This window comes from Microbacterium sp. (genome assembly GCF_051953575.1).
In the GTDB taxonomy this organism is placed as follows: domain Bacteria; phylum Actinomycetota; class Actinomycetes; order Actinomycetales; family Microbacteriaceae; genus Microbacterium.
Genome location: NZ_JBQCIP010000023.1, coordinates 1 through 40,900, shown reverse-complemented (window position 1 = coordinate 40,900; position 40,900 = coordinate 1). Strand labels below are relative to the sequence as shown.

The window sequence follows — 40,900 nt, the reverse complement described above, 5'->3', positions numbered from 1 at the left end:
GAGCCGCTCTCGCGCAGCACCTGACCGAGGAGCGTGCCCAGGAGGCGCACGTCGCCGCGCATGCTCTCGGGAATGCCCTGCTCCGCCTCGAATCGCCCGACGAGGTCGATCGCTTCGGTGTTCGTGAGTTCGCGCATCAGTCCAGGCTAACGGCGTCCGGTTTCGGGAATGTCACGCGCGGCGCTGTGTGACGACGCCGTCCGCGGGCCGCTCGATAGACTGTCCCGCGGTGAGCCGGGAAGCCTGGTCGGCACGTCCTTGCCGACCCCGCGAACGCCTTCCGGAGGCCCGATGTCGCTTCTTCGCTCCGCCCGCTTCCCCGCCATCGTCCTGCTTCTCGCCGGAGCCCTCGGGCTGGTCGTGGCCAATTCGCCCGCCGCGGGATCGGTGGATGCCGTCATGCACGCCGAGCTCGGCATCCCCGGTGTCTTCGAGCTGTCGGTGTCGCACTGGATCAAGGACGGTCTGCTGGCGGTCTTCTTCTTCGTCGTCGCGGTCGAGCTGCAGTACGAGCTGACGGCCGGCCAGCTGAACTCGGCGCGCAAGGCGCTGCAGCCGGCGATCGCCGCCGCCGGCGGCGTCGTGCTGCCGATCGCGCTGTATGCGGTCATCGCGTGGGGGTCGGACGCGACCGCGGGGTGGCCGATCCCGACGGCGACCGACATCGCGTTCGCGCTGGGGGTGCTGGCGGTGTTCGGCAAGGGGCTCCCGTCGGGGCTGCGGGTGTTCCTGCTGGCGCTCGCGATCCTCGACGACATCGTCGGGATCGTCTTCATCGCGGTGCTCTTCACGTCCGACGTGAACTTCGGCGCGCTCGCCGGGGCCGCCGTCGCCGTCGTGGCCTTCGCGATCCTGAGCCGTCAGCTCGACACCCGCGCCCGCGTGCCGATCGCGATCGTGCTCGTGCTGCTCGCCCTCGCCACGTGGGTGCTCGTGCTGCTGTCGGGCGTCCATGCGACGATCGCGGGCGTCGTGCTCGGGCTCGCGATGGCGCAGCGTCCGGCGCTGCGCGTGCGCCACGAGCTGGAGCCGTGGGTGAACGGCATCGTGCTGCCGGTGTTCGCGTTCTCGGCGGCGCTCGTCGCGATCCCCGCCGTGCCGCTGTCGCAGCTGTCGCCGGCGTTCTGGGGCGTGCTCGTGGCGCTGCCGGTCGGAAAGCTCGTCGGCATCTCGGTGCTCGGCTGGGTGTCGCTGCGCATCGCACACCGCGGCGGGCCGCCGCCCCTCGCGTTCGGGGACCTGCTGGCGGCGGGCGCGCTGGGCGGCATCGGGTTCACGGTGTCGCTGCTGCTGTCGGAGCTCGCCTTCGCGGACGCGGCGCCGCTGCGCGATCAGGCCACCCTCGGCGTGCTCGCCGGATCGGTCGTTTCGCTCATCCTGGCCGCGGGGCTCGTATCGTGGCGGGCATGGCACCATCGACGACGGACGGCGATCGTCCCCACGACCGGGTAGTCCCCACCGACCCCGACGCGCTGCGCGAGGCCGCGCTCGTGATGCACGCGGTGCGCGACCGCTGCGTGTGGACGCAGCAGATCGATCATCACGCCCTGGTGCCGTACCTGGTCGAAGAGAGCGCCGAGCTCATCGACGCCGTCGAGGAGGGGTCGCGCGACGAGCTGCGCGAAGAGCTCGGCGATCTGCTGTGGCAGGTGCTGTTCCACGCCGAGATCGCCTCCCGCGACCCGGACGACCCTTTCGACATCGACGACGTCGCGCGAGGGCTGACCGACAAGATGGTGCGGCGGCATCCCCACGTCTTCGGCGACGCCGTCGCGAACACGCCCGAAGAGGTGCTGGTTCACTGGAACGTCGCCAAGGCCGCCGAGAAGAGCGCGCGCACCAGCGTGCTCGACGGGGTGAGCGAGCGGATGCCGAGCCTCGCGCTCGCCCAGAAGCTCCTGTCGAAGGGCGCCCAGGCAGGGGTCGCGGCACGCCCGGCGTCCGCGGTGCCGCCGGCATCGGAGGCCGAGCTCGGCGACGCCTTCCTCGCGCTGGTGGCGACCGCGCGGGCGAACGGCTGGGATGCCGAGCGCGCGCTGCGCGAGCGCCTGCGCGGGCTGCAGTCCGAGATCCGCGCGGCCGAGGGCACGCCGGACCCTCTGGAAAGATAGAACCCGTGGCATCCGTGAACCCGCCGCGCGGCATGCGCGACTTCCTCCCCGCTGACAAGGCCCGCCGCGAGCGCGTGCTCGCCGTCATCCGCGAGCGCTACCGCGCGCACGGCTTCGACGAGATCGAGACGCCCGTCATGGAGGAGTACTCCCGGCTGCACGCCGGCATCGGCGGCGACAACGAGAAGCTCGCGTACAACGTCCTCAAGCGCGGCCTCGACGCGGACGCGATCCGCGCCGCCGCCGACGACCAGGCCGGCCTCACCGACCTCGGCCTGCGCTACGACCTCACCGTGCCGCTCGCCCGCTTCTACGCGACCAACCGCGGCCAGCTGCCGTCGGTGTTCCGCTCCATCCAGATCGCTCCGGTGTGGCGCGCCGAGCGGCCGCAGAAGGGCCGCTACCGCCAGTTCGTGCAGTGCGACATCGACATCATCGGCGACGCGTCGGCGCGCGCCGAGGCCGAGCTCGCGGTGGCGACGCTCGACACGCTGGACGCGCTCGGCCTGGAGGGCGGCAGCATCCGCATCAACGACCGGCGCGTGCTCGACTGGATGCTCGACAGCTTCGGCTTCTCGGCCGCCGAGCGCCCGGGCGTGCTCATCACGATCGACAAGCTCGACAAGATCGGCCCCGACGGCATCGTCGCCGAGCTCCGCGAGCGCGGCGCGACGCCCGCGGCGGTGGAGGCGTTCGACGCCTTCCTGCGTCGCCCGATGACGCTGGAGTACAACCCCTTCGGCGAGCGCCAGATCCGCAAGGCGCTGCCCGAGGGCGCCCCCGACGACATCGTCGCCCACCTCGTCGGCATCGGCGAGGCCGTCGCCGCCGCGCGGGGCGCCGAGAGCCCGGTGGGGGACATCCCGCTCGTGTTCGACCCGTTCCTCGTGCGGGGCATGGGCTACTACAAGGGCACGAACTTCGAGCTGGCGCACCCCTCGGTCGACTACTCGCTCGGCGGCGGCGGCCGCTACGACGGCATGATCGGGCGGTTCCTCGGCCAGGACGTGCCGGCCGTGGGCTTCTCGATCGGGTTCGAGCGCATCGTCGACCTGGTGGCGGAACGCGCGGATGCCGCCGCCGACGCCGTCGTGCTGGTCCATGACCGCGACGTGCCCGAGGCCGAGCTGCTCGCGCTGAAGGCCGCCCTCGTGCGGCGCGGGTCGCGCGTGCGCCTGGAGCACCGCACCAAGAACCTGAAGGCGCTGCTCGAGCGGGCCGCCGCCGACGGCTACACGGCGTTCGCGACCGTCGGTGCCGGGAGGACCGCCGAGGCGCTCGAGGTCAAGCCGCTCGGCTGAGCCGGATCGCGCGGTATGCCACCCCGACGGCCGCCACCGCGATGCCCGCCACGACCGACGGCCACGGCAGCGTGACGGCCAGGACGAGGCATCCGATCCCGCCGACGATCTGCAGCACGGCGGGGTACCGCCTCGCGGCGCCGCGCTGCCGGAAGGCGGCCACGTTCGCCACGAAGTAGTACAGCAGCACACCGAACGACGAGAAGCCGATGGCGCCGCGCAGGTCGACGAGGGCCACCAGCACGACCACCAGCGCGCCCGCCGTCAGCTCGGCACGGTGCGGCACGTGCCAGCGCGGGTGGACGCGGTCGAGGAACCCCGGCAGATCGCGCTCGCGCGACATCGCGAACGCCGTCCTGCTCACCCCCGCGATGAGGGCGAGCAGGGCGCCCAGCGACCCCGCCGCCGCACCGACGCGCACGACGACGCCGATCCACGCCCATCCCGAGTGCGCCGCCGCGTCGGCGACGGGCTGGCCGGATGCCGCCACCCCGGCCGGTCCGAGCGTCCCGAGCACGGCGACCGCGACGACGGCGTACACCGCGAGCGCCAGGACGAATGCGATCACGATCGCGCGCGGGATGACACGCCGCGGATCGCGCACCTCTTCGCCCATGGTGGCGATGCGCGCGTACCCGGCGAACGCGAAGAACAGCAGTCCGGCCGACTGCAGGATGCCGTAGCCGCCGCCGGCCCAGAGCTCGTCGGCCGTGAACCACTCGGGCGCGTCGCCGGCCGAGAACGCGGCGGTCACCGCGGCGGCCAGCGCGCCCAGGGTGATCACGACGATGACGCGGGCGGCGCCGGCCGTGCGGGTCACCCCGAACCAGTTGACGGCGGTCAGCGCGACGACCGCGCCGATCGCGACGGGACGCTCCCAGCCGGCGGGAGCGGCGTACGCGGCGAAGGTGAGCGCCATCGCCGCGCAGCTCGCCGTCTTGCCGACGACGAATCCCCAGCCGGCGATGAAGCCCCACCACGGGCCGAGCTCCGCGCGCCCGTACGCGTAGGTTCCGCCCGAGGTCGGATGCGCCGCGGCGAGCTGCGCCGACGACGTCGCATTGCCGAACGCCACGACGGCGGCGATCGCGAGGCCGACGAGCAGGCCCGTGCCGGCGGCATCCGCGGCGGGAGCCCACACCGCGAAGACCCCCGCACCGACCATGGAACCGAGGCCGATGAACACGGCGTCGCCGAGGCCGAGCCGGCGTTGCAGCGAGGGGGTGGTCACGGGCGAACATTAGCGCCCTCAAGCGAACGACCTCGCGCGGCGTCGGCAGGGTCGGCCAGGATGGGCGCATGACGCTGCAGATCCACACCGTGCTCGTGCCCTTCGGCCCGGCGACCGCGATCGAGCTGACCGACGCGCAGGTCGATCAGCTCGGCGGCGGCAAGCGGGCCGCCGTCGTCGTCGGGATCGGCGGCAACTCCGCGCGCGTGCGCCTGGGCGTGATGGACGGGAAGAACCTCATCGGTCTCTCGAAGGCGGTGCGCGCGCAGCTGGGCGTCGACATCGGCGACGAGGTCGACGCGACCGTCGCGCTCGACATCGCCGAGCGCGAGGTCGAGGTGCCCGACGACCTCGCCGCGGCACTCGAGTCGGCAGGGGTGCGCGCCGCCTTCGACGCGCTGTCGTTCAGCCGCCGCAAGGAGCTCGCCCGCGGGGTGACCGAGGCGAAGCGCCCCGACACGCGCGAGCGCCGCGTCGCCGCGGTGGTCGACGAGCTCGCGGCCTCCTGACACCGGCCGGGCGACGGATGCCGGTCGCCCGGGCACCGGCGCGTCATCGGCGTGACGGCATCCGTTCATCCTCGTGGGGTGGCATGGGCGACATGACGGGCTCGCGGGAGGTCATGCGGCATCCGCTGCTGGTCGGCGTCGTGGGGATCGCGATGGGCGCCGGGCTGGTCGTCCTGGGCGGCCGGGCGGTGCTCACCCGCCAGGCGGCGCTGGCACGGCGGCGCATCGGCAAGCCGCACGGCGCGGAGGCGCTGGATGCCGACCGCGTGTGGGGCGGGCGGTTCGACGGGGCGCCGCGAGATCTCGTCGTGCTGGGCGACTCGATCGCGGCCGGACTCGGCGCCGAGCGCCGCAAGGACACCCTGGGCGCCCGCCTCTCGAAGGGGCTGGCGCGCGCCGAACGGCGCCCCGTGCGGTTGCGCACGGCAGCCGTGGTCGGCGCCGAGACCTCGATGCTGGCGGCGCAGATCGACGCCCTGCCGGCCGCATACAGCCCCGATGCAGCCGTGATCGTGGTCGGGGGCAACGACGTGACGCACCGTGTCCCTGTGTCCGCTTCGGTCGCGCAGCTGGAAGAGGCGATCGAGCGTCTGCAGGCGCGAGGCGCGGCCGTCGTCGTGGGGACCTGCCCCGATCTGGGCGCGCTGCGTCCCGTGCCGCAGCCGCTGCGGGCGCTCGGCTCGCGCCTCTCGCGGCAGCTGGCCGACGCGCAGGCTGAGGCCGCGCGACGCCACGACGTGCGGGCGGTGTCGCTGCGCCGCGCCGTCGGCCCGTTCTTCGTGACGCAGCCCGACGAGATGTTCAGCCTCGACCGGTTCCACCCGAGCGCACTGGGTTACCGCCGGACGGCCGAGGCGCTGCTGCCCGCTCTGATCGCCGCGCTGGGCGGCGCCGACGGCTGACCGCCGACGCCGCCCGGACCGTCGTCAGCCGGCGTACGAGGCGGCCCATTCGGCGATGCGCAGGGCGCTCTCCTCCTCGGAGAGGTCCTCGACGCGGGTCATGATCGACCAGCGCACGCCGAACGGGTCGCGCACGCTCGAGAACCTGTCGCCCGACACGAAGGTCGACGGCTCTTCGCGGACGGTGGCGCCCGCGGCGACGGCGCGCGCGGTCACGGCGTCGACGTCGGGCACGTAGATGCCGATGGAGTAGCAGTCCGCGTCGCCCTCGGGAGCGGGCACGAGCCCGTAGTCCGGCGACGGTTCGCCGATCTGCAGGATGCCGAGCCCGAAGTCGAGACCCGCATGGACGACGAGCCCGTCGAACTCGGTGACGTCGGTCACGCGTGCGCCGAACACGTCGCGGTAGAAGTCGATCGCCTGCTTCGCGCCGCGGATCGCAAGGAAGGGGGTGAGGGCGGTCGCCGAGTTCGGACGCCCGTCGGTGGTGTGTTCGCCGGTCACGCCGGCGGTGTTCTCGGTGGTCATGCTCCGATGCTCGCGGAGAGCGGATGCCGCGGCTTGAAGATTCGCGACAACCTCGGCGGCGGTGGCCGCTGCGAGGTGTCGGCGCTCGTCGGTACCGTGGCGGGGTGACCGACCCCCACCGCGGCGTGCTGTACCCGGATCGGCTGCCGCGTTTCACGCGGCTGCCACCGGGCGAGGCCGCGGCCGAGCTCGTCGAGTGGTACTGGATCCCGCAGTGGGAGCTTCCCGACGGCGTCGAGTCCCGCCAGGCTCTGCTGCCGTACCCCGCGGCCAACCTCGCGGTGGAGCCGGACGGCGTGACGCTCTGGGGCGTGACGACACGTGCCGGCGAACGGGTGCTGCGGGGGAGCGGGTGGGCCGTGGGCGCGCTGCTCCGGCCCGCCGCGCTGCTGCGCCTGTCTGCGGCGCCGGCTGACCTGGCCGATCGGCACGCCGTGCTCGGCGAGCCTGCGCTGCAGGCGGCGGTCGCGGCTGCCATGCCCGACCCGCACGCCGCCGCCGGCATCGTGGAGGCATGGATCGTCGACCGGGTCGGCGAGCTCACGTCCGAGGCGCGCCTCGCGAATGCGATGGCAGGGCTCCTGATGACCGATCCCACGATCCTGCGCCTGGACGACGCCGCCGCACGGCTGCGGGTCTCGGCGCGCACGCTGCAGCGGCTCGCGCATCGGTCGGTGGGCCTGCCGCCGGCGGCGATGATCCGCCGCCGGCGCCTGCAGGAGGCAGCGCAGCGGGTGCGCGACGATCCTGAGGCGACGATGGCCGAGATCGCGGCCGACCTGGGGTACGCCGACCAGGCGCATCTCGCGAACGACTTCCGCACCGTGCTCGGCCTCACCCCGTCGGACTACCGGGGTGCGCACTGAGTCTCAGACGCCGGACGCCGCGGTGACGCGCCTCTTCTCGCGCACGTACACCTCGCGTCGGACGTGCGCCACGACGTCGCCCGAGGCGTCGGTGATGTCGGTCTCGAACCACTCCAGCACCTTCGCGCCGCCGAGGGCCCGTTCGCGCAGCTCCTCGGCCTTCTCTCGGGGCACGTGGAAGTGCGCGGTCAGCACGCCGCGCCCCGGCTTGACGAACTCGATCTCGCCTCGGGTGTCCCACACGACGTGGTCGCTGCCGAGCTGATGCATGACGAGCATGAAGAAGTAGGGGTCGGTCATCGCCGACATCGATCCGCCGAACGCCGTCTTGACGTAGTTGCGGGTGAAGACGTTGACGTGCAGCTCGACGGTCGCGCTCGTCCAGTCCTCGGCGAAGCGCCGCACGCGGATGCCGCTGAACAGGTTGGGGATCCACAGACTCATGCCGACGGCCAGGCGGCGGGGGGTCACGCGCATGCGCCCAGCATGGCGGAGCCCCGCCGGTCGTACGCAGTCGATTGGCGATTCGCCACAATTGTTCTAGTTGCCATAGAATAACTATGTGTTGTTGCGAATCGATTCCGAGAGCGGTGCGCCGCTGTTCGCGCAGATCGCGGCCTCCGTGCGAGCGGACGCGGCCGCAGGGCGCCTGGTGACAGGCGACCGTCTTCCGGCGGCGCGCGACATCGCGTCCGCGCTGGGGGTCAACGTGCACACCGTGCTGCACGCCTATCAGGACCTTCGCGACGAGGGGCTGGTCGAGCTCCGCCGCGGCCGCGGTGCGGTCGTGACCGCGCAGGCCGAGGCGCTCCAGCACCTGCACCACGACATCCACGACCTCGTCACGCGGGCGCGCGCGGCGGGTCTTTCCCCCGACGCCCTGGCCGCCCTCGTGAGAGAAGCCGGCCGTGCCGAACCGAAGGAGCACCGATGACCCGCCCCGATCCCGCCGTCCGCCGATTCGTCCTGGTCGCGGTCTGGATCCCGATCGCGCTCGTCGCCGCCGGCCTCATCGTCCAGCTGCTCGCGCTGCCGCAGCTCCCGCCGACGGTCGCCGTGCACTGGAACGCCACGGGCGAGGCGGACGGCTTCGCCCCCGCCTGGACGCAGCCGATCATGACCGTGCTGTTCGGGCTCGGACTGCCGCTGCTCATGGCGGTGACGTCGCTGGGCGGCCTGCGCCGCGGCGATCGCGGACCGACGTACCGGCTCATGGGTGCGACCGCGGCCGCGGTGTCGGCGCTCGTCACCGTCGCGCTCACGGCGACCCTCGTGATGCAGGTCGGCCTCGACGACGCGTCGCAGGCGCCCACGGTCTGGGGCCCGCTCGTCGCCGCGCTCGTCGCGGGGGCGCTGGCAGGGGTGGGGGCGTGGTTCCTCCAGCCGAGGACGCCGTCTCCGGATGCCGTCACCCGGCCCGCCGTGCCGCTCGCGCTCGCCGCGAAGGAGCGCGTGCTCTGGATGCGGACCACCTCGATGGCCACCGGCGCGGCGGTCGCCGTCGTCGCTGCGGTGCTGCTCCTCGTCGTCGTGGCCGTCGCGGCGTGGGTCACGGGTTCGGACCCGGTCGTCGCCTGGCTGCTCACCGCGGTCGCGGTCGTCCTGGTCTTCTTCGCCGCGACCACGCTCGCCTTCCACGTCCGCGTGGACGACACCGGGCTGCACGTCCAGTCGGTGCTCGGCATCCCGCGCTTCCGCGTCCCCCTCGCCGACGTTCAGTCCGCCGCCCGGGTCCTGGTCAACCCGATGGGGGAGTTCGGCGGCTGGGGCGTGCGCATCGCCCCGTCGGGCCGCCGCTTCGGGATCGTGCTGCGCGCCGGAGAGGCCCTCGAGGCGACGCGTCGCAATGGGCGCCGCTTCGTCGTGACGGTCGACGACGCCGAGACCGCCGCCGCGCTGCTCGAGGCGCTCGTGCAGCGCGCGGGCGCGAGGCCTTGACGCCCGACGCGGCGCCGGATTTGCTGGGGGCATGGCAGACCCCACCCCCGACACCTGGCGCCGCGTCGACGCCTACCTGACCGAACTGCTCGTCGGTCACGATCCGAGCCTCGACCGCGCCGTCGAGGAGCAGAACGAGGCGGGCCTGCCCGCGATCGAGGTCGCTCCGGTCAACGGCAAGCTGCTGCACCTCATCGCCCGCATGTCGGGCGCGCGGCGGGTGCTCGAGATCGGGACGCTCGGCGCCTACTCGACGATCTGGCTCGCCCGCGGCATCCCCGACGGCGGTCGCGTCGTCACGATCGAGGCCGAGCCGCGCAACGCCGAGATCGCGCGGGCGAATCTCGACAGGGCGGGCGTCGGCGACAAGGTCGACATCCGCCTCGGCCGGGCGGCCGAGGTGCTGCCCACGCTCGACGACGGCGAGCCCTTCGACCTCGTCTTCATCGACGCCGACAAGGAGTCGAACACGATCTACCTCGACTGGGCCGCGCGCCTGGGGCGGCCGGGCACCGTCGTCATGGTCGACAACGCCGTGCGCGGGGGCGAGGTCGCCAACCCCGCCACGGAGAACCCCCAGGTCATCGGCGTCCAGCGAGGGCTCGAGATGCTCGGCCGCGACCCCCGGTTCGACGCGACCGCCCTGCAGACGCTCGACGCGAAGGGGTACGACGGCATCGCCCTGGCCCTGGTTGTATGACCTCGACAGGAACGGCGGCCCCGGCCTGCGGGATCCGTCGTCATCAGAGCGGGCCGCATCACTAGGCTGGGACCGGACCGACGACGCTCCGACGATTCATCCTCCACGAACAAGGAGACCCCCGTGGCACTGATCGAGGCTGTAGGCGCGCGTGAGATTCTCGACTCGCGCGGAAACCCGACCGTCGAGGTGGAGGTGCTGCTCGACGACGGAACCGTCCAGCGCGCGGCCGTCCCCTCCGGCGCGTCGACCGGCGCTTTCGAGGCGTACGAACTGCGTGACGGCGACAAGGGCCGTTACGGCGGCAAGGGCGTCCTGAAGGCGATCGACGCCGTCATCGACGAGCTGGGCCCGGCCATCGAGGGCATCGACGCGAGCGAGCAGCGCATCGTCGACGAGATCCTCAACGAGACCGACGGCACTCCCAACAAGGAGCGCACCGGCGCCAACGCGATCCTCGGCGTCTCGCTCGCGGTCGCCAAGGCCGCCGCCGACGCGGCCGACCTGCCGCTGTTCCGCTACCTCGGCGGACCCAACGCGCACGTCCTGCCCGTGCCGCTGTTCAACGTCATCAACGGCGGCGAGCACGCCGACAACGGCATCGACTTCCAGGAGTTCTTCCTGGCCCCCATCGGCGCCGAGACGTACCGCGAGTCCCTGCGCTGGGGCACCGAGGTCTACCACGTCCTCAAGGGCGAGCTGAAGGCCGCCGGCTACGCCACGGGCCTCGGCGACGAGGGCGGCTTCGCCCCCGATCTCCCCAGCAACCGCGAGGGACTCGACTTCCTCATCAAGGCGATCGAGAAGGCCGGCTTCACGCCCGGCACTGACGTCGCCGTGGGCCTCGACGTCGCCGCGACCGAGTTCTTCAAGGACGGCGTGTACACCGTCGAGGGTCAGGCGTGGTCGGCCGAGAAGCTGACCGACTACTTCTCGGACCTGGTCGACAACTACCCGATCGTCACGATCGAGGACGCGCTCGCCGAGGACGACTGGGACGCCTGGAAGGCCCTCACCGACAAGCTCGGCAAGAAGGTGCAGCTCGTCGGCGACGACCTGTTCGTCACCAACCCCGAGCGTCTGCAGCGCGGCATCGACCTGGGCGTCGCCAACGCGCTCCTGGTCAAGGTCAACCAGATCGGCACCCTCACCGAGACGCTCGACGCCGTGGCCCTGGCCACGCAGAACGGCTACCGCTCGATGCTGTCGCACCGTTCGGGCGAGACCGAGGACACGACGATCGCCGACCTCGCCGTCGCCGTCAACTGCGGTCAGATCAAGACCGGCGCGCCCGCTCGCAGCGAGCGCGTCGCGAAATACAATCAGCTTCTGCGCATCGAAGAGGAGCTCGGCGACGCCGCGGTCTTCGCGGGCCGCGGAGCGTTCCCCCGTTTCAAGGGCTGACGCGCACCGGAACTGACGTAGAGAGGGGGAGCCGTGGCCAAGACGACGGCTCCCTCTTCTCGTCCGTCGGCGTCGACAGCGGATGCCTCACGCCGGCGCCCGGTCGCCGGTCGGCGCCCCGTCGACGTGCGCGGCTGGCTCGGCGGCATCCGGCTGTCCGGCTTCATGGTCATCATGCTGGGCCTCGTCGTGCTGGCCGCCTTCGTGCTGGTGCCGACGATCGGCACCTACGTCGACCAGCGTCAGCAGATCGCCGCGCTCGAGGCGGCGGTGCAGCTCAGCCATGAGGAGGTCGCCGACCTCAAGGCGCAGCGTGAGCGCTGGCAGGATCCCGCCTACATCACGACGCAGGCCCGCGAGCGCCTGTACTACGTCAAGCCGGGCGAGGTCGTGTATCTCGTCGACAACGACCTTCCGCCCGAACTCGCCCCGCAGGAGCGGGCGCCGGTGAGCGATCAGATCGAAGCGGCGCAGACCGACTGGATGTCGCAGCTGGTGCGCTCGGTGACCGAGGCGGGCCTCGCCCAGACGGTCGCCCCTGTCACCTTCGGCGTGCCCGACCCCACGCCCACGGGCACCCCGGCAGGATGAGCCGGCCGCAGGGGCGCGTTCCAGCCGCGTCCCAGGCGACCCCCGCTAGCCTGGAATCGTGACGACTCCGCCGTACCCCCCTGTCAGCGACGCCGACCTCGCCGTGCTTCGTGAGCAGCTCGGCCGCCCCGCACGCGGGGTCGTCGGCATCGCGGCGCGCTGCGTGTGCGGCAACCCCACGGTGGTGGCCACGTCCCCGCGACTGCCCGACGGGTCGCCGTTCCCCACGTTCTACTACCTGACGCACCCCGCCGCGACCGCGGCGATGTCGACGCTCGAGGCCGACCACGTCATGCGCGAGCTCTCGGACGAGCTCGCCGACGAGGAGGTCGCCGCGGCGTACCTGCGCGCCCACGAGGCGTACCTCCGCGATCGTGCCGCGTACGGCGAGCCCGAAGAGATCGCCGGCATCTCCGCCGGCGGCATGCCCACGCGCGTCAAGTGCCTGCACGCGCTCGCCGGCCACGCGCTCGCCGCGGGACCCGGCGTCAACCCGATCGGAGACCGTGCGCTGCAGCTGTCGTCGTGGTCGCCCGACCGCTGCGTGTGCGCCCAGCCGGGTTCGGCCGGATGATCCGTCGCCTCCTGGCAGCGATCGCCGCAGCCGCCGTCGCGACGACTCTCGTCGCGGGCGCGCCGGCGATCGCGCAGGCGGCGACTCCCGAGGCCACGCCGCCCGCCGGTCAGGATCCGGTGCGCGCGGCGCAGTACTGGCTCGACGACTACGGCATCGCGGAGGCGTGGCGGACCACCCGCGGCGCCGGCGTGAAGATCGCGATCATCGACACCGGGATCGGGCGGGGCACGAGCGAGTTCGACGGCGCCGTCGCCGACGGCACCGACGTGTCGGGAGCAGGTTCGCCCGACGGCCGCACCCCCGTCGGCGCGGTCGATGCCGACCACGGCAGCTGGGTGGCCTCGCTGGCCGCCGGCCGGGGCACCGGACCCGACGCGGGCGTGATCGGCGTCGCGCCCGAGGCGCAGCTGCTCTCGGTCTCGGTGGGCTTCGGGTCGTCGGCCACCCGATCGTTCGCCGACCAGATCGTCGACGCCATCCACTGGTCGGTCGACAACGGCGCCGACATCATCAACATGTCGCTGACGACCAACGTGCCGGATTGGCCCGAGAGCTGGGACGAGGCCTTCCAGTACGCCTTCGACCACGACGTCGTCATCGTGGTCGCTGCCGGCAACCGGGGGAGCGGCACGACCAAGGTCGGCGCCCCCGCGACGATCCCGGGCGTCCTCACCGTCGGCGGCGTGGACCGCGCGGGAAAGGCCAGCGTCGACGCGTCCACGCAGGGCATCACGATCGGGGTGTCGGCGCCGAGCGAGCAGCTGGTCGGCGTCTCGGCCGACGGCACCGTGGTGTCATGGGACGGCACGAGCGGCGCGGCGCCGATCGTCGCCGGGATCGCCGCGCTCGTGCGCTCCGCGCACCCCGACCTCGACGCCGACAACGTCATCAACCGGATCGTGAAGACCGCCCGCGCCGTCGGCGCCGACCCGGCCGACAAGCTGCTGTACGGGTATGGACTCGTGGATGCCGCCGCCGCCGTGTCCGCCGACGTCCCGAGCGTCACCGCGAACCCGATGGGCAGCCTGAAGGACTGGGTGCGCCTGTACCGGCGGGCGCAAACGGCGCCGCTGCCGACGGAATCGGAGCCCTCCGCAGAGGTGCCGCCGCTGCCGAAGGCCGACGCGGCCACGCGCGCGTCGTCGCCGCTCCTGCCCGATCGCGACACCGTCCTGTACGGGACGCTGCCGCTCACGTTGCTCACAGCGGCCGCTATACTGGTGGCGCTCGGCGTCACCGCTGCTGTCCGACGCATCCGATTGGCGTCCCGCACGCCGAGCCGCTGACATCCAGGAGTAGTCCCCACCGTGAGCAACACCGTGCCAAAGATCCTCATCGTCGGCGGCGGATACGCAGGCTTCTACACCGCGTGGAAGCTCGAGAAGCACCTTCGCAAGGGTGAGGCCGAGGTCACGATCGTCGACCCGCTGCCCTACATGACGTACCAGCCGTTCCTCCCCGAGGTCGCGGCCGGCTCGATCGAGGCGCGCCACGCCGTCGTCGCGCTGCGCCGCCACCTGAAGCGCACGAACGTCGTGGCCGCCAAGGTCACGGGCATCGACCACGCCCACAAGACCGCGACGATCACGCCGATTGCCGGTGAGCCGTACGAGTTCGAGTACGACCAGATCGTCGTCACCGCCGGTGCCGTCTCGCGCACGTTCCCCATCCCGGGCATCGCCGACAACGCCATCGGCCTCAAGACGATCGAAGAGGCGGTCGCGATCCGCGACAAGCTGATGTCGAACTTCGACAAGGCGTCGACGCTGCCGCCCGGTCCCGACCGTGACCGCCTGCTGACCGTCGTGGTCGTCGGCGGCGGCTTCGCGGGCATCGAGGTGTTCGCCGAACTCCGCTCGCTCGCGTCGTCGCTGGTCAAGAGCTACCCGCAGATCACGTTCGAAGACACGCACTTCCACCTCATCGAGGCGATGGGCCGGATCATGCCCGAGGTCTCGCTCAAGACGAGCGAGTGGGTGCTGAAGAACCTCGCCAAGCGCGGCGCGTCGGTCCACCTCGACACGCAGGTGCAGGGAGCCGTCGACGGCAACATCCAGCTGTCGACCGGTGAGGTCATCCCCTCCGACCTGATCATCTGGACGGCCGGTGTCATGGCCAACCCGACCGTGGTCCGCGGCGGCGATCTCCCCGTCGAGGAGCGCGGCCGCATCCGCACCCGCGCCGACCTGCGCGTGGGCACCGAGGACGAGTTCGTCGAGGGCGCGTGGGCCGCCGGTGACGTCTCGGCGGTTCCCGACCTGTCGGGCGGCGGCGTGGGCGGCTACTGCGTGCCCAACGCCCAGCACGCGGTCCGTCAGGCGAAGCTCCTCGCGAAGAACCTGGTCGCGGTGCTGCGCGGCGAGCTTCCGCGGCAGTACTTCCACAAGAACCTGGGTGCCGTCGCGGGCCTGGGCCTGTGGGTCGGCGTCTTCCAGTCCGGCAACCTCGCCCTCAAGGGCTGGATCGCGTGGCTCGCCCACCGCGGCTACCACGGCCTGGCGATGCCCTCGTGGGAGCGGAAGTGGCGCGTCCTGTGGGGCTGGTGGAACAACTTCTGGCTCGGTCGCGACCTCGTGAACCTGTCGACGGTGCAGAACCCGCGCTACGTCTTCGAAGAGTTCGCCGCGCGTCCCCGCCCGGCGCAGCCGGTCGAGGCGCCCGCTGAGCCGGCCGCTCCGGCGAAGAAGGCTCCGGTGCGCAAGGCTCCCGCCAAGAAGACCGCCGACGCCGAGAAGGTCGCCGCCAACTGAGCGTCTGCGAATGCCGCAGGCTCGTCTGAGAAGATGAGCCTGCGGCATTCGCATATCCGCGGATGCCCTCCGGCCCCCGTAGCCCAATGGCAGAGGCAGGCGACTTAAAATCGCTTCAGTCTGGGTTCGAGTCCCAGCGGGGGCACTGCGTGAACTTCTCGATTTCCGCGTTGATCGGCGCTAACCTGGGCAAGAGCGCAAAGGGGCGGACATGGACCAGCAGAACGCGAACCCTCAGGACGAGGAACCCCAGGCCGCCCCGAAGAGCGGCTGGCTGTGGAAGTTCGTTGCGCTGATCCTCGGGGCGCCCCCGCTCGCCGTGTACGGGGCCGAAGAAGAGGTCGAGCAGGAGCGGCAGGCGAACGCTCGGGCCAAGCGCTAGCGGCGACCCGCGGGCGGCATCCGTCAGTCGGGACGCCCGTCGGCAACGGTGAGTTCTGCCAGGGCTGTCGCCGCGGCGGCGACGACGCTCTCGGCGAGGTCGTCGTCGCGGTCGACCAGCCACGTCAGCGTGATGCCGTCGGTGAGCGAGATGAGCAGCCGCGCCGCCGTGGGGACCGGCACCGTCCAGCGGGTCCCGGTGTGGTGCGCGGCCAGCTCCAGCGCCGCCGTCGCGATGCGGGTGTACTGCGAGTACTGCTCGCGGGCCAGCTCGGGCCGGGCGCGAACGGCGAACTGCGCGAGCTCCAGCATCGCCTGTTCGTGCGCGGGATCCGTGCGCAGGTGATCGAGATAGCCGGTCAGCCCGGCATGGAGCAGCTCGGTGATCGTGCGTCCTTCGAGACGATCGGGCAGCACCGCCTTCTCCTCCTTGGCGAGCACCTCGGTGATCAGCAGGTCGAGCAGTTCGTCCCGGGACTCGAAGGCGTAGTGGAAGCTCGCGAGCGACATGCCCGCCTCGGCCACGATGGCCCGGGTCGAGGCTGCGCTGAGACCGCGAGCCGAGACGACGCGGACGGCGGCTTCGACGAGGGCGGCACGGCGGTTCTCGACAGAAGTGCGCACGGGGATCCTCTCTGAGCTCGATTCTCGCGGGCGCGGCGTCGCGCGGGTCGCGGGGGTGCGACGACCGTTTGCGTGGCAAGCCTCGCATGCTTACGATACGTGAAGTGGGACGATCGTCCCACTACACGCGAGCCACGCGGACGCCGCTGTCCGTGCGAGGGGACGACGATGTTCGACGATGCCGTGACCTGCCGCCACCCGGTGGTGCGGTGCCGCCGCATCCCCGCGGGGATCGTCGTCGGGCATGCGCATTCCGCCTCGTCGACGTGCCCGGCCCGGACGACTGAGTACCTGCCGTCGCCCCACGTACGATGAATGCAACCCGAAGGAACGATGCGTCCATGACGATAGATCTGCTTGCCGATGCTGGCGCCCGCCCGCCCGGCACGCCCTGGAAGGACCCCGCATCGTACTGGGGCGCCATGAGCCACGCCCTCGGCGATGTGAGCGGCCCTGTCGCCGCGATCAACGCCGACGCACTGCGTTACAACGCGCTGGATCTCGTCGTGCGCGCAGGCGGCGTCCCCATCCGCGTCGCGAGCAAGTCCGTCCGCGTCCGCGAAGTGATCGACTCGGTCCTTGCGCTTCCCGGCTATCAGGGCATCCTGGCGTTCACCCTCCCCGAGGCGCTGTGGCTCGCACAGGACCGCGACGGTGCCCCGGGGCACGACGACATCGTCCTGGGATACCCGACGGTGGACCGCGCCGCGATCGCCGCACTCGCCGGCGACGCGGTGGCGGCATCCCGCATCACGCTCATGGTGGACGACCTCGCCCAGCTCGACCTCGTCGACGCGATCGCCGCACCGGGGACCCGGCCAGAGATCCGCGTCGCCATCGACGCGGACGCGTCGTGGCGCGCACCCGGGCTCGGACACATCGGCGTGTTCCGCTCGCCGGTGCACGACGCCCCCGAGGTCGCCGCCCTCGCGCGATCCATCGCGGCGCGCGACGGCTTCCGCCTGGTCGGTCTCATGATGTACGAGGCGCAGATCGCCGGGCAGGGCGATGCGACGGGATCCGGGGATGCCGTGGTCCGGTGGATGCAGCGGCGCTCCGGGGCGGAGCTCCTCGAGCGCCGGGCCGCCATCGTGGCAGCGCTGCGCGACATCGCCCCGCTCGAGTTCGTCAACGGCGGCGGCACGGGCTCGCTGGAGGTGACGGCATCCGATCAGGCCGTCACCGAGCTCACGGCCGGCAGCGGCCTGCTCGCCGGCCACCTGTTCGACGGCTACCGCGCGTTCGATCCCGCCCCCGCCGCCGCGTTCGCGCTCGAGGTGGTGCGCAAGCCGGCGCCCGACATCGCCACCGTCCTCGGCGGCGGCTGGATCGCGTCGGGGCCGGCGCTGGAGTCGCGACAGCCGCGAGCAGTCTGGCCCGCAGGGCTCCGGACGGCACCGCGTGAGGGTGCCGGCGAGGTGCAGACGCCGCTGCGCGGCGACGCGGCGCGAGGCCTGCGCGTAGGGGATCGGGTGTGGTTCCGCCACTCCAAGAGCGGGGAGCTCGCCGAACGCGTCGACCGGTACCACGTGGTCGACGGCAGTGGTCTTGTGGGGACGATCGCGACGTATCGCGGCGAGGGGAAGGCATTTCTGTGACACGTCCAGGCGGAGTGTGGCGCAACTGGGGGCGCTCTGAATCTGTCCGGCCGCAGCGGATCGAGTTTCCGCGCACTGTCGAAGCGGTGCAGCGCGCCGTCGTCGCGGCGGCGGCGCGACGGATGCCGATCAAGGCGGTCGGCGCCGGTCACAGCTTCACCGGCATCGCGGTGGCCCCCGGCGTGCTCCTTGAGCTGCGCGATCTGAGCGGAGTGGTCTCGGTCGACCGCGAGCGCAAGCGGGTCACGCTGCTGGCAGGCACACGACTGCATCAGGTGCCGGCCCTGCTGGCGCCGCACGGCCTCGCGATGGAGAACCTCGGCGACATCGACCGGCAGTCGATCGCCGGGGCGATCTCGACCGGCACGCACGGCACGGGCGCGCGCTTCGGCGGGCTCGCGAACCAGGTCGTCGGGGCGACGCTGGTCACGGCATCCGGCGATCTTCTCCGCGTCGACGAGACCGAGAACCGCGAGCTGCTGCCCGCGGTGGCGCTCGGCCTCGGTGCGCTCGGCATCCTCGTCGAGGTCACCCTGCAGTGCGTGCCCGCGTTCGTGCTGCACGCGGTCGAACAGCCCGAGTCGCTCGATGCGGTGCTCGCGGGACTCGACGACCGCGTGGCGGCCGCCGACCACTTCGAGTTCTACTGGTTCCCGCACACGGACCGGGCGATGACCAAGACCAACACTCGCCTGCCCGAGTCCGCGCCCCGGCACCCGCTGTCGCCCGTCGGCAAGTGGATCGACGACACGCTCGTCGGCAGCGGTCTGCACCAGGTCGCCTGTACGACCGGAAGGCTGGTTCCGCCGCTCGTACCGCCCATCAACCGGATATCGGCCAAGGTGTGGGGGGACCGCGAGTTCACCGACGGCTCGGCGCGCGTGTTCGCCACCCACAGGTCGGTGCGCTTCCGCGAGATGGAGTACGCGCTGCCGGCCGAGAACGTCCGCCCGGCCTTCGACGCCGTCCGCGCACTCATCGACGACCGCGGCTGGCGGATCGGGTTCCCCGTCGAGGTGCGTTTCGCGGCGGCGGACGACCGCTGGCTGTCGACGGCGCACGGCCGCTCGTCGGCGTACATCGCGGTGCATCGGTATTGGCGGGAGGATCCTACAGAGTACTTCGGGGCGATCGAGCAGATCATGCTCGGCTACGGCGGGCGCCCCCACTGGGGCAAGATGCACACGCTCGGCGCCGATGCGCTGCGCGAGCGCTACCCGCGCTTCGACGACTTCGTCGCACTGCGCGATCGGCTCGATCCGGACAGGATGTTCCGCAACGGGTACCTCGATCGGGTGCTCGGTGGGTAACGGCTGAGAGTCCGCATCCCTCGCTCATGCGGCGCGGGCCTGCGTCGATAGGATGAGGGCACTATCGAATGGAGACTCGGCAATGGAATGGCTGATCCCGGTCCTTATCGTGGTGGCCCTCGTCGTCATCGCCGGCATCTACCTCTGGGCGACCTACAACTCGCTCGTCCAGCTGAACGTCCGGGTCGATGAGGCGTGGAGCGACATCACGGTGCAGCTGAAGCGCCGTGCCGACCTCCTGCCGAACCTGATCGAGGCCGTGAAGGGGTATGCGGCGCACGAGAAGGCGGTGTTCGAGAACGTGACCAGAGCGCGTGCCGAGACGCTGTCGGCGGCCGGTCCCGCCGACGCGGGGGTCGCCGAGGGGCACATGCAGCAGGCGCTGAAGTCGCTGTTCGCCGTCGCCGAGGCATATCCGCAGCTGCAGGCGAGCCAGAACTTCCTCCAGCTGCAGCAGTCGATCGTCGACACCGAAGACAAGATCCAGGCCTCGCGCCGGTTCTACAACGGCGGCGTGCGGGAGCTCAACACCAAGATCAAGGTGTTCCCGAACAACATGTTCGCCCGCAACCTCGGCTTCCACGAGCGCGAGTTCTTCGAGGTCATCGACGGCGCCGCGATCTCGGAGCCGCCGCGCGTGCAGTTCTGATGCAGCGGGAGGGCGGCATGTCGCCGCCGACCGCTAGCGTCGAGGCATGGTCCATCGGCTGACGCAGGAACAGGCCCGTCGCATCGCGTTGCACGGTCAGCTGCTGACCGCGGAGCGTCCTGCCGGCATCGTCGAGACCATCGACGCGCTGACGATCCTGCCGATCGACCCGACGTCGGCGATCGCGCCGAGCGTCGACCTCATCCTCTGGAGCAGGCTCGGCTGGCCGTATCAGCCCGCCGATCTCGTGCGCCTCTTCGAAGAGGATCGCGCGGTGTTCGAGTGGGGCGGGTTCTATCGGGCCATGACCGATCTGCCGCTGCTCCTGCCCGAGATGCGCCGGCGTCCCGAATCTGCGCAGGCACGGCAGTGGCTCGAGGCGAACGAGGTCTTCCGTCGCGAGACGCTGGCGCGGTTGCGCGACACCGGACCGCTCCACGCGAGCGAGATCCCCGACACCGCGCAGGTGTCATGGCGCTCGTCGGGGTGGACGAACAACCGCAACAGCCTGCAGCTGCTGGAGATGCTGGTGCTGTGCGGCGAGGTCGCGGTCTCTTCGCGGGACGTCGGTGGCCGGTTGTTCGACGTGGCGGACCGCGTCTATCCCGCCGACGTTCCGCAGCTCTCGGATGACGAGGGAGCGAGGGAGCGCGCCGAGCGCAGGCTGGCATCCTTCGGCATCGCGCGGGCGAAAGGACTGGCGCAGCCCATCGAGCCGATCGCCGTGGGAGACCTGGGGGAGGAGGCCGTCGTCGAGGGCGTCGACGGCGTGTGGCGGGTGGATCCCGAGGCGCTGGCGGCCGCGGACTCGTACCGGCCCCGCACCGCGCTGCTCTCTCCGCTCGATCGCGCCGTGTTCGACCGTCGGCGCCTGGACGAGCTCTTCGGGTTCGAGTACGTGCTGGAGATGTACAAGCCTGCCGCGAAACGCCGGTGGGGGTACTTCGCACTGCCGGTGCTGCACGGCGACCGGTTCGTCGGCAAGCTCGACGCGAAGGCCGACCGCAAGGCCGGGGTGCTGCGCATCAACGCTCTGCACGAGGACCGGCCCTTCGACGATGCCACGCGGGCGGCCGTGGACGCCGAGATCCTCGATCTCGCGCGATGGCTGGGGCTCGCACCGGTCGGGCTCGGCTTCGGCTGAGGCCGTTCAACGAACCGACACGGTCGTCTCGTCGCCGTGCGTGACGACATCGCCGCGGAGCGCCCATTCGCCCGTGCGGTAGGTGACGCTGCCCGGGGCGCCCTCGCGCGTCGTGCCGCTGGCCGTCGCGACGAGCACGCCGCCGGTCGCGTCGAACGACCGCCCGTCCGGCGACAGCACGACGACGGGGTAGGCCTCGATGCGGAAGGCGAGTCCCGACAGCTGCGCAAGGTCGGCGGCCCACGGGACGAAGATGCCGCAGTGCTCGGGAACGGTCTTCGCGGGAGCCGCGCATGCGTCGGCGTAATGGTCGAGCTGCTCCTGGATGGCCGCGGTGCGATCGACCGGAGCGGTCGGCGCGGCGCCGTTGTCGGAGGGTCCGCTGCCCGAGCTCAGCCACCAGGCGACGGCCGCACCGGCGAGCACGAGCGCGACGCCGCCGGCGACGAGTCCGACCATCGTGCCGCGCTTCACCGTTCCACGCTAACCCGCGAGCCCCTCCTCGGCGAGCTCGTCACCCGCCGGCTCGTCGTCGGCCAGCGCGACGGGCGCCGACGGGCCCGCGTCGTGGCGGGATGCCTCGGGCAGCACACGCACCAGGTCGTCTGTGGCATCGCCCCACGCCGAGACCGAGATGCGCTCGAGTCCTTGCCAGGACGCCGCGAGCCGGAGCTGATCGGCCAGCAGCGGTGCGGCATCCGCAGGTCGTCCGTGCTCCCACCACGCCGACTGCACCCGCAGCGTCGACGCCGCACGGTCCGCCTTGAGGTCGACTCTGCCGACGAGGTCGTCGCCGATGAGGACGGGCAGCGAGTAGTAGCCGTACCGCCGCTTGGGTGCCGGGGTGTAGATCTCGATGCGGTACTCGAAGTCGAAGAGCCGTTCGGCGCGGTCGCGGAACCACACCACCGGATCGAACGGTGTCAGGATGGCGGCGGCGTCGATGCGGCGCGGCACCGTCGCATCGGCGTGCAGCCACGCCGGCGCGGGGCGGCCCGCGCTCGTCCATCCCTCCACCGTCACCGGGTGCAGCTCCCCGGCGTCGACGAGGTCGCCCACCGCGGCCAGCACGGCCTTGCGGTCGGCGATCCGCCAGTAGTCGGCGAGGTCGGCAGCCGTGGCGACGCCGTACGCACGCGCGGCGCGTGAGACGAGCTCGCGCACGGCGTCCTCGCGCGGCACCTGCGCCTCGAGCGCCGAACGGGGGATCACCTGCTCGGCCAGCGCGTACCGGCGCTCGAACCCGCGGCGTCCGGCGATAGCCACCTCTCCGAAGAGCCACAGGTGCTCGAGGGCGTGCTTGACGACGTCCCAGTCCCACCACGGGCCGCGAGCGCCCTTCTTGGCGTCGTGCTCGATCTGCGCGGGCCGCAGCGGGCCGCGGGCGGCGAGCTCCGCACGGACCCAGTCGACGATGTCGCGGTTCGTGTCGAACCAGCCGCCGGGTGCGCTGCCGTACTTCTCACGCAGCGCGTCCATGCGGAAGCGGAAGAGTCCCCAGTCGGATGCCGGGATGAAGGCGGCGACGTGCGCCCAGTACTCGACGTACGGGGCACGGCGGGCGAACAGCAGCCGATCGAGCGCTGCCGTGTCGTAGGACCCGACACGCGCGAACAAGGGCATGTAGTGGGATCGCGCGAACACGTTGACGGAATCGATCTGGAGGGTCGCCATGCGCGCGAGGGCGGCGTTGAGCTGTCGTGTGCCGGCGGCCTCGGGGCGGGCGCGCGCGAACCCCTGTGCGGCGAGGGCGACCCGGCGCGCCTCAGCGGCGCTCAACGTGGACTTCACGCGCGCCACAGTAGTCCGAGCCCCCGACACTCCGCCTGCCTCCGTGGATCGCGGCGTCCCGTCGCATTCATGACCGTCGCGGAATGCGGCGCGCCTAGACTGGGCCAATGGTGCGGAACGGGCGAACGAGGAGATTGTGCGGATGACCGGCTCCGATGACAAGCCCCGAGGCTCGCTTTTCGACGCGATCCGGGATCGCAGTCGCGTCGTCTCCACCGAGACCTCCGCGGCCGTGCCGCACGGGCTCCGGATCGCCACCGCGTACGCGTGGCGGTTCCTCGTGCTCGCTGCCGCCATCGGCGTGGCGGTGTGGCTCGTCATCCAGCTGAAGCTGCTGGTGATCCCGCTCCTCATCGCGATTCTCGTCACGGCGCTGCTGTGGCCCGCGTTCGCGTGGATGCTGCGCCACCACGTCCCTCGCTGGCTGGCGATCGTGATCACACTCGTCGGCACCCTCGCGATCGTCACCGGCCTGCTCTGGCTCGTGGTGTGGCAGATCATGTCGCAGTGGGGCTCCGTGCAAGCGAGCACCGAAGCGGCGGTCGAGCAGTTCCGGCAGTATCTGCTGAGCAGTCCGTTCGACATCTCCGAGAAGGACATCAACGGCTGGCTTGCGACCGCGAGCGACTTCCTGCAGCAGCAGGCCGAGCTGCTGTGGAGCGGTGCGCTCGCGATCGGCACCACGATCGGTCACGTCGCCACCGGCGCGGTGCTCGCACTGTTCATCCTGTTGTGCCTGCTCGCCGACGGCGGCGGGATCTGGCGCTGGACGCTCCGCCTGTTCCCCAAGAAGGCGCGCCCCGCCGTGGACGGCGCGGGCCGCGCGGGCTGGATCACCGTCGTCAACTACGCGCGCACGCAGCTCCTGGTCGCCACCATCGACGCGATCGGCATCGGCCTCGGCGCGGCGCTGCTCGGCGTGCCGCTGGCCATCCCGGTCGCGGTGCTGGTGTTCCTCGGCGCGTTCGTGCCGATCGTGGGTGCCGTGGTGACCGGCGCGGTCGCGGTCTTCCTGGCCCTGGTCTACAACGGCCCGTGGATCGCCCTGTGGATGCTCGTGGTCGTGCTCGGCGTGCAGCAGCTCGAAGGGCACGTCCTGCAGCCGCTCCTCATGGGCTCGGCTGTCAAGGTCCACCCGCTCGCGGTCGTCCTCGTGGTCGCCGGCGGCGCGATGATCGCCGGCATCCCCGGCGCCCTGTTCGCCGTCCCGTTCGCCGCGTTCGTCAACGTCGTCGCGGTGTACATCGGCGAACGCGCGTGGGAGACCGGCGCGAGACCCACCGGCGACCTCATCTGGAGCACCGTCCCCCGACCCAGGAGAACCCGTTCGTGAGCACGCCCCCCGCGTCCGCCGTCCATCGCCCGACCCTGGCGGACTTCGAGGATGCCGCCGCGGTCCTCGACGGCGTGATCTCGCACACCCCGCTCGACGAATCGCTGCACCTCTCTGAGGTCCTGGGCGTTCCCGTGCACCTCAAGCTCGAGAACCTGCAGCGCACCGGCTCGTTCAAGATCCGCGGCGCCACCTACCGCCTCTCGCGCCTCACGGCCGAAGAGCGTGCCCGCGGCGTCGTCGCGGCCTCGGCCGGCAACCACGCCCAGGGTGTGGCGCTGGCGGCCAAGGCCCTCGGCATCCCCGCGACGATCTTCATGCCGCTGGGCGTGCCCGTGCCCAAGCTGCTGGCGACCCGCGGCTACGGCGCAGACGTCGTGCTCGAGGGTGCGACGGTCGAGACGCCGCTGCGGCTCGCGGCGGAGTTCGCCGAGCGCACCGGCGCCGTGTTCATCCACCCCTTCGACCACCCCGACGTCATCGCGGGCCAGGGCACGCTGGGCCTGGAGCTCATGGACGACCTGCCCGATGTCGAGACGATCGTGCTCGGCATCGGCGGCGGCGGCCTCATCGCGGGCGTCGCTGCGGCCGCGAAGGCCCGTGCCGCGGTCGAGGGGCGGACGGTGCGCATCATCGGAGTGCAGGCCGAGAACTCGGCCGCCTACCCGCCCTCACTCGCCGCGGGTCACCCGATCGATGTCGCAACACTGCCGACGATCGCCGACGGTATCGCGGTCGCGCGCCCGGGCGACCTGCCGTTCGAGATCATCCGCGACCTGGTCGACGAGGTCGTCACCGTCAGCGAGGACGACATCGCCCGCGCCCTCCTGGTGCTGCTGGAGCGTGCCAAGCAGGTCGTCGAGCCTGCGGGAGCGGTCGGCGTGGCCGCGATCCTGGCAGGGAAGGTCACCGCGAGCGGACCCACGGTGACGGTGCTCTCGGGCGGCAACATCGACCCGCTGCTGCTGCAGCGCGTCGTGGCGCACGGGCTGGCGGCATCCGGTCGCTACATGTCGCTGCGCATCCCGCTGCCGGACCGGCCGGGTCAGCTCGCCCGTGTGTCGGACCTGCTGGCGATCGCCGGCGCGAACGTCATCGAGGTGCTGCACACCCGGCACGGCCAGGGCCTGCAGATCAGCGAGGTCATCCTGCAGCTGAGCGTCGAGACCCGCGGCGAGGAGCATCGCGCGCACGTCATCTCGGTGCTCGAGGAGGCCGGCTTCGCCCCGACCGTCGTCATCGACTAGACGACCGGGGCGCCGGCCGGACGGTCACTGACCGTTGTAGGTCTCGACCTTGACGATCTCGACGGCGATCTCGCGGCCGTTCGGCGCCGTGTACGAGGTCTTCTCGCCCTCTCTGCGTCCGAGGATCGCGGTGCCCAGCGGCGAGGCCTCGCTGTAGACGTCGAGCTCGCTGCCGACGGCGATCTCACGATTGCCGAGCAGGAAGACTTCTTCGCCGCCGGCGACGATCGCCGTGATCACGGTGCCCGGCTCGACGACGCCGTTGCTCTCGGGCGCCTCGCTGACGGTGGCGGTCTTCAGCAGCTGCTGCAGGGTGCGGATGCGGGCCTCCTGCTTGCCCTGCTCGTCTTTGGCGGCGTGGTAGCCGCCGTTCTCCTTGAGGTCGCCCTCTTCGCGCGCGGCCTCGATGCGCTTGGCGATCTCTTCGCGACCGGTCGTCGACAGCTGCTCGAGCTCGGCGGCCAGACGGTCGTATGCGTCCTGCGTGAGGAACGTCACGGGTGCATCGTTGGACACGGCTGACTCCTTGGGGTCCGGGGGATAAACCGAACGCCCCGGCTCTCGGCCAGGGCGCGATTCTCGATGAACTCCCGCCAGACTACGTCACGGCGCGCAGACAGGCAAAACGTGTGCGACCGTGTCGGCCGGCCGCGTCAGCCGGCGACGACCCAGCACGAGTTGACGAAACCGGTCGTCGCGAGGGCGGTGGTGGGGATCACCTCGCGGAACGCGCGCGCGTGCTCCTCGGATGCCGGGAACTCGACGACGCGCCAGCCGACGACGCCGTGCTCCTGGTCCTGCGCCTCGATCGCGCACGCCACCGCGGATCCCGGGGGAGCGGTGATCTGGAACCCGAGCGAGACCGAATGCTGATCGACGACCTCGAAGGCCGTGGTGTCGGAGTCCACGTCGTCCAGTGCGCCGCGCACCGTGAACCAGCCGAAGAGCGCCACGACGGCGAGGGCGACGGCGAGACCGCCGCCGATGAGCCAGCGGCGTGCCGGGGAGCGGCGACGGCCGTAGCGCTCGTCGAGCATCTCCTGCGTGGTCACGCCGCTCCTCTCGGGCCCGCGGCCGTCCCAGGCGGAACGGCCGGAAGATTAGGCTGGAACTCCAGGCTATGCGCTTCCGCGCGTCGCCGATGACCGTGCCCGCACCGGCGGGCAGAGCGAGGACCCCCCCATGCTTCACGAGATCGCCGCTGCCGTCAGCATCGCGATCGTCGGCGCCGCCGAATCGCCGGCCCCGACGCCGACCCCGACGCCTCCGGTCAACCCCGACCTCGTGACCCCGGGAGTCGTCGGCTTCGTCGCGACGGCGTTCGTGGCGATCGCCGTGATCCTGCTCGTGTGGGACATGATGCGGCGCATCCGTCGCGGACGCGTGCGCGCCGATATCCGCGAGGAGCTGGATGCCGAGGAGCAGGCCGCGCGCGCCGTCGAGGCGACCGAGACCGACGACGACGAGGTCGACGCAGCGGGCGACGGCAGGGACGGCGGGGACGAGCGGCGGCCGCCGCAGGGCTGAGCGGGACGGCATCCCGTCCGCTCGCCCAGCGGGGACGTCGACGCTCAGCCGGGCAGGCCGAGCGACGGCGACAGCGGGTGCAGGGCGATGATCAGGCAGGCCGTCCAATGGCACAGAAAGGCCAGCACCGTGCACACGTGGAAGATCTCGTGGAAGCCGAAGTGGCCCGGCCACGGGTTCGGGCGCTTGAGCGCGTACACGATCGCCCCGCCCGTGTAGAGCAGCCCGCCCACGGCGACGAGGATCATCATCGCGGCGCTGGCCCGGAACAGGGGGACGATGTACATCACGGCCGCCCACCCCAGTAGGAGATAGAGCGCGACGTACAACCAGCGCGGGGCGTGGATCCAGAAGACGCGGAACAGGATGCCGAGGAGGGCCCCGCTCCAGACGAGGATCAGCAGCAGCGCGCCCTGCTGCGGCGGCAGCGCGAGCACCGCGATGGGCGTGTAGGTGCCGGCGATGAGCAGCAGGATGTTGGCGTGATCGATCCGCTTCAGGATCGCCTTCGTCTTCGGCTTCCAGTTGAACCGGTGGTACAGCGCCGAGTTGCCGAACAGCAGCAGGGACGTCGCCATGAACACCGCCGAGGCCCACTTGGCCGGGGCGCCCTGCGCGAGGACGATGAGCACCACGCCCGCCGCGATCGCGACCGGGAAGGTCGCAGCGTGGATCCAGCCGCGCCAGGTGGGCTTGAGGTCGGGCGTCGCCGCGTCGACCGCGGCCGCGTCCATCAGCGGCAGCACGGGGACCTCAGGGGCCCGGGGGACACGGCGACGACGGCTCATGCACCCAGCGTAGGTCCCGGCGCATGCCCCGCACGGAACATACCTGGTCCCGGGGAGCGCGGGACCCGGTGCCACGCTACGGACACCGCGCCGGGCGGGGTAGCGTAGGCGTGTGGCGCGCGGCGAGACGAACGAGGGCAGGGGCCCTCTCTATCGGCTCTACATCAACCGGCTCCGGCGGCGCCTGGATCCGGCATCCGCCCCTCGCCATGTCGCGATGATGATCGACGGCAACCGGCGCTGGGCGAAGCAGCTCGGCTACGACTCCGCGGCGCACGGACACCGCGCGGGCGCGGCGAAGATGAAGGAGTTCCTGCGCTGGTGCGACGACGTCGGCATCCGCGTCGTGTCGCTGTACCTGCTGTCGAACGACAACCTGCGCAAGCGCGACTCGCGCGAGCTGGCGGACCTCATCGAGATCATCGCGCAGCTGGCGGATGAGCTGTCGCACGAGCGGGACTGGCGTGTGAAGCACGTCGGCCGGGCCGATTCGCTGCCGGTGGATCTCGCCCGCGTGCTCGCCGACGTCGAAGAGCGTACGAAGGGCAACCCCGGCATGCACGTCAACCTCGCGGTCGGCTACGGCGGCCGCGGCGAGATCGTCGACGCCGTGCGCAGCATCATCGCGCAGCACCAGCAGGAGGGCGGCTCGCTCGAAGACCTCGCCGCGAGTCTCACCCCCGAGCAGATCGGCGAGCATCTCTACACAGGGGGCCAGCCCGACCCCGACCTCGTCATCCGCACGTCGGGGGAGCAGCGGCTGAGCGACTTCCTGCTGTGGCAGTCCGCGCACAGCGAGTTCTACTTCGTCGAAGCGCTCGGACCGGATCTGCGCGAGGTCGACTTCCTCCGTGCGATCCGCGACTTCACGTCGCGCGACCGCCGCTACGGCGGCTGACGCACCGGCTGCCCGGCGCCGGAAGGGCAGCGTGCGCGCGGCACCGCGCGCTCTGCCAGAATGATCCGCGTGACCGATCTGGACGCGTACCTCGCCTCGTTCGACGGCGAACCGGGCTATCTCGACTGGGCCGCGTTCGGCCCCCTCTCTCCCGCGGTGCGCAGCGAGGCGCAGGGCGACACCGAGCTGCTCGGATCGGGCCGGCGCACGAGCATCGACCTCGTGGCCGACCACGTGCGCGAGGCCCGCGAGCTCGTCGCCGAGCTGATCGGAGGGGATGCGGCACAGGTCGTGCTGCAGCCGTCGACCACGTACGGTCTCATGCACGCGATCTACGGCCTGGCGGGTGGTCTGATGCTGGGACGCGGGGAGTTCCCGAGCCTCACGGTCGCCGCGACGCGCGCATCCGAGGCGCTCGGCTCGCTGCAGCTGCAGTGGCTCGACCCCGTCGACGGCATGATCACGCCCGACGTCGTGCGTGAAGCGCTCACGGACGAGACGCATGCGGTCGCCGTCAGCCTCGTCGACTTCCGCACCGGCTACCGCGCCGACCTGTCCGCGCTGCGCGACATCATCGGTGACCGCCTGCTCATCGTCGACGCGGTGCAGGGCTTCGGCATGGTCGATGCCGACTACCTCGCCGCCGACGTCGTGTGCGGCCACGGCTACAAATGGCTGCGCGCCGGTCGCGGCACCGGATTCGCATGGTTCGGCGACCGGGCGCTCGAACGCATCGCCCCGGTGCTGTCGGGCTTCCGCGGCGTGGAGGGAGACCTGACCGTCGACGACGTCCCCGCGCCCGCCCCCTCGGCGCAGGCGTTCTCCATCTCGGGCGCCGACACGCTCGCCGCCGCGCGGCTGGCGACGGCGCTGCGCGAGGTCGCCGACGTCGGCGTGGACGCGATCGAAGCCGAGCTCGCCGCGCGGGCGTCCGACGTGATGTTCTTCGCCGATCGGTACGAGGTGCCCGTCGTCACGCCGCGTGAGCCCGAGCGGCGCGCCGGCATCGTCACGCTCGAACCCGCTCCGCAGGATGCGGCGCCGCTGGCGGCATCCCTCGCCAACCACGGTCTCACCGTCACGACGCGCGCCGGACGCATCCGCGTCGCGCCGCACGTCGGCACGGGCGCCGACACGCTGCGCCTCTTCGGCGATGCGCTGGCGGCGTTCGCCTCTGCACGCGTCTGGTGAGCGGATGCCGGCAGCCGCCGGCATCCGTGTCACGAAAAGTTCATCTGCAATCTGCGTGTCGGGCGTCCCCGATGTCGGTGGGCCGTCGTACTTTGATCGCATCGGGCAAGGAGCCCGATCGAGTCGGCCTCAGGATCACGACTCGTGACTCACCGGTCGACTCGTGACTGCCGGGTGAACTACCCGGGGCGGGAGTGGGTTGTGACCACACGAGCACCACACGAGCAGCGCAGTCAGGATCTAGAGCAGGTCGCAGAGTCCGATCAGGACCTGCGCACCTACGTCCTCGACACGTCGGTGCTGCTGAGCGATCCGCGGGCATTCTTCCGCTTCGCCGAGCACAACGTCGTGATCCCGGTCGTGGTGATCACCGAGCTCGAAGGCAAGCGGCACGATCCCGAGATCGGCTACTTCGCCCGCCAGGCCCTGCGCCACCTCGACGAGCTGCGCGTCGAGCACGGCCGCCTCGACTTCCCGGTCCCGGTCGGGCAAGGCGGCACGCTGCGGGTCGAGCTGAACAACACCGACTCCGGGGTGCTCCCGTCGGGCATGCGCCTCGGCGACAACGACAGCCGCATCCTCGCGGTCGCGCTGCACCTCGCCCACGACGGGCAGGAGGTCACCGTCGTCTCGAAGGACCTGCCGATGCGGGTGAAGGCGGCATCGCTCGGCGTCAGCGCCGAGGAGTACCTCGCCGAGCAGGCGGTCGACTCCGGCTGGACGGGCATCTCCGAGATCGACGTGTCCGGCGACGACATCAGCGACCTGTACGAGAGCGAGGTCGCCGCCAGCGACGACGTCAAGGGCCTGCCGGTCAACACGGGCCTGATCATCCATTCGGAGCGGGGGTCGGCACTGGGCCGGGTCGTCGGCGACGGCGAGTACCGGCTGGTGCGCGGTGACCGCGAGGTCTTCGGGCTGCACGGACGTTCGGCCGAGCAGCGCATCGCGATCGACCTGCTGCTCGACCCCGACGTGGGGATCGTGTCGCTCGGCGGTCGCGCCGGCACCGGCAAATCGGCTCTCGCCCTCTGCGCGGGTCTGGAGGCCGTGCTGGAGCGGCAGCAGCAGCGCAAGATCATCGTGTTCCGACCCCTGTTCGCCGTGGGCGGGCAGGAGCTCGGCTACCTGCCCGGCGACCAGCAGGAGAAGATGAACCCCTGGGGCCAGGCGGTGTACGACACCCTCGGCTCGGTGGTCTCGGGCAACGTCCTCGACGAGGTCGTGGAGCGCGGCATGCTCGAAGTGCTGCCGCTGACCCACATCCGCGGCCGGTCGCTGCACGACGCCTTCGTGATCGTCGACGAGGCGCAGTCGCTGGAGCGCAACGTGCTGCTCACGGTGCTGAGCCGGATCGGCCAGAACTCGCGGGTCGTCCTGACGCACGATGTGGGTCAGCGAGACAATCTGCGTGTCGGCCGTCACGACGGCGTCGCGTCGGTCATCGAGACGCTCAAGGGTCACGGTCTGTTCGGCCACGTGACGCTCGTGCGGTCGGAGCGCTCGGCCATCGCCGCACTGGTCACCGACCTGCTCGAAGCCGGCGAACTCGCCTGAGCAACAGCCCCGCTCGGGCGGTGCGCACCGACACGAGCCGGGCCGGGATGCCTCATCCCGGCCCGGCTCGTGTCGTGCCTGAGCATGAGAAGAGTCTCATCGCGATCCGGTGCTGCGCGCCGTCGGCGTCTGTCACCATGGAGGGGAGGAACTGCGACAGCAGGGAACTGGGGATCGGACTGTGGACGCACGAACCGGGCTCGTGATCGGCGGTATGACCGCCGTTGCGGCGAGCGTTGCCGTCGTGTGCGCCGTCGCGATGACCAACACCGCCGCGCTCAAGGACTCGCCCGCGACGACCGTCGCCTCTGCACGGATCCTGGTGCCGGCCTCGTCGTCGACACCCACGGCGACCCCGACACCCACGCAGCCAGAGATCCCCCTGACCTCCGACGAGGCAGAGATCGTCGAGGCGCCCGCGCCGACCGAGGTCGAACCGTCGGCGCCGAGCGCGCACAACCCGCCCCGCACGCCGCCACCGGCGGAGCAGCCTCAGGTTGCGGCACCCGGCGACGATGTCGACTCGGTGATCGAGGCCGCCCGCGCCGCAGGGACGTGGGACTCGCTGCGGGCATGGGCGACGGCCAACGGCTGGTCGAACGGACGCATCGAGTCCCTCATCGACCGCTTGGAACGAGCCGCAGAGGCTGAGCGGCAGAAGGGCGACTCTCAGCTGCAGGCTCCCGACAAGGGGACGGCCACGCAGAAGGACTCGGCTGCCACCGACGGTGGCAGCGCCGAGCGCCTGTTGCAGGCGCCGCTTGCATCGACGAACCAGGACGGCGGGCAGAAGCCCTCGCACCCCCAGCACCCCGCGCACGCGGGTTCGAACGGGAACGGCAGCGGCGCCGGTCCCGACGCGAAGAAAGACCAGCCGCGCAATTCCCCAGACAAGCGCGGCTGACGGCGGTCGGATCCCCCAGTCCGGCCCTTCACAGCCCCCGGCGTCCCCCAGCGCCGGGGGCTTCTTCGTGCGCGGGCGTCGGGCAGCTCACTCCCAGCGATAGCCCGCGCCGCGCACCGTCACGATGTGGTCCGAGCCGAGCTTGCCTCTCAGGTACCGGACGTACACGTCGACCACGTTCGATCCCGGGTCGAAGTCGAGCCCCCACACTCGGCTCAGCAGCAGCTCGCGGCTGAGCACCCGTCCCGGGTTGCGCAGGAACTGCTCGGCGAGCGCGAACTCGCGCGCCGACAGGTCGACCTCGCGGCCGGCGACGCTCGCGCGACGGGCGAGGATGTCGAGCACGACATCGTCGTGCGACACCGACACCCCCGGCTGGGGCAGGCTCTCGCGCAGCCGGGACCGGACGCGCGCGAGCAGTTCCTCGAACGTGAACGGCTTCGGCACGTAGTCGTTGGCTCCGGCATCCAGTCCGGCGACCGTGTCGCGGGTGCTGGAACGTGCCGTCAGCATGATCACCGGCACGGCGGAGCCGCGGGCGCGCAGCGCGCGCAGCACCTCGAAGCCGTCCATCGTCGGCAGGCCGACGTCGAGCAGCACGAGATCCGCGTCGCCGCGCAGCGCGGCTTCGAGCGCTTCGGGGCCGTCCTCGACCACGAGCGTCTCGTAGCCCGCGGATTCGAGTCCGCGGCTGACGAACGCGGCGATCCGCGGCTCGTCCTCGACGATGAGGATCCTCGTCATCCTGATGCCTCCCGTTGCAGCACGACATCGCCCGCGCGCACGGGAGCCGGCAGTTCCGCCTCGGACAGAGGCAGGTGGATGGTGAAGGTGGCGCCGCCGCCGGGAGTGTCGGTGACCGCACACTGACCGCCGTGTCCCTTCGCGATCGCGTCGACGATCGCCAGGCCCAGGCCTGAGCCGCCGACCGTGCGGTGCACGTGGGCACGGTCGAAGCGCCGGAAGATGCGCACCCGCGCCGCGGGCGGGATTCCGGCGCCGTGATCGCGCACCCAGAGCCGGGCGCCGTCCGGCCCGACGGCGCTGCCGATCTCGATCGGGCTGCCGGCCGGCGTGTACTTGGCCGCGTTGTCGGCGAGCTGCAGCCACGCCTGCAGCAGACGATCGGCGTCGCCCGCCACCCGCGCGTCGGCCTGCGCCTCGACGGTCCACGTGTGGTCGGGGATCACGGCGACGAGCTCGCCCACGCGAGCCGTCAGCGCCGCCAGGTCGACGGGCGACATCGTGTACGAGTCCGCTTCAGCGGCCGCGAGCAGGTCGATGTCTTCGACGAGACGTGCGAGCCGGTCGAGCTCCGAGATCCCGATGTCGCGCGCCGAGGCGACGTCGACGGCATCCTGTGGGTTCATGAGCTCCAGGTGGCCCCGCACGATCGTGATGGGCGTCTTGAGCTCGTGACGCACGTCGTCCAGCAGCTGCCGCTGCACGTCGACGGAGCCTTCGAGCCGGTCGAGCATCGAGTTCACGGTGCGCGACAGGTCGGCGATGTCGTCGTTCCCGTGCGGCTCCAGGCGCGCGGAGAGGTCGCTGATCGAGATCGCGTCGGCGGTCTCGCGCAGATGTCGGATCGGCGAGAGCAGCCGCCCTGTCACGAACCAGCCCACGACCCCTACGGCGGCGAGCACCACGAGCGCGGCGACGACGTACGTCGACATCGCGAAGGTGATCGGCTGGAGCTCCGCGCCGAGGTCGATCGCGCGGATGTAGAGACCCTGCCGGGGGTCGCCCGGCATGGACACCGGGATCGCGATGTACCGCAGCGATCCGGCGTCCGTGGCGACGGTGCCCATCTTCGTCGCACCGCTCTTCGTGTCGGCGATGGCGCGGTCGATGAGCTGCTGGTTGTGGAGGATGCTGAACCCCGACAGCGTGGAGGGGACCCAGCGCGGCACACCGTCGACGAGCGCGACCGACGCCTCGTTGCCCGCGGGCACGAGGCGCGCGACGACCGCCTTCAGGTAGTCGTCGATGTTCGAATACGCGTTGATGTCGAGCTCGTTCGTCGCCTCGGATGCGCTGCCTGCGGCGGCCTTCGGGTCTTGGGCCACCGCCTGCAGCGACTTCACCTGTGTCGTGAGGCGCTCGTTGACGCCCGCGATCGCCTGTTCTCGCTGCACCAGGAACGTCACGCTGCCGACGATCGCCAGTCCCACGCACGCCACCGCCAGGATCGCCGAGAGGATCCTGACGCGCGCGGGGATCGGGCGAGCCGGACGGGACATGTCCTGATTATCCCGCCGACGCAGCACGTGCGGCACAGGGGCTTTTTCAGCCCGGGTGCGTCATCGAGAGCAGGTCGAGCTTCTCATCGAGCTGCTCGAGCGTCAGCTCGCCCCGCTCGACGTAGCCGAGGTCGATGACGGCCTCGCGCACCGTGATGCCCTTGGCGACCGAGTGCTTGGCGATCTTCGCGGCCGCCTCGTAGCCGATGAGCTTGTTGAGGGGCGTCACGATCGACGGCGACATGCCCGCGTAGGCCGCCGCACGCTCGACGTTGGCCTCGAGGCCCGTGATGGTCTTGTCGGCGAGGACGCGCGACACGTTCGCGAGCAGCTCGATCGACTCGAGCACGGCGCTGCCCATGATCGGGATCGCGACGTTCAGCTCGAACGAGCCCGATGCGCCGGCCCACGCGACGGTTGCGTCGTTGCCGATGACGCGCGCACAGACCATGAGCGTCGCCTCGGGCACGACCGGGTTGACCTTGCCGGGCATGATGGACGACCCGGGCTGCAGGTCGGGGATGTGCAGCTCGCCGAGGCCGGTGTTGGGGCCGGAGCCCATCCAGCGCAGGTCGTTGTTGATCTTGGTGAGCGAGACCGCGATGGTGCGCAGTGCTCCGGATGCCTCGACCAGGCCGTCGCGGTTGGCCTGGGCCTCGAAGTGGTCCTTCGCCTCGGTGATGGGCAGCTCGGTGTCGGCGACGATGAGCTCGATGACCCGCTGCGGGAAGCCGAGGGGCGTGTTGATGCCGGTGCCGACGGCGGTGCCGCCGAGCGGGACCTCCGCGACGCGGGGGATGACGGCCTGCACGCGCTCGATCCCGAGGCGGATCTGGCGTGCGTAGCCGCCGAACTCCTGGCCGAGCGTGACCGGGGTCGCATCCATCAGGTGCGTGCGACCGGACTTGACGACCTCTTTCCACTCCTCGGCCTTGGCCTCGAGTGCGACCGCGAGGTGGTCGAGCGCCGGGATGAGGTCGTCGATGATCTCCTGGGTGACGGCGATGTGCACGGAGGTCGGGAAGACGTCGTTGGACGACTGCGAGGCGTTCACGTGGTCGTTCGGGTGCACCGTCGAGCCGAGCGCGCGGGTCGCGAGCGTCGCCAGCACCTCGTTCATGTTCATGTTCGACGACGTGCCGCTGCCGGTCTGGTAGACGTCGATCGGGAACTGGTCGGCGTACTCTCCGGCGATGATGAGGTCGGCGGCACCAGCGATCGCGTCCGCGATCGCGCCGTCGAGGGTGCCGAGCTCCTTGTTCGCGAGCGCCGCCGCCTTCTTGATCCGGGCCAGCGCGACGACCTGGGCGGGCTCCAGGCGGTCGCCCGAGATCGGGAAGTTCTCGACGGCGCGCTGCGTCTGCGCGGCGTAGAGGGCGTTCTTGGGCACGCGCACCTCGCCCATGGTGTCGTGCTCGATGCGGTACTCGGTGTCGGTCACGTCGTTGTTCCTCACGTGTGTCGGGATGGATTCGGGAGTGTTCAGGCGTCGATGCCGACCGACACCACGGGCACGGCGGTGCCCTCGGCGAGCCGGTAGTTGGCGCCGACGATGCCGAGGGCGCCGGAGGCCACGGCATCGCTGATCAGCTCGGAGGACTGCAGGATCTCGGCGACGGTCGTGCTGAGGTGTTCGCGTCCGACGGCCTCGGCGTCGATCCCGGCCGTCGTGGTGACGGTGTCGGATGCCCGCTGCACGCGGCGGACCGCCGGGACGATCGGTGCGATCAGGCGCCAGATGTGCGGCGGCAGGGCAGGGGTCTCGGGGTCGGTGCTGTCGATCGCGGCACGCACCGCGCCGCATGCGTCGTGTGCGAGCACGACGATCAGCGGCACCTTCAGAACGGCGACCGCGTACTCCAGGCTGCCGATGACGGAGTCCGACACCACCTGGCCCGCGTTGCGGACGACGAACAGGTCGCCGAGGCCGTTGTCGAAGATGATCTCAGCGGCCAGCCGCGAGTCGGAGCAGCCGAACAGCACGGCCTGGGGACGCTGTCCGTCCGCGAGCTCGTGGCGGCGGTCCACATCCTGGTGGGGATGCTTCGGCTCGCCGGCGACGAAGCGCGCGTTGCCGCGCAGCATCTCGCTCCAGACATCGGCGGGTGTCGGGGCGTCGCTCACGGGGCCTCCTGGCGCAGTGCGGTGATCTGGTCTGTCACGGAGCGCGCGGTCTCTTCCAGCGCGTCCTGGGTCGTCGTGCCGTAGATGAGCACGGTGTCGGTGCCGGCGTTCGTCGACAGGGCGACCGAGATGTTGCCGGTGCGTTCGGGATCGAGCTCGTAGCGGTCCCACGTGATGCCGTCGATGGTCACCGTGTCGTCGGGCGCCGAGCCCGAGAGGACGCGGGTGACCCACGACGCGTCGGCGTCGAAGCCCTGCGACACGTTGACGAACCCGCGGGCGTTCTCGTCCGCCGGCGCGTAGACGACGTTGAACGCCTCCACCCGGTCCCCGCTCTCGATCCCGGCGAGGTTCACCACCCACTCGTCCGACATCTCGGGCACGATGACGGTGCGGTCCTCGGCGGCGGCGACCCGCTCGGCGGCGGCTGCGACGTCGATGGGCTCGCGTTCCGGGGCGGTGCCGCGGGGCACGGCGAACATGATCACGGCGACCACGGCGAGGGTCACCAGCAGAGCGGCGATGAGGTTGCGGACGTTCTGGCTCGACCGGTAGACGCGCGACGACTCCGCCTTGCGGGCGGCCGTCTCATCGGGCGTCTCGGGGCGTCCGAGCTCGGCGACGACGCGGGGTCCGTGGGCCATCAGCGGCTTCCGTCCTCTTCGCCGCGGGCACCGCCGTCCGCGGAGGCCCGTGCCGCATCCAGCCGCCGCTTCGCGCCGAGCAGCCACTCCTCGCAGCGCGCGGCGAGAGCCTCGCCGCGCTCCCAGAGGGCCAGCGAGTGCTCGAGCGTCGGCGCGCCCTGCTCGAGTTCGGCGACGACGCGGACGAGTTCGTCGCGCGCCTGCTCGAACGAGAGGGACGCCACGTCGGGAAGAGCCTCGGTCGACGCGGTCATGCCTCTATCCTACGTGGCGAGCGGCGCCCCTCCTTCGCCCGCGACCTCGCCGTCGGAGTGGGCGGCGAACGCCCCGCGCCCCACGGTCACGACGAGGGGAGTGGATGCCGGCGCCTGCGCGGCGTCGCGCACGATGACCCCGTCCTCCAGGTGTGCGATGGCGTACCCGCGGGCGAGCGTCGACGCGGGCGAGAGGGCGCGGAGGGTGGCGCGGAGCTCGGCCGTGCGGCGCTCGTGCTGCTGCAGCGCGCGGTCGACGCGGTCGCGGCCGCGCGCCGCGAGCAGCTCGACCTCGTGCGCGCGCGTCGTGAGCATCGCCTCGGGCGTGCGCAGCACGGGGCGGGAGCGCAGCTGCTCCAACTGAGCGATGTCGTGCCCGATGCGCTGGGTCAGCCGCATCGTCATCCTGGCCCGCAGCTGTCCGACCAGGGCCCGCTGCTCGGCGACGTCGGGGACCACGCGCTTGGCGGCATCTGTCGGCGTCGACGCCCGCAGGTCGGCCACGTCGTCGAGCAGCGGGTGGTCGTTCTCATGGCCGATGGCGCTCACGACGGGAGTGGATGCCGCCGCCACGGCGCGCAGCATCCGCTCATCGCTGAATCCAAGCAGCGTCTGCGGGTCGCCGCCGCCGCGGGCGATGACGATGACGTCGATCTCGGGATCGGCGTCGAGCGCCTTGAGCGCGGCGATGGTCTCGGGAACGCAGCGGTCGCCCTGCACGGCGGCGTACTTCGTGCGGAACCGCACCTGAGGCCAGCGCAGTTCGGCGTTGCGGTGGACGTCCTTCTCGGCGTCCGAGTTCTCGCCGGTGATGAGGCCGATGAGGTGGGGGAGGAAGGGGAGCGGCTTCTTGCGGGACGCGTCGAACAGCCCCTCCGCGCGCAGTTGCGCGCGGAGACGCTCGAGGCGCTCCAACTGGTCGCCCAGCCCCATGTGCCGCATGGCCGACACCGAGAAGCCGAAATCGCCGCTCTTGACGTAATAGTCGGCCTTGACGCACGCGATCACGTGGTCGCCCACTTTGAGGTCGCCCGGCAGCCGGTCGCGCGTGGACGACCAGATGCGGAACGAGATCGTCGAGTCGGTCACCAGGTCTTTGAGGCGTCCGAAGACGTTGCCGCCGCGCACATTGAACCCGGTGATCTCGCCCTCGACCCACACGGATCCCCACGTCTGCACGAAGCCGCGGATCGTGTCGTTCAGGCGTGCGACCGATGTCGGTGCGTCGGGGCTCGAGTCGCGCGGGCGGACGGAATCCGCGGGGGGCGGCTCGCCGGGCACCGCGGCCGGCTGGAAGGTCGTCATGAGGCCTCCGTCGTGGGGGTGAGGGGTGAGGCCGCGCGCGGCTGCCGCACGTTCTCGAAGACGAGCACCCCGGTGACGATCGCCAGCAGGCACGCCAGCTGGAGGGCGCCGGATGCGGCGGCGCCGACCCACGCGGTCGCCGTCGCCAGCACGGCGGCGACGAGTCTCGCGCCCACCGGACCGAGGTCGAGCGTGCCGCGGTACGCCGCGTCGCCGGCGAGGTAGAGCGCCACGCCACAGGCGATCAGCCATGCGTCGGGAGTCTCGAGCGCGCTGAACGGCGCCGCGAAGAGGCCGTGGAGCCCGGCCGCGAGCAGCAGCAGGCCGAAGATCATCACGAGGTGGTCGACGTAGAACGCCACGAGCGCGAGTCCGGTGCGCCGCTCCGGAGCCACCGCTGCGATGCGCGCCTCGGCCCGGGTGTCGTCGCCGTCGAAGTAGCACCACCACAGCGCGGCGACCAGCGCCACGGCGAGCACCGTGCCGACCAGCAGCGGCGCCTCGATCGCATGGCCCGTCGCCCCCACGCCGACCGACACGATGGACTCTCCGAACGCGATGATCATCAGCAGCCCGTGGCGTTCGACCATGTGCGATGCGCCCGGGTCGAAGCCGCCGCGCGCGCTCAGCAGCGCCGAGCCGAGGAACGCCAGCAGCGGCAGGCCGAAGAGCACCCAGTCGGCCGGTCCCTCGACGAAGCCCGAGATCACCAGCAGCACGCCCACGAGCACGTTCGAGGTGCCGACGACGACCATGCGGCGGGCCGCGGCCGCGCCGCCCAGCACGATGAACAGCCCCGCGTGGATCACGGCGACCACGATGTAGGTCACGCCGAACAGCACGCCGGTCTCGCCGAACGCGTCGGGGATCGCGAGCGACATCACGAGGAAGGCGGCCATCGCCGCGATGAGCGCGATCCGGAACCCCGTGGTGTCGGGAGTGGCCTGGTTCGTCAGCCACGCGAAGGCGTCGTACATCCACCACACCAGTGCGAGCACGAGCGCCGCCTGCGCGATCCCGACGGCATCGGGCCGGTGCACGATGATCTCGGCGACACGGGTCATCGTGAAGACGAACACCAGATCGAAGAGCAGCTCGATCGTCGACACGCGAGCGGCGATGCGCGCGGCGCGCGTCGCACGCGCGGCGGGTGCGGGAGGGGTGGGGGATGCCACCCGGTCACGGTAGCGCACGCGACCGACGTCGGCACGGGTCGCGGGCCCGTCGCGCGCCGGGCTCATGCCCAGGGGCCGCCCTTAGACTCGTGGGGTGAGCAGCAGCACCGTGAGCATGCCCGTCCCGCGCGTCCCGCGGCGGCGCGAGCCGCTCCAGGACATCGCCGGCCCCGGACGCAAGCGGGTGCTCCTGGCATCGCCCCGCGGCTACTGCGCCGGCGTCGACCGCGCCGTCATCGCCGTCGAGAAGGCGCTGGAGCGCTTCGGGGCGCCCGTCTACGTCCGCAAGCAGATCGTCCACAACATCCACGTGGTCACCGAGCTGGAGAAGCAGGGCGCGATCTTCGTGGACGAGGTCGACGAAGTGCCCGAGGGCGCACACGTCGTGTTCAGCGCGCACGGGGTGTCGCCGGCGGTCGTCAACGCGGCATCCGATCGGGGCCTCCGTGCCATCGACGCGACGTGCCCGCTCGTGACGAAGGTGCACCGCGAAGCCGTGCGCTTCGCGCGCGACGACTTCGAGATCCTCCTGATCGGCCACGAGGGCCATGAAGAGGTCGAGGGCACGGCGGGCGAGGCGCCCGACCACGTCACGATCGTCAACTCGCCCGAAGAGGCCGACACCATCGAGGTGCGCGACCCGTCGAAGGTCGTGTGGCTGTCTCAGACGACGCTGTCGGTCGACGAGACCATGGAGACCGTCCGCCGCCTGCGGGCGCGGTTCCCGCAGCTGCAGGATCCGCCGTCGGACGACATCTGCTACGCCACGCAGAACCGTCAGGTCGCTATCAAGAAGGTCGCCAAG

Annotated in this window: 44 protein-coding genes and 1 tRNA gene; 28 read left to right on the top strand and 17 right to left on the bottom strand. The window is 71.5% G+C overall.

Translation table 11 applies throughout. From position 1 onward, the window contains the following. Positions 1-291 precede the first annotated feature (291 nt). Genes nhaA through hisS form a run of 3 tightly spaced genes read left to right on the top strand, consistent with a single transcriptional unit; the run spans position 292 to position 3,412 of the window. Positions 292-1,452 carry a Na+/H+ antiporter NhaA gene (nhaA, locus tag ACTHNQ_RS01935; RefSeq protein WP_440330751.1) on the top strand — a complete coding sequence of 387 codons (1,161 nt, stop codon included), beginning with the start codon at positions 292-294 and terminating at the stop codon, positions 1,450-1,452. Next, positions 1,407-2,111: a MazG family protein gene (locus tag ACTHNQ_RS01930; RefSeq protein WP_440330750.1), complete on the top strand. Its 705-nt coding sequence runs from the start codon at positions 1,407-1,409 to the stop codon at positions 2,109-2,111. Before nhaA ends, ACTHNQ_RS01930 begins: the two co-directional genes overlap by 46 nt. 32 nt (positions 2,112-2,143) lie before the next feature. Next, the gene (gene hisS, locus ACTHNQ_RS01925; RefSeq protein ID WP_440330754.1) at positions 2,144-3,412 is read left to right on the top strand and encodes a histidine--tRNA ligase; all 1,269 of its coding nucleotides are present in this window, start codon (positions 2,144-2,146) and stop codon (positions 3,410-3,412) included. Here hisS and ACTHNQ_RS01920 read toward each other — a convergent pair. Beyond that, the gene (locus tag ACTHNQ_RS01920; protein ID WP_440330749.1) at positions 3,396-4,643 is read right to left on the bottom strand and encodes an APC family permease; all 1,248 of its coding nucleotides are present in this window, start codon (positions 4,641-4,643) and stop codon (positions 3,396-3,398) included. The two genes, hisS and ACTHNQ_RS01920, sit on opposite strands and share 17 nt — an antisense overlap. A 68-nt stretch (positions 4,644-4,711) precedes the next feature. Between ACTHNQ_RS01920 and ACTHNQ_RS01915 the strand changes: the two genes are divergently transcribed. Continuing rightward, positions 4,712-5,152: a YdeI/OmpD-associated family protein gene (locus ACTHNQ_RS01915; protein WP_440330748.1), complete on the top strand. Its 441-nt coding sequence runs from the start codon at positions 4,712-4,714 to the stop codon at positions 5,150-5,152. Positions 5,153-5,235: 83 nt separating this feature from the next. After that, positions 5,236-6,054 carry an SGNH/GDSL hydrolase family protein gene (locus ACTHNQ_RS01910; RefSeq protein WP_440330747.1) on the top strand — a complete coding sequence of 273 codons (819 nt, stop codon included), beginning with the start codon at positions 5,236-5,238 and terminating at the stop codon, positions 6,052-6,054. A 24-nt stretch (positions 6,055-6,078) separates the two neighbouring features. Here the strand turns inward: ACTHNQ_RS01910 and ACTHNQ_RS01905 are convergent, their stop codons facing one another. Continuing rightward, positions 6,079-6,582: a VOC family protein gene (locus ACTHNQ_RS01905; protein ID WP_440330746.1), complete on the bottom strand. Its 504-nt coding sequence runs from the start codon at positions 6,580-6,582 to the stop codon at positions 6,079-6,081. 104 nt (positions 6,583-6,686) lie between these two features. On the opposite strand from ACTHNQ_RS01905, the gene ACTHNQ_RS01900 reads away from it, so the two are divergent. Further along, complete coding sequence (locus ACTHNQ_RS01900; RefSeq protein WP_440330745.1) at positions 6,687-7,448, top strand: helix-turn-helix domain-containing protein; 762 nt, start codon at positions 6,687-6,689, stop codon at positions 7,446-7,448. A gap of 3 nt (positions 7,449-7,451) precedes the next feature. Here ACTHNQ_RS01900 and ACTHNQ_RS01895 read toward each other — a convergent pair whose 3' ends face one another. After that, on the bottom strand, positions 7,452-7,925 hold the full coding sequence (locus tag ACTHNQ_RS01895; protein ID WP_440330744.1) for a DUF4442 domain-containing protein: 474 nt from the start codon (positions 7,923-7,925) through the stop codon (positions 7,452-7,454). Between the two features lie 85 nt (positions 7,926-8,010). Between ACTHNQ_RS01895 and ACTHNQ_RS01890 the strand changes: the two genes are divergently transcribed. The 10 genes from ACTHNQ_RS01890 (at position 8,011) to ACTHNQ_RS01845 (ending at position 15,790) form a co-directional block, all read left to right on the top strand. Then, positions 8,011-8,382 (top strand): GntR family transcriptional regulator, encoded by a 372-nt coding sequence (locus tag ACTHNQ_RS01890; RefSeq protein WP_440330743.1) that lies wholly within the window; start codon positions 8,011-8,013, stop codon positions 8,380-8,382. Next, the gene (locus tag ACTHNQ_RS01885) at positions 8,379-9,386 is read left to right on the top strand and encodes a DUF1648 domain-containing protein (RefSeq protein WP_440330742.1); all 1,008 of its coding nucleotides are present in this window, start codon (positions 8,379-8,381) and stop codon (positions 9,384-9,386) included. Before ACTHNQ_RS01890 ends, ACTHNQ_RS01885 begins: the two co-directional genes overlap by 4 nt. Before the next feature lie 31 nt (positions 9,387-9,417). Then, positions 9,418-10,086, top strand: a complete 669-nt coding sequence (locus ACTHNQ_RS01880) for an O-methyltransferase (RefSeq protein ID WP_440330741.1) — start codon at positions 9,418-9,420, stop codon at positions 10,084-10,086. A gap of 123 nt (positions 10,087-10,209) precedes the next feature. Then, positions 10,210-11,490, top strand: a complete 1,281-nt coding sequence (gene eno / locus ACTHNQ_RS01875; RefSeq protein WP_440330740.1) for a phosphopyruvate hydratase — start codon at positions 10,210-10,212, stop codon at positions 11,488-11,490. Between the two features lie 33 nt (positions 11,491-11,523). Then, the gene (locus ACTHNQ_RS01870) at positions 11,524-12,081 is read left to right on the top strand and encodes an FtsB family cell division protein (RefSeq protein ID WP_440330739.1); all 558 of its coding nucleotides are present in this window, start codon (positions 11,524-11,526) and stop codon (positions 12,079-12,081) included. A 58-nt stretch (positions 12,082-12,139) separates the two neighbouring features. Continuing rightward, positions 12,140-12,655 carry a DUF501 domain-containing protein gene (locus ACTHNQ_RS01865; protein WP_440330738.1) on the top strand — a complete coding sequence of 172 codons (516 nt, stop codon included), beginning with the start codon at positions 12,140-12,142 and terminating at the stop codon, positions 12,653-12,655. After that, positions 12,652-13,944, top strand: a complete 1,293-nt coding sequence (locus ACTHNQ_RS01860; protein WP_440330737.1) for a S8 family peptidase — start codon at positions 12,652-12,654, stop codon at positions 13,942-13,944. The genes ACTHNQ_RS01865 and ACTHNQ_RS01860 overlap by 4 nt, the downstream gene beginning before the upstream one ends. A gap of 33 nt (positions 13,945-13,977) precedes the next feature. Further along, positions 13,978-15,408, top strand: a complete 1,431-nt coding sequence (locus ACTHNQ_RS01855) for an NAD(P)/FAD-dependent oxidoreductase (protein ID WP_440330753.1) — start codon at positions 13,978-13,980, stop codon at positions 15,406-15,408. A 72-nt stretch (positions 15,409-15,480) separates the two neighbouring features. Then, positions 15,481-15,553 (top strand) — tRNA-Leu (locus ACTHNQ_RS01850). Positions 15,554-15,619: 66 nt separating this feature from the next. Beyond that, entirely contained in the window at positions 15,620-15,790 is a 171-nt protein-coding gene (locus ACTHNQ_RS01845) for a hypothetical protein (protein ID WP_440330736.1), read from the top strand. 23 nt (positions 15,791-15,813) lie between these two features. Here the strand turns inward: ACTHNQ_RS01845 and ACTHNQ_RS01840 are convergent, their stop codons facing one another. Then, positions 15,814-16,413 (bottom strand): TetR/AcrR family transcriptional regulator, encoded by a 600-nt coding sequence (locus tag ACTHNQ_RS01840; RefSeq protein ID WP_440330735.1) that lies wholly within the window; start codon positions 16,411-16,413, stop codon positions 15,814-15,816. Between the two features lie 341 nt (positions 16,414-16,754). Between ACTHNQ_RS01840 and ACTHNQ_RS01835 the strand changes: the two genes are divergently transcribed. From ACTHNQ_RS01835 to ACTHNQ_RS01820, 4 genes are all read left to right on the top strand, one after another. Continuing rightward, positions 16,755-18,011, top strand: a complete 1,257-nt coding sequence (locus ACTHNQ_RS01835; protein ID WP_440330734.1) for an alanine racemase — start codon at positions 16,755-16,757, stop codon at positions 18,009-18,011. Beyond that, positions 18,008-19,321, top strand: coding sequence for a D-arabinono-1,4-lactone oxidase (locus ACTHNQ_RS01830; protein ID WP_440330733.1), 1,314 nt, complete (start codon positions 18,008-18,010; stop codon positions 19,319-19,321). Before ACTHNQ_RS01835 ends, ACTHNQ_RS01830 begins: the two co-directional genes overlap by 4 nt. Before the next feature lie 82 nt (positions 19,322-19,403). Then, positions 19,404-19,970, top strand: a complete 567-nt coding sequence (locus ACTHNQ_RS01825; protein ID WP_018172307.1) for a LemA family protein — start codon at positions 19,404-19,406, stop codon at positions 19,968-19,970. Positions 19,971-20,016: 46 nt separating this feature from the next. Further along, positions 20,017-21,114, top strand: a complete 1,098-nt coding sequence (locus ACTHNQ_RS01820; RefSeq protein ID WP_440330732.1) for a DNA glycosylase AlkZ-like family protein — start codon at positions 20,017-20,019, stop codon at positions 21,112-21,114. A gap of 6 nt (positions 21,115-21,120) precedes the next feature. On the opposite strand, the gene ACTHNQ_RS01815 is transcribed toward ACTHNQ_RS01820, so the two are convergent. Further along, positions 21,121-21,588: a hypothetical protein gene (locus ACTHNQ_RS01815; protein ID WP_440330731.1), complete on the bottom strand. Its 468-nt coding sequence runs from the start codon at positions 21,586-21,588 to the stop codon at positions 21,121-21,123. Between the two features lie 9 nt (positions 21,589-21,597). Beyond that, the gene (locus ACTHNQ_RS01810) at positions 21,598-22,905 is read right to left on the bottom strand and encodes a winged helix-turn-helix domain-containing protein (RefSeq protein WP_440330730.1); all 1,308 of its coding nucleotides are present in this window, start codon (positions 22,903-22,905) and stop codon (positions 21,598-21,600) included. Positions 22,906-23,047: 142 nt separating this feature from the next. Here ACTHNQ_RS01810 and ACTHNQ_RS01805 point away from each other — a divergent pair, with 142 nt between their 5' ends. Together ACTHNQ_RS01805 and ilvA are read left to right on the top strand one after the other, a co-directional pair. Next, entirely contained in the window at positions 23,048-24,238 is a 1,191-nt protein-coding gene (locus ACTHNQ_RS01805) for an AI-2E family transporter (protein WP_440330729.1), read from the top strand. Then, positions 24,235-25,485, top strand: coding sequence for a threonine ammonia-lyase (ilvA, locus tag ACTHNQ_RS01800; RefSeq protein ID WP_440330728.1), 1,251 nt, complete (start codon positions 24,235-24,237; stop codon positions 25,483-25,485). The genes ACTHNQ_RS01805 and ilvA overlap by 4 nt, the downstream gene beginning before the upstream one ends. A gap of 24 nt (positions 25,486-25,509) precedes the next feature. Here the strand turns inward: ilvA and greA are convergent, their stop codons facing one another. Further along, positions 25,510-26,001, bottom strand: a complete 492-nt coding sequence (gene greA / locus ACTHNQ_RS01795; protein WP_440330727.1) for a transcription elongation factor GreA — start codon at positions 25,999-26,001, stop codon at positions 25,510-25,512. Positions 26,002-26,138: 137 nt separating this feature from the next. Further along, positions 26,139-26,537 (bottom strand): DUF4307 domain-containing protein, encoded by a 399-nt coding sequence (locus tag ACTHNQ_RS01790; protein WP_018172300.1) that lies wholly within the window; start codon positions 26,535-26,537, stop codon positions 26,139-26,141. A 130-nt stretch (positions 26,538-26,667) separates the two neighbouring features. On the opposite strand from ACTHNQ_RS01790, the gene ACTHNQ_RS01785 reads away from it, so the two are divergent. Further along, a complete protein-coding gene (locus tag ACTHNQ_RS01785) occupies positions 26,668-27,012 on the top strand; it encodes a hypothetical protein (protein WP_440330726.1) in 345 nt (114 codons plus the stop codon). Positions 27,013-27,056: 44 nt separating this feature from the next. Here the strand turns inward: ACTHNQ_RS01785 and trhA are convergent, their stop codons facing one another. Continuing rightward, a complete protein-coding gene (gene trhA, locus ACTHNQ_RS01780; protein WP_440330725.1) occupies positions 27,057-27,800 on the bottom strand; it encodes a PAQR family membrane homeostasis protein TrhA in 744 nt (247 codons plus the stop codon). Between the two features lie 112 nt (positions 27,801-27,912). Here trhA and ACTHNQ_RS01775 point away from each other — a divergent pair, with 112 nt between their 5' ends. The 4 genes from ACTHNQ_RS01775 to ACTHNQ_RS01760 all read left to right on the top strand — a co-directional run bounded on the left by ACTHNQ_RS01775 (position 27,913) and on the right by ACTHNQ_RS01760 (position 32,350). Further along, on the top strand, positions 27,913-28,698 hold the full coding sequence (locus ACTHNQ_RS01775) for an isoprenyl transferase (RefSeq protein ID WP_440330724.1): 786 nt from the start codon (positions 27,913-27,915) through the stop codon (positions 28,696-28,698). 60 nt (positions 28,699-28,758) lie between these two features. Further along, on the top strand, positions 28,759-29,889 hold the full coding sequence (locus ACTHNQ_RS01770) for an aminotransferase class V-fold PLP-dependent enzyme (protein WP_440330723.1): 1,131 nt from the start codon (positions 28,759-28,761) through the stop codon (positions 29,887-29,889). 201 nt (positions 29,890-30,090) lie between these two features. Further along, positions 30,091-31,446 (top strand): PhoH family protein, encoded by a 1,356-nt coding sequence (locus tag ACTHNQ_RS01765; protein ID WP_440330722.1) that lies wholly within the window; start codon positions 30,091-30,093, stop codon positions 31,444-31,446. Positions 31,447-31,627: 181 nt separating this feature from the next. Further along, positions 31,628-32,350, top strand: coding sequence for a hypothetical protein (locus tag ACTHNQ_RS01760; RefSeq protein WP_440330721.1), 723 nt, complete (start codon positions 31,628-31,630; stop codon positions 32,348-32,350). Positions 32,351-32,437: 87 nt separating this feature from the next. Here ACTHNQ_RS01760 and ACTHNQ_RS01755 read toward each other — a convergent pair whose 3' ends face one another. From ACTHNQ_RS01755 to ACTHNQ_RS01720, 8 genes are read right to left on the bottom strand one after another with little or no spacing between them, the layout of a single operon-like run. After that, a complete protein-coding gene (locus ACTHNQ_RS01755; protein WP_440330720.1) occupies positions 32,438-33,094 on the bottom strand; it encodes a response regulator transcription factor in 657 nt (218 codons plus the stop codon). Next, a complete protein-coding gene (locus tag ACTHNQ_RS01750; protein ID WP_440330719.1) occupies positions 33,091-34,593 on the bottom strand; it encodes an ATP-binding protein in 1,503 nt (500 codons plus the stop codon). The genes ACTHNQ_RS01755 and ACTHNQ_RS01750 overlap by 4 nt, the downstream gene beginning before the upstream one ends. A 46-nt stretch (positions 34,594-34,639) precedes the next feature. Then, positions 34,640-36,034, bottom strand: coding sequence for a class II fumarate hydratase (locus ACTHNQ_RS01745; protein ID WP_440330718.1), 1,395 nt, complete (start codon positions 36,032-36,034; stop codon positions 34,640-34,642). Positions 36,035-36,075: 41 nt separating this feature from the next. Beyond that, positions 36,076-36,717, bottom strand: coding sequence for a carbonic anhydrase (locus tag ACTHNQ_RS01740; RefSeq protein ID WP_018172291.1), 642 nt, complete (start codon positions 36,715-36,717; stop codon positions 36,076-36,078). Beyond that, positions 36,714-37,361, bottom strand: a complete 648-nt coding sequence (locus ACTHNQ_RS01735) for a DUF4245 family protein (RefSeq protein ID WP_440330717.1) — start codon at positions 37,359-37,361, stop codon at positions 36,714-36,716. The genes ACTHNQ_RS01740 and ACTHNQ_RS01735 overlap by 4 nt, the downstream gene beginning before the upstream one ends. Then, positions 37,361-37,615 carry an exodeoxyribonuclease VII small subunit gene (locus ACTHNQ_RS01730; RefSeq protein WP_018172289.1) on the bottom strand — a complete coding sequence of 85 codons (255 nt, stop codon included), beginning with the start codon at positions 37,613-37,615 and terminating at the stop codon, positions 37,361-37,363. The genes ACTHNQ_RS01735 and ACTHNQ_RS01730 overlap by 1 nt, the downstream gene beginning before the upstream one ends. A 9-nt stretch (positions 37,616-37,624) precedes the next feature. Next, entirely contained in the window at positions 37,625-38,920 is a 1,296-nt protein-coding gene (gene xseA, locus ACTHNQ_RS01725; RefSeq protein ID WP_440330716.1) for an exodeoxyribonuclease VII large subunit, read from the bottom strand. Next, entirely contained in the window at positions 38,917-40,095 is a 1,179-nt protein-coding gene (locus ACTHNQ_RS01720; RefSeq protein ID WP_440330715.1) for a low temperature requirement protein A, read from the bottom strand. The genes xseA and ACTHNQ_RS01720 overlap by 4 nt, the downstream gene beginning before the upstream one ends. A gap of 115 nt (positions 40,096-40,210) precedes the next feature. Between ACTHNQ_RS01720 and ispH the strand changes: the two genes are divergently transcribed. Next, positions 40,211-40,900 (top strand): 4-hydroxy-3-methylbut-2-enyl diphosphate reductase (gene ispH, locus ACTHNQ_RS01715; protein WP_440330752.1); only part of this gene is annotated, 690 nt, incomplete at its 3' end.

What these genes read in the sequence shown, in the direction of transcription:
- ACTHNQ_RS01885 (WP_440330742.1), top strand. Translation starts at nt 8,379, where the DNA reads ATGACCCGCCCCGATCCCGCCGTCCGCCGATTCGTCCTGGTCGCGGTC.
- ACTHNQ_RS01845 (WP_440330736.1), top strand. Translation starts at nt 15,620, where the DNA reads ATGGACCAGCAGAACGCGAACCCTCAGGACGAGGAACCCCAGGCCGCC.
- ACTHNQ_RS01820 (WP_440330732.1), top strand. Translation starts at nt 20,017, where the DNA reads ATGGTCCATCGGCTGACGCAGGAACAGGCCCGTCGCATCGCGTTGCAC.
- ACTHNQ_RS01860 (WP_440330737.1), top strand. Translation starts at nt 12,652, where the DNA reads ATGATCCGTCGCCTCCTGGCAGCGATCGCCGCAGCCGCCGTCGCGACG.
- ACTHNQ_RS01835 (WP_440330734.1), top strand. Translation starts at nt 16,755, where the DNA reads ATGACGATAGATCTGCTTGCCGATGCTGGCGCCCGCCCGCCCGGCACG.
- ACTHNQ_RS01915 (WP_440330748.1), top strand. Translation starts at nt 4,712, where the DNA reads ATGACGCTGCAGATCCACACCGTGCTCGTGCCCTTCGGCCCGGCGACC.
- ACTHNQ_RS01770 (WP_440330723.1), top strand. Translation starts at nt 28,759, where the DNA reads ATGATCCGCGTGACCGATCTGGACGCGTACCTCGCCTCGTTCGACGGC.
- ACTHNQ_RS01930 (WP_440330750.1), top strand. Translation starts at nt 1,407, where the DNA reads ATGGCACCATCGACGACGGACGGCGATCGTCCCCACGACCGGGTAGTC.
- ACTHNQ_RS01785 (WP_440330726.1), top strand. Translation starts at nt 26,668, where the DNA reads ATGCTTCACGAGATCGCCGCTGCCGTCAGCATCGCGATCGTCGGCGCC.
- ACTHNQ_RS01880 (WP_440330741.1), top strand. Translation starts at nt 9,418, where the DNA reads ATGGCAGACCCCACCCCCGACACCTGGCGCCGCGTCGACGCCTACCTG.
- ACTHNQ_RS01910 (WP_440330747.1), top strand. Translation starts at nt 5,236, where the DNA reads ATGGGCGACATGACGGGCTCGCGGGAGGTCATGCGGCATCCGCTGCTG.
- hisS (WP_440330754.1), top strand. Translation starts at nt 2,144, where the DNA reads ATGCGCGACTTCCTCCCCGCTGACAAGGCCCGCCGCGAGCGCGTGCTC.
- ACTHNQ_RS01905 (WP_440330746.1), bottom strand. Translation starts at nt 6,582, where the DNA reads ATGACCACCGAGAACACCGCCGGCGTGACCGGCGAACACACCACCGAC.
- ACTHNQ_RS01735 (WP_440330717.1), bottom strand. Translation starts at nt 37,361, where the DNA reads ATGGCCCACGGACCCCGCGTCGTCGCCGAGCTCGGACGCCCCGAGACG.
- ACTHNQ_RS01730 (WP_018172289.1), bottom strand. Translation starts at nt 37,615, where the DNA reads ATGACCGCGTCGACCGAGGCTCTTCCCGACGTGGCGTCCCTCTCGTTC.
- ACTHNQ_RS01750 (WP_440330719.1), bottom strand. Translation starts at nt 34,593, where the DNA reads ATGTCCCGTCCGGCTCGCCCGATCCCCGCGCGCGTCAGGATCCTCTCG.
- ACTHNQ_RS01895 (WP_440330744.1), bottom strand. Translation starts at nt 7,925, where the DNA reads ATGCGCGTGACCCCCCGCCGCCTGGCCGTCGGCATGAGTCTGTGGATC.
- ACTHNQ_RS01755 (WP_440330720.1), bottom strand. Translation starts at nt 33,094, where the DNA reads ATGACGAGGATCCTCATCGTCGAGGACGAGCCGCGGATCGCCGCGTTC.
- nhaA (WP_440330751.1), top strand. Translation starts at nt 292, where the DNA reads ATGTCGCTTCTTCGCTCCGCCCGCTTCCCCGCCATCGTCCTGCTTCTC.
- ACTHNQ_RS01825 (WP_018172307.1), top strand. Translation starts at nt 19,404, where the DNA reads ATGGAATGGCTGATCCCGGTCCTTATCGTGGTGGCCCTCGTCGTCATC.
- trhA (WP_440330725.1), bottom strand. Translation starts at nt 27,800, where the DNA reads ATGAGCCGTCGTCGCCGTGTCCCCCGGGCCCCTGAGGTCCCCGTGCTG.
- xseA (WP_440330716.1), bottom strand. Translation starts at nt 38,920, where the DNA reads ATGACGACCTTCCAGCCGGCCGCGGTGCCCGGCGAGCCGCCCCCCGCG.
- ACTHNQ_RS01805 (WP_440330729.1), top strand. Translation starts at nt 23,048, where the DNA reads ATGACCGGCTCCGATGACAAGCCCCGAGGCTCGCTTTTCGACGCGATC.